40 protein-coding genes, 1 tRNA gene and 3 pseudogenes are annotated in these 43,180 nt (G+C 72.4%); 25 read left to right on the forward strand and 19 right to left on the reverse strand.

The window, feature by feature from the left end; all coding sequences use genetic code 11:
* Positions 1-125 (reverse strand): annotated as a pseudogene (locus D0D28_RS26710) (leucine zipper domain-containing protein); the annotation flags it as partial.
* A 271-nt stretch (positions 126-396) separates the two neighbouring features.
* Between D0D28_RS26710 and D0D28_RS26715 the strand changes: the two are divergent.
* The 13 genes from D0D28_RS26715 (at position 397) to D0D28_RS26775 (ending at position 13,690) form a co-directional block, all read left to right on the forward strand.
* Positions 397-1,365: a PstS family phosphate ABC transporter substrate-binding protein gene (locus D0D28_RS26715; protein ID WP_198958102.1), complete on the forward strand. Its 969-nt coding sequence runs from the start codon at positions 397-399 to the stop codon at positions 1,363-1,365.
* Entirely contained in the window at positions 1,365-2,339 is a 975-nt protein-coding gene (pstC, locus tag D0D28_RS26720) for a phosphate ABC transporter permease subunit PstC (RefSeq protein WP_116113414.1), read from the forward strand. Before D0D28_RS26715 ends, pstC begins: the two co-directional genes overlap by 1 nt.
* Positions 2,339-3,232 (forward strand): phosphate ABC transporter permease PstA, encoded by an 894-nt coding sequence (gene pstA / locus D0D28_RS26725; protein ID WP_116113417.1) that lies wholly within the window; start codon positions 2,339-2,341, stop codon positions 3,230-3,232. Before pstC ends, pstA begins: the two co-directional genes overlap by 1 nt.
* Positions 3,233-3,260: 28 nt before the next feature.
* Positions 3,261-4,148, forward strand: coding sequence for a phosphate ABC transporter ATP-binding protein PstB (gene pstB, locus D0D28_RS26730; protein ID WP_094003115.1), 888 nt, complete (start codon positions 3,261-3,263; stop codon positions 4,146-4,148).
* Positions 4,149-4,157: 9 nt separating this feature from the next.
* Positions 4,158-4,976, forward strand: a complete 819-nt coding sequence (locus tag D0D28_RS26735; RefSeq protein ID WP_116113420.1) for a winged helix-turn-helix transcriptional regulator — start codon at positions 4,158-4,160, stop codon at positions 4,974-4,976.
* A 13-nt stretch (positions 4,977-4,989) separates the two neighbouring features.
* On the forward strand, positions 4,990-5,412 hold the full coding sequence (locus tag D0D28_RS26740) for an ArsR/SmtB family transcription factor (protein WP_094003113.1): 423 nt from the start codon (positions 4,990-4,992) through the stop codon (positions 5,410-5,412).
* A gap of 57 nt (positions 5,413-5,469) precedes the next feature.
* Complete coding sequence (locus D0D28_RS26745; protein ID WP_094003112.1) at positions 5,470-5,769, forward strand: ArsR/SmtB family transcription factor; 300 nt, start codon at positions 5,470-5,472, stop codon at positions 5,767-5,769.
* A complete protein-coding gene (arsB, locus tag D0D28_RS26750; protein WP_094003111.1) occupies positions 5,766-6,851 on the forward strand; it encodes an ACR3 family arsenite efflux transporter in 1,086 nt (361 codons plus the stop codon). Before D0D28_RS26745 ends, arsB begins: the two co-directional genes overlap by 4 nt.
* Positions 6,848-7,909, forward strand: a complete 1,062-nt coding sequence (locus D0D28_RS26755) for an ArsO family NAD(P)H-dependent flavin-containing monooxygenase (RefSeq protein WP_116113423.1) — start codon at positions 6,848-6,850, stop codon at positions 7,907-7,909. The genes arsB and D0D28_RS26755 overlap by 4 nt, the downstream gene beginning before the upstream one ends.
* The gene (locus D0D28_RS26760) at positions 7,906-9,291 is read left to right on the forward strand and encodes an FAD-dependent oxidoreductase (protein WP_094003109.1); all 1,386 of its coding nucleotides are present in this window, start codon (positions 7,906-7,908) and stop codon (positions 9,289-9,291) included. Before D0D28_RS26755 ends, D0D28_RS26760 begins: the two co-directional genes overlap by 4 nt.
* A gap of 223 nt (positions 9,292-9,514) precedes the next feature.
* Positions 9,515-11,527 carry a PhoX family protein gene (locus tag D0D28_RS26765; protein WP_198958101.1) on the forward strand — a complete coding sequence of 671 codons (2,013 nt, stop codon included), beginning with the start codon at positions 9,515-9,517 and terminating at the stop codon, positions 11,525-11,527.
* 350 nt (positions 11,528-11,877) lie between these two features.
* The gene (locus tag D0D28_RS26770; protein WP_116113426.1) at positions 11,878-12,540 is read left to right on the forward strand and encodes a hypothetical protein; all 663 of its coding nucleotides are present in this window, start codon (positions 11,878-11,880) and stop codon (positions 12,538-12,540) included.
* A gap of 22 nt (positions 12,541-12,562) precedes the next feature.
* Positions 12,563-13,690 carry a helix-turn-helix domain-containing protein gene (locus tag D0D28_RS26775; RefSeq protein ID WP_205413366.1) on the forward strand — a complete coding sequence of 376 codons (1,128 nt, stop codon included), beginning with the start codon at positions 12,563-12,565 and terminating at the stop codon, positions 13,688-13,690.
* Positions 13,691-14,003: 313 nt separating this feature from the next.
* Here the strand turns inward: D0D28_RS26775 and D0D28_RS26780 are convergent, their stop codons facing one another.
* The 3 genes from D0D28_RS26780 to D0D28_RS26790 all read right to left on the reverse strand — a co-directional run bounded on the left by D0D28_RS26780 (position 14,004) and on the right by D0D28_RS26790 (position 15,667).
* Positions 14,004-15,008, reverse strand: coding sequence for a tyrosine-type recombinase/integrase (locus D0D28_RS26780; protein WP_116113430.1), 1,005 nt, complete (start codon positions 15,006-15,008; stop codon positions 14,004-14,006).
* On the reverse strand, positions 15,005-15,475 hold the full coding sequence (locus tag D0D28_RS26785) for an AbrB/MazE/SpoVT family DNA-binding domain-containing protein (RefSeq protein WP_240323365.1): 471 nt from the start codon (positions 15,473-15,475) through the stop codon (positions 15,005-15,007). The genes D0D28_RS26780 and D0D28_RS26785 overlap by 4 nt, the downstream gene beginning before the upstream one ends.
* 108 nt (positions 15,476-15,583) lie before the next feature.
* Positions 15,584-15,667, reverse strand: a tRNA-Leu gene (locus D0D28_RS26790).
* A gap of 179 nt (positions 15,668-15,846) precedes the next feature.
* Between D0D28_RS26790 and D0D28_RS26795 the strand changes: the two genes are divergently transcribed.
* From D0D28_RS26795 to D0D28_RS26810, 4 genes are read left to right on the forward strand one after another with little or no spacing between them, the layout of a single operon-like run.
* A complete protein-coding gene (locus D0D28_RS26795) occupies positions 15,847-16,251 on the forward strand; it encodes a YkvA family protein (RefSeq protein WP_240323366.1) in 405 nt (134 codons plus the stop codon).
* 22 nt (positions 16,252-16,273) lie between these two features.
* Positions 16,274-17,152, forward strand: coding sequence for a DMT family transporter (locus D0D28_RS26800; RefSeq protein ID WP_116113438.1), 879 nt, complete (start codon positions 16,274-16,276; stop codon positions 17,150-17,152).
* A gap of 40 nt (positions 17,153-17,192) precedes the next feature.
* Positions 17,193-17,636: a hypothetical protein gene (locus D0D28_RS26805; RefSeq protein WP_094003101.1), complete on the forward strand. Its 444-nt coding sequence runs from the start codon at positions 17,193-17,195 to the stop codon at positions 17,634-17,636.
* A 1-nt stretch (position 17,637) separates the two neighbouring features.
* Complete coding sequence (locus D0D28_RS26810) at positions 17,638-18,120, forward strand: MSMEG_6728 family protein (RefSeq protein ID WP_094003100.1); 483 nt, start codon at positions 17,638-17,640, stop codon at positions 18,118-18,120.
* Here the strand turns inward: D0D28_RS26810 and D0D28_RS26815 are convergent.
* From D0D28_RS26815 to crtI, 7 genes are read right to left on the reverse strand one after another with little or no spacing between them, the layout of a single operon-like run.
* Complete coding sequence (locus D0D28_RS26815) at positions 18,072-19,085, reverse strand: DUF5914 domain-containing protein (RefSeq protein WP_116113441.1); 1,014 nt, start codon at positions 19,083-19,085, stop codon at positions 18,072-18,074. The genes D0D28_RS26810 and D0D28_RS26815 overlap by 49 nt on opposite strands.
* A gap of 2 nt (positions 19,086-19,087) precedes the next feature.
* Positions 19,088-20,590, reverse strand: coding sequence for an NAD(P)/FAD-dependent oxidoreductase (locus D0D28_RS26820; RefSeq protein ID WP_116113444.1), 1,503 nt, complete (start codon positions 20,588-20,590; stop codon positions 19,088-19,090).
* On the reverse strand, positions 20,587-21,321 hold the full coding sequence (locus D0D28_RS26825) for a class I SAM-dependent methyltransferase (protein ID WP_094003097.1): 735 nt from the start codon (positions 21,319-21,321) through the stop codon (positions 20,587-20,589). The genes D0D28_RS26820 and D0D28_RS26825 overlap by 4 nt, the downstream gene beginning before the upstream one ends.
* On the reverse strand, positions 21,318-21,638 hold the full coding sequence (locus D0D28_RS26830) for a lycopene cyclase domain-containing protein (RefSeq protein WP_094003096.1): 321 nt from the start codon (positions 21,636-21,638) through the stop codon (positions 21,318-21,320). Before D0D28_RS26830 ends, D0D28_RS26825 begins: the two co-directional genes overlap by 4 nt.
* Complete coding sequence (locus tag D0D28_RS26835) at positions 21,635-21,970, reverse strand: lycopene cyclase domain-containing protein (protein ID WP_094003095.1); 336 nt, start codon at positions 21,968-21,970, stop codon at positions 21,635-21,637. The genes D0D28_RS26830 and D0D28_RS26835 overlap by 4 nt, the downstream gene beginning before the upstream one ends.
* Positions 21,971-22,933 (reverse strand): phytoene/squalene synthase family protein, encoded by a 963-nt coding sequence (locus D0D28_RS26840; protein ID WP_116113447.1) that lies wholly within the window; start codon positions 22,931-22,933, stop codon positions 21,971-21,973.
* Positions 22,930-24,438, reverse strand: coding sequence for a phytoene desaturase family protein (gene crtI, locus D0D28_RS26845; RefSeq protein ID WP_116113450.1), 1,509 nt, complete (start codon positions 24,436-24,438; stop codon positions 22,930-22,932). The genes D0D28_RS26840 and crtI overlap by 4 nt, the downstream gene beginning before the upstream one ends.
* 137 nt (positions 24,439-24,575) lie before the next feature.
* Here crtI and D0D28_RS26850 point away from each other — a divergent pair, with 137 nt between their 5' ends.
* Positions 24,576-25,355: an isocitrate lyase/PEP mutase family protein gene (locus D0D28_RS26850; RefSeq protein ID WP_240323367.1), complete on the forward strand. Its 780-nt coding sequence runs from the start codon at positions 24,576-24,578 to the stop codon at positions 25,353-25,355.
* On the opposite strand, the gene D0D28_RS26855 is transcribed toward D0D28_RS26850, so the two are convergent.
* Positions 25,352-26,356, reverse strand: a complete 1,005-nt coding sequence (locus D0D28_RS26855; protein WP_116113455.1) for a glycoside hydrolase family 43 protein — start codon at positions 26,354-26,356, stop codon at positions 25,352-25,354. The genes D0D28_RS26850 and D0D28_RS26855 overlap by 4 nt on opposite strands.
* Before the next feature lie 73 nt (positions 26,357-26,429).
* Here D0D28_RS26855 and D0D28_RS26860 point away from each other — a divergent pair, with 73 nt between their 5' ends.
* Positions 26,430-27,341, forward strand: coding sequence for an NAD(+)/NADH kinase (locus D0D28_RS26860; RefSeq protein WP_116113469.1), 912 nt, complete (start codon positions 26,430-26,432; stop codon positions 27,339-27,341).
* A 7-nt stretch (positions 27,342-27,348) separates the two neighbouring features.
* On the opposite strand, the gene D0D28_RS26865 is transcribed toward D0D28_RS26860, so the two are convergent.
* Entirely contained in the window at positions 27,349-27,888 is a 540-nt protein-coding gene (locus D0D28_RS26865; RefSeq protein WP_162831202.1) for an Imm5 family immunity protein, read from the reverse strand.
* Positions 27,869-32,299, reverse strand: a complete 4,431-nt coding sequence (locus D0D28_RS26870) for a DUF6531 domain-containing protein (protein WP_116113459.1) — start codon at positions 32,297-32,299, stop codon at positions 27,869-27,871. The genes D0D28_RS26865 and D0D28_RS26870 overlap by 20 nt, the downstream gene beginning before the upstream one ends.
* A 181-nt stretch (positions 32,300-32,480) precedes the next feature.
* On the opposite strand from D0D28_RS26870, the gene D0D28_RS37040 reads away from it, so the two are divergent.
* The gene (locus tag D0D28_RS37040) at positions 32,481-32,759 is read left to right on the forward strand and encodes a hypothetical protein (RefSeq protein WP_240323368.1); all 279 of its coding nucleotides are present in this window, start codon (positions 32,481-32,483) and stop codon (positions 32,757-32,759) included.
* Positions 32,756-33,064, forward strand: coding sequence for an HdeD family acid-resistance protein (locus D0D28_RS37045; RefSeq protein ID WP_240323369.1), 309 nt, complete (start codon positions 32,756-32,758; stop codon positions 33,062-33,064). Before D0D28_RS37040 ends, D0D28_RS37045 begins: the two co-directional genes overlap by 4 nt.
* 50 nt (positions 33,065-33,114) lie before the next feature.
* On the opposite strand, the gene D0D28_RS26880 is transcribed toward D0D28_RS37045, so the two are convergent.
* Entirely contained in the window at positions 33,115-33,510 is a 396-nt protein-coding gene (locus D0D28_RS26880) for a DUF5313 family protein (RefSeq protein ID WP_094003087.1), read from the reverse strand.
* Between the two features lie 70 nt (positions 33,511-33,580).
* Here D0D28_RS26880 and D0D28_RS26885 point away from each other — a divergent pair, with 70 nt between their 5' ends.
* Positions 33,581-34,033 (forward strand): MarR family winged helix-turn-helix transcriptional regulator, encoded by a 453-nt coding sequence (locus D0D28_RS26885; RefSeq protein ID WP_094003086.1) that lies wholly within the window; start codon positions 33,581-33,583, stop codon positions 34,031-34,033.
* Positions 34,034-34,098: 65 nt separating this feature from the next.
* On the opposite strand, the pseudogene D0D28_RS26890 reads toward D0D28_RS26885, so the two are convergent.
* Positions 34,099-34,769: pseudogene (locus tag D0D28_RS26890) on the reverse strand (alpha/beta hydrolase); the annotation flags it as partial.
* Positions 34,770-34,967: 198 nt separating this feature from the next.
* Between D0D28_RS26890 and D0D28_RS26895 the strand changes: the two are divergent.
* Positions 34,968-36,620 carry an amidohydrolase gene (locus D0D28_RS26895; protein WP_116113462.1) on the forward strand — a complete coding sequence of 551 codons (1,653 nt, stop codon included), beginning with the start codon at positions 34,968-34,970 and terminating at the stop codon, positions 36,618-36,620.
* A 1-nt stretch (position 36,621) separates the two neighbouring features.
* On the opposite strand, the pseudogene D0D28_RS26900 reads toward D0D28_RS26895, so the two are convergent.
* The 3 genes and pseudogenes from D0D28_RS26900 to D0D28_RS26910 all read right to left on the reverse strand — a co-directional run bounded on the left by D0D28_RS26900 (position 36,622) and on the right by D0D28_RS26910 (position 39,679).
* A pseudogene (locus D0D28_RS26900) lies at positions 36,622-37,720 on the reverse strand (DUF1015 family protein).
* 22 nt (positions 37,721-37,742) lie between these two features.
* A complete protein-coding gene (locus tag D0D28_RS26905; protein ID WP_094003082.1) occupies positions 37,743-38,540 on the reverse strand; it encodes an alpha/beta fold hydrolase in 798 nt (265 codons plus the stop codon).
* Between the two features lie 98 nt (positions 38,541-38,638).
* Complete coding sequence (locus D0D28_RS26910) at positions 38,639-39,679, reverse strand: AraC family transcriptional regulator (RefSeq protein ID WP_116113464.1); 1,041 nt, start codon at positions 39,677-39,679, stop codon at positions 38,639-38,641.
* 141 nt (positions 39,680-39,820) lie between these two features.
* Between D0D28_RS26910 and D0D28_RS26915 the strand changes: the two genes are divergently transcribed.
* Entirely contained in the window at positions 39,821-41,308 is a 1,488-nt protein-coding gene (locus D0D28_RS26915) for a flavin-containing monooxygenase (RefSeq protein WP_116113466.1), read from the forward strand.
* Positions 41,305-43,002, forward strand: coding sequence for an FAD-dependent oxidoreductase (locus tag D0D28_RS26920; RefSeq protein WP_167481488.1), 1,698 nt, complete (start codon positions 41,305-41,307; stop codon positions 43,000-43,002). Before D0D28_RS26915 ends, D0D28_RS26920 begins: the two co-directional genes overlap by 4 nt.
* Positions 43,003-43,180 lie beyond the last annotated feature (178 nt).

Here is a 43,180-nt window from a genome sequence, read left to right on the forward strand (position 1 = left end):
GTCTTCACACACTTGCGGGACACGCCCATCGCTTCGGCGATGTGGGCCTGTTTCCAGCCGGCCTGGTGGCGTTGAACGATCAGTCGCCGACCGTGAACCGTCAGCCGGGCACTACCGTGGAACACGAGAACCTCCGGATCGGAGTGGGCCTTAGACAAGCCACATCCCAACCGGAGGTTCTCCTTTACTCAGCCAGACACGCCGCTACCAACGTCCTGACCGGATACACCTAGCGCGAGACCGCTGGAACGACATTTTTCGATTCGAGGCCCCGCCTTCACTCTTCGTTCACCCTTCGTTTAGAACGAAATTATTCGATGCAGGGGCCTCGCGACCGCGGGGCGGACGGATCCTCCCGGCGCGTGTGCCGGGGACCCTTAGCAGGAGGCACACCAAGTGACCATCCGCCAGTTCAAGCGGGCACGGGCTGCGGCCGTCGTGATGGCAGCCGGGCTCACCCTGGCCGCGTGCGGTGGCAGCGGAGACGACGGCGCGGCCACGGGCGAGGCGGTGTCCGGGCCGGTCGTGATCGACGGATCGAGCACGGTGGAGCCGTTGTCCTCGGCCGCGGCCGAGCTGTTCATGGGCGAGAACCCGGACACCAACGTCACCGTCGGGACCTCCGGCACCGGTGGGGGCTTCAAGAAGTTCTGCGCGGGCGAGACCGACATCTCCGACGCCTCCCGTCCGATCAAGGACTCGGAGAAGGCGGAATGCGCGGCGAAGAACATCGCCTTCAGTGAGCTGCTGGTCGCCAACGACGCCTTGAGTGTGGTGATCAACAAGGACAACACGTGGGCCGAATGCCTGACCGTGGATCAGCTGAAGAAGATCTGGGAGCCGGGCTCGACGGTCAAGAACTGGAACGAGGTGGACCCCTCGTTCCCGAACGAGCCGCTGCAGCTGTTCGGCGCCGGTTCGGACTCGGGCACCTTCGACTACTTCACCGAGGCGATCAACGGCAAGGAAGGTGACAGCCGCACCGATTACAACCCGACCGAGGACGACAACGTCACGGTGCAGGGCGTGTCGGCGACCAAGGGGGCGCTGGGCTACTTCGGCTTCTCCTACCTGGAGGCCAACGCCGACAAGGTCAAGGCCGTCAAGGTCGACGGTGGCAACGGGTGCGTCGCACCGTCGGTGCAGACCGCGCAGGACGGGACCTACAAGCCGCTGTCGCGCCCGCTGTTCATCTACGTCTCCGACGCCGGGCTGAAGAAGCCGCAGGTGCTCAAGTTCGCCGAGTTCTACCTGGAGAAGAACACCGAGATCGTCCAGGCGGCCAAGTTCATCCCGCTGACGCAGGCGCAGGTGACCACAGCGCAGTCCGAGCTGCAGGCACTCAAGACCAAGGCCGGCGCCTGATGGTCGCTGGACCGGTCACGGCGGGCTCCCCGGGTGCGGGGAGCCCGCCTTCGGGCGGCCGCCCGGTCGACCTTCGCCGCAAGCGGAGCCGAATCGGGGAACGGCTCATCCTGGCGGGGCTGGCCGGCTCGGCGCTGGTGTCGGTGGCGGTGACGGCCGGGACCGCGGTCGCGTTGCTGGCCCCACTGGTCACCTTCTTCAGCCACGTCGGGTTCGGCGAGTTCCTGACCGGCACGAGCTGGACGGCCGGGTTCGGTGACAAGGCCGCGTGGGACGACAAGAACTGGGGCGTGCTGCCGCTGGTGCTGGGCACGGCGAGCACGACGCTGATCGCACTGGTGGTGGCGGTCCCGCTCGGGCTCGGTGCGGCGATCTACCTGTCGGAGTACGCCAACCCGCGCACCCGCAAGGTGCTCAAACCGGTGCTGGAAATCCTGGCCGGCGTGCCGACCGTGGTCTACGGCGTGTTCGCGCTGACCATCCTGACCCCGGTGCTGCAGGACGTCGTCGGCGCCGCCATCTTCAACAACCTCTCCCCGGGCCTGGTGATGGGCTTCATGATCGTGCCGACCGTCGCGTCGCTGTCGGAGGACGCGATGTCGGCGGTGCCGGGCTCGCTGCGAGAGGGGTCCTACGCGCTGGGGGCCAACCGGATGAAGACCACGCTGCGGGTGGTGTTCCCGGCCGCGCTGTCCGGCATCGTCGCCGCGATCGTGCTCGGCATCTCCCGGGCGGTCGGGGAAACGATGATCGTGGCGATCGCCGCGGGCAACCAGCCGCAGTTCACCCTCAACCCGCTGGTCGGCGCGCAGACGATGACCGGGTTCATCGCGCAGGTCGCCAGCGGGGACGCCCCGCAGGGCAGTCCGGTGTACTACTCGCTGTTCGCGGTGGGCGCGCTGCTGTTCCTCATCACACTGGTGATCAACATGATCAGCATCGCGCTGGTCCGTAAGTACAGGCAGGCCTACTGATGACGTTGCTGGAGTACGACAGCGCCGCCACGCTCACCGGCCGCCGCCGGTTCGACGTCCGCTCCGCGGTGTTCGCGGGCCTGCTGTGGGCCTGCCTGGCGATCGCGTGCCTGTTCCTGTGCACGGTGCTGGTCGTGATCATCTCCGAAGGGCTGGCCCGGTTCGACGGCAACCTGATCGGCAACCAGCCCTCGAAGCTGCGGCCGGCGACCTCCGGTGTGCAGTCGGCGATCTTCGGCACGCTGTGGGTGATGGCCGGCACCATCGTGCTCGCGCTGCCGCTGGGCGTCGCCGCGGCGATCTACCTGGAGGAGTACGCCGACAACACCAAGTGGTGGAACCGGCTCATCGAGCTCAACATCCAGAACCTGGTCGCGGTGCCCACGGTGATCTACGGCATCCTCACCCTGGCCTTCGTGGTGCGCGGACCGTTGTCGGTCGGCGCGGTCGCGCTGGCCGGTTCGGTGGCGCTGGCGCTGCTGATCCTGCCGGTCATCATCATCACCACCCGGGAGGCGCTGCGCGCCGTGCCCCGCGAGATCCGGGACGCCTCGCTCGCGCTCGGTGCGACGCAGTGGCAGACCACCTGGCGGCAGGTGCTGCCCGCGTCGGTGTCGGGCATCGCCACCGGGTCGATCCTGGCGCTCTCGCGCGCCATCGGCGAGGCCGCGCCCTTGATCCTGGTCGGCGCGACGGTCTTCGTCACCGTCAACCCCGACGGCATCTTCGACCGCTACACCGTGCTGCCGGTGCAGATCTTCAACCTGGTGTCGCTGCCCGCCATCGAGTTCCAGCACCTGGCCTGGTCGACGATCCTGCTGCTGATCCTCGTCCTGCTCGCCATGAACGGGCTGGCGATCTGGCTGCGCAACCGGTTCCAGCGACGCTGGTGACCCCCTCGACCACAAGGAAGACCCGAGCATGACCCGAACACGAGTGGAGCAGACCGGCGTGAACCCCGACGGACAGGGCAGGAGACTGCTCGATGAGATCTCCCAGCACAAGGCACCGGAGATTCCCGACAGCGAGCCCGACGGTGTGATCACCACCCGCGGTCTCGGCGTGAGCTACGGCGATTTCCTCGCCGTCGGCGAGGTCGACCTCGACTTCGGCAGCAAGGAGATCACCGCGCTGATCGGCCCCTCGGGCTGCGGCAAGTCGACGGTGCTGCGCTGCCTGAACCGGATGAACGACCTCATCCCCGGAGCGAAGGTGCACGGCCGGGTGTCCTACCACGGCGTCGACATGTACGACTCCGCGGTCGACGTGATCGAACTGCGCCGCCGGATCGGCATGGTGTTCCAGAAGCCCAATCCGTTCCCGAAATCGATCTACGACAACGTGGCCTACGGGCCCCGGGTCACCGGGATGAAGCCGGCGAGCATGGACGAGGTCGTGGAACGCGCCCTGCGCGGGGCGGCCCTGTGGGACGAGGTGAAGGACAAGCTCAAGCAGAACGCCGCCGGCCTGTCCGGCGGTCAGCAGCAACGGCTGTGCATCGCCCGCGCGATCGCCACCCAGCCCGAGGTGATCCTCATGGACGAGCCCTGCTCGGCGCTGGACCCGATCGCCACCGCCAAGATCGAAGACCTGATGGACGAGCTGGCCCAGACCTACACGATCATCATCGTCACGCACAACATGCAGCAGGCCGCGCGCGTGTCCCAGCGCACCGCGTTCTTCACCGCCGAGGTCGACGACCGGGGCAACCGGATCGGGCAGCTGGTCGAGTTCAACACCACCGAGCGGATCTTCTCCAACCCCGACGACCCCCGCACCGAGGCCTACATCACCGGCCGCTTCGGCTGAGGACGGCAGATGTCGGGGATGCTGACCCAAGGCTGGGAATCGGACAACTCCCAGTTCCACGCCCGCCGGCGGGCCTGCCTGTCGGCCGGCGGCAGGCGCGCCGGCCGCCTCGCCGTGCTCCTGGTCGAACGCGACACCGACCTGGTCCGCAGGCTGCTGGACGCCCTGGCCGGGCAACCGGTCGAGGTCAAAGCCTGCGCGGACCCGGCCGAGGCGCTTCTGCAGGTCGGGCGGACCTGCCCGGACGTGGTGGTCGTGGGCCCCGGCGGCGGCCGGCTGGACGCCGCCGAGTTCCTCACCATCCTGCGCGCCGACGACCCCGACCTGCCCGTCGTCGCGGCCGCCGGACCCGGATCCGGCGACTTCGCCGTCCGCGCCACCGAGCTCGGCGCCACCGCGGTCGTCCCGCGGCCCTACCGGCCGCGGGAGCTGCTGCGGCTGCTGCGCTCGTTCGCGCCCCGCCCGGACCAGGTCGACCTGCGCCCGCTGCCCATCGACCTGGGCCGGCTCCGGGTGGACGGGGCCGTCCCGCAGTTCTGGCTGGACGGCCGGACCGTCCCGCTGCCGCCGATGGAGTTCCTGCTCCTGCGCTACTTCGCCGAACGGGTGGGCGCCGTGCTCACCCGCAAAGAGCTGCTCCAGGCGGTGTGGGGTGATCGCGGCGCCGCGACCCACAGCAACACGCTGTCGGTGCACGTCCTGCGGCTGCGCAAACGCCTCGGCGACGACGAGGCCGACCCGCAGTGGATCAAGGTCGTCCGCGGCCTGGGATACCGGTTCACCGTGCCCGGCTCCGAGCCACGTTCACCGGACGTTCATCCCCGTTGATGATGATGACATCATGGCGGTGGGTGAGGTGCGCACGGAGCACAGGAACGGGGTGGTACCGCTGGCCGGCCTGCCGCTGCCTTCGTCGAAGGCGCAGTCCTTCCGCGGGGACGACGCGGCCGCGGCGGCTGCGTTGTTCAAGGCGCTCGGTGACCCGGTCCGGGTCCAGCTGCTCTCCCTCGTCCGCCAGGCGCCGACCGGCGAGGCGTGCTTCTGCGATCTCGCCGACGAGTTCGACATGCCGCAGTCCTCGCTGTCGCACCACCTCAAGATCCTGGTCAAGGCCGGCATCCTCAGCCGGGAACGCCGGGGCACCTGGAGCTGGTACCGCATCGTGCACGAACCCCTGGAACTCATGGACCAGCTCCTGCGACCCGGCGGCCCCCTGCGCGACCAACCCGGTGCCGACGACGAGGACCCCACCCGCTGCGACTGACCGCTCGCCCACCACGCGAGCACGGATCAGTCGGCACTGATGTATCATTCTTGACTGATGTCACTCGATACTGATGCGTTGCGGGTGCTGGCCGACCCGTTGCGGGCCCGGATCCTGGAACTCCTGGCCGACGAGGCGCTGTGCACGTGCCACCTCGTCGATGCCACCGGCGCCAGGCAGACCAACATCTCGAACCACCTGCGCCAGTTGCGTGAGGCGGGACTGGTCGAGGCCGAACCGGCCGGCCGGTTCACCTACTACCGGCTCCGCGCGGACGCGGTCCAGCGCGCCGCGGATTCCCTGGCCGCGCTCGCCGAGCGTGCCCGACACCAGACCGAGGCCAGGAGGCCCTGTTGAGCCAGACGACCGAGACGACGCCCGCCGCCGACGAGGCCGTCCTGCACCGGCTGTCCTTCCTGGACCGGTTCCTGCCGGTCTGGATCGGCGCCGCGATGATCGCCGGTGTGCTGCTGGGCAAGTTCATCCCCGGCCTGCAGCGGGTGCTGGACGCGGTCAAGGTCGGCGACGTGTCGCTGCCCATCGCACTGGGCCTGCTGCTGATGATGTACCCGGTGCTGGCCAAGGTGCGCTACGACCGGCTGGACACCGTCACCCGCGACCGGCGCACCATGGTGGCCTCGCTGGTGCTGAACTGGCTGATCGGGCCCGCGCTGATGTTCGCGCTGGCCTGGCTGCTGCTGCCGGACCTGCCCGAGTACCGCACCGGACTGATCATCGTCGGCCTCGCCCGCTGCATCGCCATGGTCATCATCTGGAACGACCTCGCCTGCGGTGACCGGGAGGCCGCGGCCGTGCTCGTCGCGCTCAACTCGGTGTTCCAAGTGATCATGTTCGGCGTGCTCGGCTGGTTCTACCTGGAGATCCTGCCCGGCTGGCTCGGCCTGGACACCGCCGCGCTCGACGTCGACGCCTGGACCATCGCCAAGAGCGTCCTGATCTTCCTCGGCATCCCGCTGCTGGCCGGTTACCTGTCCCGGCGGCTCGGTGAGAAGGCCAAGGGGCGCACCTGGTACGAGACGAAGTACCTGCCCAAGGTCGGCCCGATCGCGCTGTACGGCCTGCTGTTCACCATCGTCGTGCTCTTCGCCCTGCAGGGCGACACGATCACCTCGCGCCCGCTGGACGTCGCCCGGATCGCCCTGCCGCTGCTGGTCTACTTCGCGGTCATGTGGGCCGGGTCCTACGCCCTGGGCAAGGCCATCGGCCTGAACTACGCCCGCACGACCACCCTGGCCTTCACCGCGGCGGGCAACAACTTCGAGCTCGCCATCGCGGTGGCGATCGGCGTGTTCGGCGTGACCTCCGGGCAGGCGCTGGCCGGGGTCGTCGGCCCGCTCATCGAGGTCCCGGTGCTGGTCGCACTGGTCTACGTCAGCCTCTGGCTCCGCAAACGCTGGGCCGCGCGCACCGCGGCGTGAACCACACCCAGGTCGTCGTGATCGGCGGCGGTCAGGCCGGCTCGGCGGCGGGCTACTACCTGCGCCGGGCCGGCCTGGGCTTCGTCATCCTCGACAGCCAGCCGGGCCCGGGCGGGGCCTGGCGCCACGGCTGGGACTCGCTGCGGCTGTTCTCCCCGGCCCAGCACAGCTCCCTGCCTGGATGGCCGATGCCCCCGTTTCCCGGCCAGAGCTATCCGACGGCCGAGCACGTCGTGACCTACCTGCGCGCCTACCAGCAGCGCTACGACCTGCCCGTCCACCGTCCGGTCCGCGTGCACGGCGTGCACCCCCACCCGGGCGGTCTGCGGGTCGACACCGACGCCGGAACGTGGATCGCCGGAGCGGTCATCAGCGCGACCGGCACCTGGGACCGCCCCTTCATCCCGGCGGTGCCCGGCCGGGACGTGTTCGCCGGCAAGCAACTGCACACCGCCGACTACACCTCGCCGGAGACCTTCCGCGGCCAACGGGTCGTCGTGGTCGGCGGCGGCAACTCCGGCGCCCAGATCGCCGCCGACCTCACCGGCGTGGCCGAGGTCATCTGGGTGACCCGCCGGCCCCCGCGCTACCTCCCCGACGACATCGACGGACGCGCCCTGTTCGACATCGCCACCCGCCGCAAACAGGCGCTCGACACCGGGCGCGCCGACACCGGCGGCGTCGGCGGCCTCGGTGACATCGTCGCCGTGCCCCCGGTCCGCGCCGCGCGCGACGCCGGCGCGCTCTCCGCGTTCCCGATGTTCGCCCGCCTCGGCGAGACCGGCCCGGTCTGGCAGGGCGGCACCCGCCGCAGCGCTGACGCCGTCATCTGGTGCACCGGATTCCGGCCCGCACTCGCCCACCTCGTACCACTGCGGCTGCGCACCCAGCACGGCCACACCCCCACCACGGGCACCCGCGCCGTCGCCGAGCCCCGGCTGCACCTGCTCGGCTACGGCGACTGGACCGGCCCCGCCTCCGCCACCCTGATCGGCGTCGGCCCCACCGCCCGCGCCGCCGTCGCCGACATCAACGACCTCCTGGAGGAACACCTGTGACCCGCCTGCTCGTGATCGGCGGCAGCGACGCCGGAATCAGCGCCGGCCTGCGCGCCCACGAACTCGACCCGGCGATCCGGCCACTGCTCGTGGTGGCCGACGCCTACCCGAACTTCTCCATCTGCGGCATCCCCTACCACGTCTCCGGGGAGGTCGGCGACTGGCGAACTCTGGCCCACCGCACCCGCGACGACCTCGGCAACGCCGGCCTCGACCTCATGCTCGACACCCGGGCGCTGGCGATCGACCCGGTCGAGCGGATCGTCACGGTCCGCACGGAGCGCGGGAACACCGAGCGCCTCGACTACGACCAGCTGGTCATCGGCACCGGCGCCGTCCCCGTGCGCCCGCCGATCGACGGGCTCGCCGACCTCGGCCCGGCCGAGGGCGTGCACCTCCTGCACACCATGGACGACACATTCGCCCTCACCTCCACACTGGACGGCGGGGCGACCTCGGCGGTCATCGTCGGCGCCGGTTACATCGGCCTGGAAATGGCGGAGGCCCTGCGCACCCGCGGCCTCGACGTCACCCTGGTTGAGCAGCTGCCCCAGGTGCTGTCCACAGTAGACACGACTCTGGGCGATCTGGTCGCCGCGGAACTGGACACCCACGGCGTCACCGTGCACACCGGCACCACGGTCCAGCGCGTCGAACGCCACGGCACGGGCCTGCGGGTGCGCGGCAGCAACGGCTTCGACCGCAACACCGACCTGGTCCTGGTCGTGGTCGGGGTCCGGCCCGACACCGCCCTGGCCGAGACCGCGGGCATCGCCCTCGGTGCCCGCGGGGCGTTCGCGGTGGACCGCGGCATGCGCACCAGCGTGGACGGTATCTTCGCCGCCGGCGACTGCGTGCACACCTACCACCGCGTCCTCGACAGCGACACCTACCTGCCGCTCGGCACGACCGCGCACAAGCAGGGCCGCGTCGCCGGGGAGAACGCGCTCGGCGGCCACCGCACCTTCGCCGGGTCGCTGGGCACGCAGGTGCTCAAGGTCTTCGACCTCGCCATCGCCCGGACCGGGCTGCGCGAGCACGAGGCAGCGGCCGCCGGCTTCCAGCCCGCCACCGTCGACCTCTCCGCCGACGACCACAAAGCGTATTACCCAGGCGCCCGGCCCATCCGGTTGCGCATCACCGGTGATGGCCGCACCGGCAAACTCCTCGGCGCCCAGATGACCGGCCACCTCGACTCGGCCGTGCACAAGCGCATCGACACCTTCGCCACGGCGCTCTACCACGGCATGACCGTCGCGGAAGTCGAAGACCTCGACCTGTCCTACACACCACCGCTGGGCAGTCCCTTCGACGCGATCCAGGTCGCCACCCAAGCCTGGACCCGGCAGCAGCGGCCCGCCACCGCTCCGGCGCGGACGTAGCCGCACGCGACGGCGCGGCAGCGTTCGCCTGGAGTTCATCTCCTGGTCGCCGGGATTGCCCGATCACCGCCTAACGTCCTGGATCGAGATCCACCGATCTAGTCAGGGTGGATCTCGTTCCCGAATGGACTGCTTTGGAGGTTCCGTGGCGCCCCGATCCGAACCCGGGCACAGAACAGTGCCGTTGCCCCTGCTGGCCTCCCACGAGGGTGGCCGGGCTGCCATGACGTGCCGCTACCGCTGTGGCGACGCCTGCTTCCACCCGGCGCCGAACACCTCGGACAACCCCTACCTCGGCGACGTCATCACCGGCGCGCTGTCGCGCCGCTCGATGCTGCGCGCCGGCGCGGTGATGACCCTGGCCGCCGGGGCCGTCGCCGGGACGGCCGCGCTGACCGGCACCGCATCCGCCGCCGCGACCACGGCGGGCAAGCCCGGGCCGGGCGCCGTGCCGCCGGGATTGCGCTTCGAGCCGGTGGCGCCCAACACCGCCGACGCGGTGACCATCCCGCCGGGATACGAGCAGGAGGTGGTCATCCGCTGGGGCGACCCGGTGCTGGCCGGCGCCCCGCAGTTCTCCCCGGCCGGGCAGAGCGCTACCGCGCAGGCCCGCCAGTTCGGCTACAACTGCGACTACCTGGCGCTGCTGGACCTGCCCGGAGAGCGCGACCGCAAGATCCTGGTCGCCAACCACGAGTACACCGACGAGGTCCTGATGTTCGCCGGATACAACGCGGCGAACCCCACCCGCGCGCAGGTCGAGATCGCCTGGGCCGCGCACGGCATGTCCGTGGTCGCACTCGAGGAGAACCGCCGGAACGGCCGCCTGTCCCCGGTGCGGGGGCACCGGCTCAACCGGCGCGTCACGGCGACCACGCCGATCGAGTTCACCGGCCCGGCCGCGGGCAGCGCGCTGCTGAAGACCTCGGCGGACCCGGCCGGCAGGACGGTCCTGGGCACGCTGAACAACTGCGGCGGCGGGATGACGCCGTGGGGCACCGTGCTCTCCGGCGAGGAGAACTTCAACCAGTACTTCGGCAACGCCGACCTGAACACCGACCCCACCGCCAAGGCCCGCCTCGCGCGCTACGGCCTGCGCGGCCTGGCCAGCGAACGCAAATGGGAACGCTTCGACAAGCGGTTCGACGTGTCCCAGGAACCCAACGAGGTCAACCGGCACGGCTGGATCGTCGAGATCGACCCCTTCGACCCGGCCGCCAAGCCGCGCAAGCTCACTGCGCTGGGCCGGTTCAAGCACGAGGCGGCCGAACCGCGCCTGACCCGCGATGGTCGCGTCGTGCTCTACATGGGCGACGACGAACGGTTCGACTACTTCTACAAGTACGTCTCCAAGAACCGGTTCAAGAAGGGCAACAGCCAGAGCGCCCGGCGGCACAACCGCACGCTGCTGGACGAGGGCACACTCTACGTCGCCAAGTTCACCGGCGACAGCCCCACCGGCGAGATCGACGGGTCCGGGAAACTGCCCTCCGACGGCGAGTTCGACGGCACCGGACAGTGGATCCCGCTCGCCAGCGGCACCCGGTCCTTCGTCGACGGCATGACCGCCGAGGAGGTCTACGTCTACACCCGGCTCGCCGCCGACAAGGCCGGGGCGACCAAGATGGACCGGCCCGAGGACGTCGAACCCCATCCCCGCACCGGGACCGTCTACGTCGCCCTGACCAACAACTCCGACCGCGGCGCCGCAGGCAAGGCCGGCCCCGACGAGGCCAACCCCCGCACCGGCAACCGGCACGGCCAGGTCATGGAAGTCATCGAGTCCGGCAACGACGCCGCCGCAACCAGCTTCCGCTGGCGACTGTTCCTGGTCTGCGGCGACCCGGCCGACCCGGGCACCTACTTCGCCGGGTTCCCCAAGGACCAGGTCAGCCCGATCTCCTGCCCCGACAACGTCGCCTTCGACCCGCACGGCAACCTCTGGATCGCCACCGACGGCAACGCGCTGAAATCCAACGACGGCCTCTTCGGCGTCGCCATCGACGGACCCAACCGCGGACAGGTCAAGCAGTTCCTCACCGTCCCGATCGGCGCGGAGACCTGCGGCCCCATCATCGAAGAACGGCGTGTCCTCGTCGCCGTGCAACACCCGGGCGAACTCGACGGCGCCAGTGTCGAACAACCGCGCTCGACCTGGCCCGACGGCCCCGGCCACCTGGTCCGCCCATCGGTCATCAGCGTGCACCGCACCGACGGCGGCCGCATCGGCGCCTGACGCGGCAGGACCTCCGGCCCTTGATCGGCCGGCGGACAGGGTTGGACTCAGTCAGGGAACCTCCAGCCCGCTCGGGGCGGCTCCGCACACGAGAGCCGCCCCGAGTCCCTCGGGCGGCACGAGCGTGGGCAGGGGACCAATCGAGGCCGCGGTCATTACCAGGACCTCGCAGGCGGTTTGCCTCCCCGATGTCCCTGCTGTCGTGGTCTGGCGCAGCTCGCACCCCGGTTTCCGGTGTCCGGCGCGGGGCCTCGCGCTGGCGCCCCACTCAGGGCGACTCGCCGTGGTCGGCAATAAACGCGACCTCATTTGAGGTCTGGTCTATAGTCGCCTTGAGTGAAGGAGGCAGCTTGACTCATGCGCACGCCCTGCCTGACCCCGGCGACCTCGATGGATGGCTGACTTGGGCAGCACAGCAGCTGGAGCCCCTCGATCTCACGGTGGACCTGTTGCATCGGGTCGCGGAGAACGGGCAGCGTAAGAGGGACGGGACCAGCCCGCTGGCGCCGGCCCAGACGCCTGGCCAGGACCAGTGGAGCGAGGCTGTGATCAGCTTCCGAGAGCAGACCGGCTGGGACAAGGATGAGACCGGCGGCCTTTCCAAGACCTGGCATCCCTCGCGCGGCTTCTACGTGGTGGTGCGGGCCGGCGACGACAGCACCGGACTGTTTGGCACCTGTCCTACGCCCAAGACGGGTCTGCGTACGGTGCTGCGCGATCTCATCGACGAGGTGCCTCGCACGGTCCCGCTGTTCGAGGTCACAGGGGCAGGGCGGCACATTCCGTCGTCAACTGAGCCGCCCGCGCTGTGGTTGTTCATGTTCTCGTTCCGTGACGGCGTCGTCTACTCGGAACTGTCCAGGCCCGCGGAGCGGGTGGAGGACAAGATCACGAAGTATCATCAGCGGATCCCGCTGCCCCCGCTGCCGTACACGTACGCCGATACTAGTGTGATCATCACCCCCGACGATGATCTGGACGCAGGGCCGGACATCGACGTCCAACCGATCTAGTGCAGAGGAGCGGAGTTCTCACGTGTCCGTCTCACCGTCACGTCTCATCCTGGCGCGCAAGTTGCGCGGACTGACGCTGGCAGAGCTTGGGCGTATGACGGACTTGAGCCCGCAGACGATCAACCGCTGGGAGAAGGGCCACCAGGACCCGACACCGGAGAGTCTCGACCGCCTGGCCGAGGTTCTCCGCCTTCCCGTCGAGTTCTTCATGCAAGCGGAGGTCAGCCCGATTCCGGTTGCAGCTGTGAGTTTCCGTGCACTCACCAAGACCCCGGCGTTCCGGCGCGACGCCGTGCTCGCGGCAGGGGAGATTGCCAGGGAGATCGCCGGCTGGATCGCCGAGCGATACCGGCTTCCCGCGGTCGATGTTCCTTCGCTCAACCTGCCGCAGGACGCGACTCTGCACGACATCGAGACGATTGCACTCCGTGTCCGAAGCCAATGGAACCTTGACCAGCGTCCGATACCGAACATGGTCCATCTGCTCGAAGCACACGGCGTCCGAGTGTTCTCACTGGTGCAGGAAGTCCGCGACGTCGACGCGTTCTCTCTGTACATCGAGAACGAGCCGTTCATCTTCATCGACACCGGCAAGACCGCAGAACGACAGCGCTTCGACGCGGCACATGAACTCGGGCACCTGGTCATGCATCAAGGCCGAGAACGAGCACAAGGCCGCGAAGCCGAGCGTCAAGCCGACCGGTTCGCCGCCGCGTTCCTGATGCCCAGAGCGGACGTCCTCGCGCACAACCTGCGCAACGCCAGCCCCGATCAGCTCATCCGGGCGAGTCGCAGGTGGCGTGTGTCGGCGATGGCGCTCACCCACCGCCTCAGCGAACTCGGTCTGCTTACCGAGTGGGGTTATCGGAGCGCATGCGTCGAACTGGCCAAGCGCGGATACCGCCGGAGCGAACCTGGCAGCGACCTCCTGCCCGAGTCATCACAGATCTTGGAGAAGGTGCTCGCGCACCTTCGCGCGAACGGCTCAGGCGTGACCGCGATCGTCGACAATCTCAAGCTCACCTACGACGAGTTCAATCGGCACGTCTTCGGATTGGCTAGAACAGTGAGCCCGGGAAGTGGTGGAAGGCCGGCCAATGCCGGTCCTTCGCGTAGAGACCATCTCCGCCTGGTGTCTATCAACCCCTGACTGCGCAGGCCGAACGCTGGCGACCGCGGCTACCGAGGTACTGGCGTGGGCAGCTCGGGAGATCCGAGGGCGCGTGCCGGATGGCCTATTGCGCCTCGACTGCGGTTCGTCGACGTCGAGAGCCCGTCGACGCTCGAACTAGTTCGGGGAGCACCGTGGGGAGCAAACCGGGAGCAGGACTGTGCGCTGAACCGGCCGGAACGCGCCTCAACGGTCCTGAACGAACCGCGCTGACCTGCAGGAGTCATGTTTTCGCAGGTCAGCGCGGTATCGCGGACATAGTTCACGCCCAAGGGCCACGGCGCGCGTGGCTCTAGGCGAGTGAGTGTGGCTCTCCAGTGAGGGTCGCCAGCGCGGCGGCGACTTCTTGGATGCTGGCTCGGACGTAGGTGGTTGTGGTTCCGGCGTCGTTGTTGTGGTCGGTGTGCCCGGCATAGGCGCGGGCGATGGCGTAGCCGAAGTTGCGTTCGACCCAGGTGAGGGTGGTGTGGCGGAGCCAGTGGGTGGAGATTTGCTGGGTGGCGACCCAGGGGAGGTGGTTGCCGAGCCGGGTCCAGAGGTGGTCGTAGCGTCTGGTGGTGATCGGCCGGCCGTCGGCGTAGCGAAGGAGTTGTCCGTCCCGTGGGGCGTGACGTTGGTCGGCGTGCTGTTGGAGGTGGGTCATCAGGGTTGGCGACACCGGCTGCCAGCGCACGGTTTCGCCTTTCTCGCGGAGGAAGACGAGGCATTGGTCGCGGTCGAGGTCTTGGGGGCGAAGGGCAAGTGCGCCGCCGCGGCGGCAGGCGGTTTCGGTGTGCAGGCGCAGGATCAGGCTGTCGAGGGCGGGGTCGTTACCGGTGGTGGCGGCGACGTGGTTGATCTCGGCCAGCCGGGTGTCGGCGACGGCGCGGCGGGTGGAGGGCAGGCGGCGGGGTTTGGCGACCTTCGTGGCCGGATTGTCGGCCGGGTCGATGAGGCCGTCGTCTTCGGCGTGCCGGTACAGGCAGCGCAGGGCGGCGATGAGATGTTCGCCAGCGCTGCGCCCGCCGCGGGCGTTGCGGCGGGGTACGGCGTTGGTCTTCACGTGTTCGACCAGCTGCTTGATCTCTGATGGGGTGGGATCGTCGAGACGGCGGTGTCCCCAGTGGGTGTCGATGCGGTTCCAGTAGGAGCCGTAGACCCGGCGGGTGCCGTCGGTGACCGCGCCCGAGACGATCGGGATGTACTCGTGGAAGGTAGGCACGGGTGGCCGACTTGCCGGGGCACTGAGGAGGTCCTCGGGGGACAGCCCCATTCGGGCTAGCAGCAGACGCGCGGCGTCCAAATCGGCCGTCGTCATGCGGGATCACCGTCCAGCACTTCGGTGTGGCGATGGGCGAGGAGGTCGTCGAGCGCTGCGGGCGGGTGGACGATGAGCAGGCCCCGCTTGGAGTCGGTGACCAGGAGGACGCGGTCGCCGGGAACCAGGCCACAGCGGTGGCGAACGGTGGCGGGCAGCCGAAGGTGCCCCTGCTTCGTCACGCCGAACACGCCGTGGTCGTCGCGGCGAACGAGAAGGAGGCCGTGAGCTTCCCGGATGTCCAAGCGGTCGCCGGGTGCCCAAGACAGCGCCGTCAGCACCGTTCGATCGGCTACGCGGCCCCGGCAGTCCACCGCCGCCATCCCGTACACGACGTCGCTCGTGCGAGGTGCCGCCATTGCGGGGAGTGGCAGCGTTCGACGGGCGGTCCTGATGCCGACAGCGGCATGACCGTCGCGCGGAGAAGGAGTAGCCGGGATGACCGGCTTGATCACGGCGCCGGTCACGAGGACCACCGCCAGGAGACACACAGACGCGGCCTACATGCCGCAGTCAGGTGGTGGATTGCACTGAAGCACTGGTACGCCAGATGTGGCAGATCTGCCACGAAAGTGTGTCCGAGGGGGGACTTGAACCCCCACGCCCTTTACGGGCACTAGCACCTCAAGCTAGCGCGTCTGCCATTCCGCCACTCGGACTTGCTCTTTTCTTGTGCGCACCAGAGTAGCCCATCCGGACAGGCCGGGTGACAAGGGGGTGGGTGACTGCGCGTGATCAACAGTGCGCTATAAGCGCGGCCGGTCACGCTGGGTGAGCCAGTAGGCTGACCGGGCGGGACACGAGAAGGAGCAGGTCGGTGCCGGGGTGGCTCACGGGCGTGCTGATCGCCGGCGGGATTGTCCTCGCCTCGTGGGGGCTTCTCCTCCTGCTCGCTCAGCTGCTGCCACCGGGGCTGGTCCGCGATCTGGCCCGCTTCCTGCCCGACTGCGTGACCACCGCCAGACGGCTCCGGAAGGATCCCCGCGTGCCGCTCGGCGCCAAGCTCGCCGTGGTCTTCGCGGGGTTGTGGGTGCTCTCGCCCATCGACCTGATTCCCGAATTCCTGCCGGTCATCGGGCCGCTCGACGACGTCGTCGTCGTGGTGCTCGCCCTGCGGTACGCGGCGCGGCGGGTGCCCGCCGAAGTCCTCGAAGCCGCCTGGCCCGGCAACCCCCTGCTGCTCGACCGGCTCGTCGGGCGCCGTGGCGGAAAATCGCCGGACACCGACATCTCCGGCGCATAACCTCCGGGCCGTGGATCTCAGCATGGACCGCCGCGCGATGGTCGCGGCGCTCACCACCGTCGTCCTGTGGGCGTCGGCTTTCGTGGCCATCCGCGGGGCGGGGGAGTACTTCGCGCCGGGCGCGCTGGCGCTCGGCCGGCTCCCGGCCGGCACGCTCACCCTCCTCGTCTTCCTGGTCATCCGCCGCGAGGGGCTGCCCCGCCGCGAGGCGTGGCCGGGCATCGCCGGGGCGGGGGTGCTCTGGTTCGGCGCCTACATGGTCGTCCTGAACTGGGGTGAGCAGCTCGTCGACGCGGGCACGGCGGCGATGCTGGTCAACGTCGGCCCCATCCTGATCGCCCTGCTCGGCGGCTGGCTGCTGCGCGAGGGCTTCCCCGGCCGGCTGCTCGCGGGCCTGGCCGTGTCCTTCGCCGGCGCCGTCGTCGTCGGGCTGTCGATGTCCGGCCGCGGGCACGCGCCGGTGCTCGGGGTGGTGCTGTGCCTGCTCGCCGCCATCACCTACGCGGGTGGCGTGGTGAGCCAGAAGCCCGCCCTGAAGCACGCGTCGGCCCTGCAGGTGACCACGTTCGGCTGCCTCATCGGCACCGTCGTCTGCCTGCCGTTCACCGGGCAGCTCCTCGACGGCCTCGCGACCGCCCCCGCCGGGGCCACCCTGAGCATGCTCTACCTCGGCGTCTTCCCGACCGCACTGGCGTTCACCACCTGGGCGTACGCGCTGGCGCGCACCACCGCCGGGAAGATGGGCTCGACCACCTACGCCGTCCCCGCGGTCGTGGTGCTGATGGCGTGGGCCGTGCTGGGCGAGGTGCCGGGCTGGCTGTCGCTGGCCGGCGGCGTGCTCTGCCTGGCCGGGGTGGCGGTGTCGCGCACGCGCCGGAAACGCGAACCCGTGCTCACGTAGCAACGGTTGTGAAACGGTTCGCGGTGGGTATCCGTCCACCATGACTGACGCCCGTCTCGACGACGACCACCCCGAGGCCGACCGGTACGACCGCGCGACCGTCGAGGCGGTCGGCAAGCTCACGGAGGCACTGGAGACCCTGGAGGTCGCCCGCGGGCACCTCTACCAGTTCCACCGCATGACCGGCACCACCGACTTCGCCGTCGGCGAGGCCGTGGAGCTGCTGCGCAAGGCCGGCCACGACGAGCTGGCCGACCGCATCGCCCGCGAGCTGGTGGGCCGCAACGTGCTGCCGGGGCGGTGGACGTTCCAGGTGGTCGAGGACTTCGACGACACCTACTACCAGCCGTTCCGCGCGTTCGAACGGCAGGCGCGGGAGCTGACCGGCGGGCGGCGGCACCTGTTCGAGGCCGAGCTGAAGCGGGAACGGCGCACGCGGGGGGTGTCCGGGCACGAGGCGACCCCGGACGAGCGGGTGGGCTGACGTGCAGACGTTCCTGCCCTACCCCGGGTTCGCCGACACCGCGCGGGTGCTCGACGCGCGCCGCCTGGGCAAGCAGCGCGTCGAGACGCTGCAGGTGCTGCGGGCGCTGACGGTGCCGGGCTACGGGTGGCGGCACCACCCGGCGGCGAAGATGTGGACGGGCTACGAGGAGGCGCTCACCCGCTACGGCCTGGAGGTGTGCCGGGTGTGGTGCGCGGCCGGGCGCAGCGACACGTGCGCCACCAAACTGACCGGCGACCTGGCGCGCGCGGTCGGCGTCACCGAGCCGCGGGACGAGCAGGCGTTGCGGGAGGCGGGGGAGATGCCGCCGTGGCTGGGCGACCCGGAGTTCCACCGCAGCCACCAGTCGGCGCTGCTGCACAAGGATCCGGAGCACTACCGGCGGTTCTTCGACGGCGTGCCGGACGATCTGCCCTACGTGTGGCCGGCCTCGGACCGGCCGTCGCGGCTGGTCCATTCCTGAGCGCGGAGCCGGTAGCGGCGCTCGGCGTAGGCGAGGTCGTCCTTCCACAGCCGGGCGGCGGCGTGACGCATCAGGGGCCGCAGCGCCTGGGCGGCGGCGCGCGCGACCCGGAAGCCGGGGCGCTCCGAGGCGGCCACCACGGCTTCGATCACCGCGGTCCGCGGGCGGCCGTCCCGGCCGGGGCCCAGCGGCGTGGCATGGGTTTCCACCACGCTGCCGGCGCCCTCGCCGCCGGTGATGCGCATGACGATCGTCCGGGGCCCGGGGCAGGTGAACTCGGCTTCGACCGGGACCCCGAGCGTCGGGGTGACGCGGAAGGTCACCGCCACCACGAAGCGGTCGTCGGCGTCGGCCACGTCGACCTCGCCCGGCGCCGAGAGAACCCTCAGGCGCGTGAACGAGTAGGGGTGGAACCACGAGCCGTGCCACGGGTCGAGCCGGTTGGCGATGATGTCCCGCGGCTCGCACACCCCGTCCAGGCGCGCCACCGAGTCCACCCCGCCGGACGGCCGGGCCGGGACGACCGGTGACGGCAAGGGTTCCTCACCGCCGAGGTGGTCCAGCCGCACCCACGCCAGCATCCCGTCGTCGAAGGCGGGGCGGCACGACCGCTCGTCCAGGCGCAGGCCGTGCCACCGGCACCGCAGGCCGCCGTCGTCGACCCGGCCCAGCGCCATCGGGGCGCCCAGGTGCGGGCACACTCCGGGCCCGACCAGCAGTTTCCCGGTCCGGTCCCGCCACGCGACCAGCTCGGTCCCGGCCACCGAGAACCCGTACGGCCGGTCGGCGCGCACGTCCCGGCTGGCGGCGAACACGTACCAGTTCCCCGACGGCCGCGCCTCGGCCCGCTTGAGCGCGGCCTCGATCAGCGACGGCTTCGCCTCCCGGTAGGTGGGCTCCTGCCGGGCCCACGGCGTGCGCGGGATCGGTTGCAGCGGCCAGTTCCGGGGCCAGCGCGGTGCCATCCTCACCCTCCTAGCGCGGCCAGGGCCCGCAGCGGCGCGAACCGCCCGCGGACCGGCACGGTGGTCAGTTCGTGCCCGGCCAGCCCCCACCGCGCGAGCAGGCAGTTCGCGGCGTGCCAGCCGGTCGCGGCCGCGCGTTCCATCAGCGCGACCGGGAGATCGATGCGGATCCCGTCGCCGGCCAGCACGACCCCGTCGAACGGGGTGCGCACGCGGGGGCGGCGGGCGAAGTCGCCGACGCCGAACAGCGGGCAGTCGCGCCGCCACTGGACCAGTTCCCCGGCGACCGGCGCCCCCGCGGTCTCCGGGTAGAGCTGGTGCAGCCGGTCCACCAGCTGTTTGCGCAGCACCGTGACCTCGCCGGTGCAGGCGTAGGCGTGCAGCTCCACGACGGACCCGCAGTGCCGGGCCGCCCACGAAGCGGCCTCACGCTCGTAGCGGTCCAGGACGCTGATGTTGTCCAGCGGATCGAGCCCGCCGGTGGCGAGGAAGGCGGGCCGGTCCGGCGCGACCGGGCGGTCCAGCCACAGCCGGTGCACCAGGAACGGCGGCGCGGTCCGCAGCCCGAGCACGCGCGACCGCCACTCCTCGTCGGCCAGATCGGGTGAGGCCGACACGATCGACCGCAGCCCGGCGACGTCGGTGGCGAGCACGACCCCGTCGGCCGCGGCACCGTCGACCGCCCACCGCGCGCCGTCCCGCGTGACCCCGGCGGCCTCGGTGCCGGTGCGGAACCGCACGCCCAGCCGCACCAGGTACTCCCGCAGCGGCTCCCACAGCGCCGTGTCGAAGGCGGAGTCCGGCACGTCGAACACGAGCCCTTCGGACGAGCCGAGGAAGTACAGGTGGAACATCGTCGCCAGCTCGGCGGCCGACATCTCCGACGGCGGCGCGAAGAAGCTGCGGGAGAACACCTCGAACGCCAGGTGCCGCGCGGCGGGCGGGAAGTTGACGCGCTCCAGGAACGTCGCCGCGTCCACCTCGTCGAGCCGCTCGTAGGTGCCCGGCACGGACACCGCGGCCAGCGGCGCGGCGGCACGGGCGTTGAGCCGGAACAGGTCCCCCAGGCGGAAGGTGGGGCTGCGCAGTGCGAAGGCGAGCGCGTTCCACGGCGGTGTGCGCGGCAGGCCGCGGAAGGTGTCCCGGCGGCCCGCGGCGTCGACGAGCGGGTAGTCGGCGACCGGTCGCAGCCGCGTCAGGCCGGGGTCGGCGCGCCGCAGCAGCGCCCGCAGGTTGTAGTACTGGCGGAAGAACGCGTGAAAACCCCGGCTCATCGACACGGTGCTGCCGTCGGCGAGCCGGTCGGTCCAGGCCGACACGCGCCCGCCCAGCACGTTCTCCCGCTCGACGACGGTGACGGCGACGCCGCGCTCGGCCAGCCCGGTGGCCGCGGTGAGCCCGGCGATCCCGCCGCCCACCACGACCACCGACGGCCGGTGCGGCAGGGCGCGGGCGTCCGCCGCGCCGGCGGGGCCGCGGTGCCGGACGGCGCGGCGGTCGGTCACGCGGTCTCCTCGGGGTTGGTGGCCAGGAAGGTGTGCACGACGCCGCGCTGCCAGCCGGTCATCGTCTCGCTGTGCACGGCGGTGAACCCGGCGCCGGCGAGCCGCTGCCGGAACCGCGCGGCGCCGTCGAAGGACGAGACGCTGCGCCACAGGTGCCGGTACAGCGTGGCGTCGCCGGTCGCCAGCCGCCCGGCGGGGATGATGATGCTCCAGCACACCGCGTGCCACATCAGACGGGCGGCGAGCGAATCCCGCACCGAGTACTCGTGCGCGGCGAACGTCCCGCCGGGTCTGAGCAGGGCCCGCAACGCGCGCAGCTGCCCGTCCGGGTCGGCGAGGTTGCGGATCAGGTACGCGGCGAAGATCGCGTCGAACGGCCCGGTGATCCCGGCCGGCGCCAGCTCTTCGACCGGAGTGTGGACGAAGTGGACGGTGGCGGGCCAGGACTTCCGCCGCGCCTGGGCGAGCATCTCCGCGGAGGCGTCGAAGGCGACGATCTCGGCGTGCGGCGCGACCGCCAGCAGCGCGGCGGTGGAGGCTCCGGTGCCGCAGCCCGCGTCGAGCAGCCGCAGCCCGCGGCCGCCGCCGGGCAGGCGCATCCGGCGGGCCGACAACCGCAGGTGCGCGTGGTAACCGGGGTTCGCGCCGACCAGCCGGTCGTAGGCGGCGGCGCCGGTGTCGAACGCGCCGGGCACCTCGTGCCGGGCCAGGCCGGTGCGGTCCACGCTCATGCCCGCTCCTGCCTGGCGGTGCGCCGCTCCCACCGCAGCAGCACGGCGGTGACCAGCGCGAACCCGAACAGGAAGTCCTCGACGGGGATGTCCCACGGGAACCGCAGACCGCTGGTGTGCTCCGGCGCGTAGAGCACGATCGGCGCGCTCAGCTTGGTGAGCCAGCCGTCGACCGGGATCTGGAAGCCGACCACGATCGCCATCGAGATCCAGTAGGCGGGCTTGCGGAACAGCCCGGTGCGCAGGTACGCCAGCTCCCACACGCACACCACGATGACCGCGAGCACCGCGGGCAGCGTGTACCCCAGCCCGGTCACCGGCGCACCTTCCGCAGCGTGCGCAACCGGCCGAGCATCGCCTGCACGCACCCGTAGGTCAGCACGCCGCACACCGGGATGACCAGGAAGAACAGCACTTCCTCCAGCGGGACGGCGAACGGCAGCCGCACCCCGGTGACGTAGGCCGGGTTGTACCACCACACGTCGCGGGCGATCGCGATGGCGTCCCAGATCAGGAACACCAGCGCCACCGGCAGCACCGCGCGTGCCAGGACGGCCGGGCGCCGGTAGACGCGGGCGCCCAGGAACTCCAGCGGCAGGGTGATGAGCAGGCACCCGGCCAGGACGAGCAGGTACTGGTAACGGTCCATTCACGCCCACCTTTCCGTCGCGGCCGCGGTCAGGTCGGCCGCGCGCCGTCCCCGCCGCGCCCACATCGCCCGCGCCAGCCCGGTGACCGCCAGCCGCACCCGCCGGGCGCGGCCGACCCGGGCGCGGTGGGCGAACACGGCGAAGCCGGCTGCTTCGATCCGGTCCAGGATCTCCGAGTACAGCACCAGCGCGGTCGCGATGCACGGCCGGGACACCGGGTGCAGCCGGTCGATGCCCGCGCGGGCGTAGGCGTAGATCTCCCGGGTGGCGGCGTGCTGGGCGGCCAGCGCCGCCCGCACCTTCGGGTCGGTGCGCCCGTGCCGGCGGCACCACAGCAGCAGGTCGCGGTCGACGCCGAGCTCGGCGAGCTCGTCGGCGGGCAGGTAGACGCGGCCGCGGTCGAGGTCCTCGGCGACGTCGCGCAGGAAGTTGGTCAGCTGGAACGCCTTGCCCAGCGCCGCCGCGTACGGCGCGGCTTCCCCGGGCTCGCCCACGGTCCCCAGCACGGGCAGCATCTGCAGCCCGATGACCTCGGCCGACCCGTACACGTACTTCTCCAGCGCGGCGCGGTCGGCGTAGCCGGTGACGGTGAGGTCCATCCGCATCGAGTCCAGGAACGCGGTGAACAGGTCGCGCCGGATGCCGTAGCGCGCCGCGGTGTCCACCACGGCCGCCAGGATCGGGTCGTCGCTGTGGCCGCTGTCCAGCCCGGCGAACAGCGCCGTGGAAAGCGCTTCCAGCCGGGCGGCCGGATCGCTGCCCGGGGCGGCGGTGTCGACGATGTCGTCGGCGAAGCGGGCGAACCCGTACAGCGCGTGCACGGCCGGGCGCTGCGCCTTGGTGAGCAGCCGGGTGGCCAGGTAGTAGGTGCGGCCGTGCTCGGCGTTGAGGCGGCGGCAGCGGACGTAGGCCGCGCGCAGGCGCGGTTCGGTGATCCCGGCGGCGTCCAGGGCCCCGGTCATCGCGCCGCCACCGGGATGGCGCCGGCCGCGGGCACGCGGGCGCCGGTGATGCGGTCGGCGGCCAGGCGCCCGGACACCAGCGCGGTCGGCACGCCCACCCCGGGCGCGGTGCTGCCGCCGGCCAGCACGACGTTCTCGGTGCCCCGCACCAGGTTGCGCGGCCGGAACGGACCGGTCTGCGCGACGGTGTGCGCGAGCGCGAACGGTGTCCCGGCGATCATGCCCTGCCGGGCCCAGTCGGCCGGGGTGACGACGTGCCGGGCTTCGATGCTGCCGCCCAGACCGGGCAGCAGCCGGTCGGCGACGTGCCCGAGGACCTCGTCGGCGTAGGCGTCGCCGACGCGGTCCCAGTCCACCGGGCCGCGCCGCAGGTTGGGCGCGGGCGCGAGCACGTAGAGCAGGTCGCGCCCGTCCGGGGCGAGCGCGGGGTCGGTGGCCGTCGGCCGGGTCACCAGCAGGGAGGGGTCGGTCATCAGCCGTCCTTGCGTGATCAGCTCGGAGAACGTCCGCCGCCACGCCGCGCCGAACAGGATGGTGTGGTGCGCGGTGTCGCACCGCTGCCGCGTGCCGACGTGCACGACGACCGCGGACGGGGCGGGCCGCAGCGGTACCGGCCGGCGCGGGGTCCGGCCGAGCAGCGCGTAGGCGGCCGGCAGTTCGGTGGTGAGCACGACGGCGTCGGCGGGCAGGCTGCCGCCGGTGGTCTCCACCGCGGTCACCCGCGTGCCGGACCGCGCCAGCGCCGTGACCTCCGTGCCGTAGCGGAACTCCACCCCGGCGTCCGCGGCGGCCGCGGCCAGGGCGTCGGGCAGGGCGCGCAGTCCGCCGCGCGGGAAGAACACCCCGGCGACGGTGTCCATGTAGGCGATCACCGCGTACACGGCCAGCGCGTGCTGGGGCGACTGCCCGGCGTAGAGCGACTGGAAGGAGAACACCCGGCGCAGCCGCTCGTCGCGCAGGAAGCGGCCGATCTTGCGGTCCAGCGGCCCGAACGCGCCCATCGCGACCAGCCGGGCCAGGTGCGGGGTGACCAGGGCCAGCGGCGAGTCGAAGTTGGCGGCGACGAACCGGTCGAACTCGGTGCGGTAGAGCCGGGTGAGCCACTCGCGCAGGCGCCGGTAGCCGTCCGCTTCGGACGGTCCGGCGAACGCGCGTACCGCCTCGGTCATGGCCTCGGGGTCGCTGTGCACGTCGAGGCTGCTGCCGTCGGCGAAGCGGGCGCGGTAGGCGGGCGTGACCGGGACGAGGTCCAGGCGGCCGGCGAGGCTGTCGCCGACGGCCGCGAGGGTCTCGTCGACGAGATCGGGCATGGTCAGCACCGTGGGGCCGGTGTCGATGCGGTAGCCGCCCAGGTCCAGGCGCCCGGTCCGGCCGCCGGGCACCGGCTCGCGCTCCACCACGGTGACCTGCTGCCCCCGCCCGGCCAGGTGCAGCGCCGCCGCCAGCCCGGACAGCCCGGCCCCCACCACGACGATCCGCTCCGCCGGGCCCGTCACGGTCCGCATCCAGCCACCCCTCACTCGACCACCCACAGAGCTAGAACGTTGCACGAACGTTGCGCCGTTGTCCACTCGGCGAGCCGCCACCCTGCGGACTAGCGTAGGTGACGGAGGCCGGGCCGACCGGATGCGAGGAGGACGCGGTGGGAGACCTGCTGGGCCGCGGCCCGGAGCCGCGGAAGCGGTTGCGGGAGCTGCTCGCGGCACCGGGACCACTGGTGGCGCCCGGCGCCTACGACGCGCTGACGGCCCGCCTGATCGAGCAGGCCGGGTTCGGCGTGGTCTACATGACCGGGTTCGGCACCACCGCGTCGCTGATCGGGCGGCCCGACGTCGGCCTGCTGACCGGCACGGAGATGATCGACAACGCCCGGCGGATCGTGGCCGCGGTGGACGTGCCGGTGATCGCCGACGCCGACACCGGCTACGGCAACGCCCTCAACGTGATCCGCACCGTGCAGGCCTACGAGCAGGCCGGGGTGGCCGGCATCCACCTGGAGGACCAGGTCAGCCCGAAGAAGTGCGGGCACCTCAGCGGCAAGGCCGTCATCGCCCGCGAGGAGATGGTGGGCAAGCTGCGGGCGGCCGTGGCGGCCCGGCGGGACCCGGACTTCGTGCTGATCGCGCGCACCGACGCCGCCGCCGTGCACGGGCTCGCCGACGCGATCGGCCGGGCCCGCGCCTACGCCGCGGCCGGGGCGGACCTGCTGTTCGTGGAGCTGGGGTTCGCGCTCGTGCTGTACCCGATCGGCACGCTCCTCGCGGCGACCGCCGGGGTCCGGGCCCTGCTGGAGACCGTGCGCGCGGACGGCACACCCGCGGCCGCGCTGCCGGGCCTGCCCTCGTTCGGCGAGTTCACCGGCCTCGTCGGGCTGCCCGAGGTGTCCGATCTGGAACGGCGGTTCGGCGGCGAGTCCGGTTAGGACACCTGCGGCACGCCCTTGACGAACTCCAGGTTCAGGTTGAACAGGCCGCGCTCGGCGCGCTGGCCGTTCAGCCAGCCGTGGAAGAACACGCGGCCGCCGGCGACGTCCGCCCCGCCCGGGCCCTCGGTGGCGCGGCCGATCGACTCGGTGGTCAGCAGCGGCCGGCCGGCCTTGGTGTACGGGCCGGTCAGCGCGGACGCGGTGGCGTAGCGGGTCTGGTAGGTGGTGTTGCGGAAGTCGTCGGCGGAGTAGAACAACACGAACCGGCCGCCGCGCTGGGTGATCACCGGCGCCTCGACGACGCCGTTCTCCTCCGGGCGGTCCGCGCGCAGGATCTCGGTGCGGGGACCGTCGGTCGCGGTGCCGTCCTGGGTCATCTTCTGCACGAAGATCGCCGAGGTGCCGCCGCCGGGGCGCTCGCCCTTGTAGAGCAGGTAGCGGGTGCCGTCGCGGGCCTGGAAGGTCTGCGGGTCGATGTCGCCCTGGTCGCCGGGGTCGCAGATCAGCGGCCCGTCCCCGGTCGGCTGGTAGGGGCCGGCCACCGAGTTCGCCACGGCGGTGCCGATGCAGCGGTGCCGGTCCCGTGTGGACACCGCCGCGTAGTACATGAGGAAGGTGCCGTCGGCGCGGCGGGTGACGTCCGGCGCCCAGTAGCCGCCCTTCGGGTCCGCCCAGGGCGGGTCGGCGGCGAGCGCGTCGCCGGCGACCCGCCACGGCCCGTCGGCGTCCGCGGCGGCGGCGACCGGGATGCGGCCGGACGGGCCGGTGGTGGCGAAGGCGTGGTAGCCGGAGCCGATCTTGAGCACGTCGGGGTCCGGGAAGTCCTGGTTCAGCAGCACGCGCGGGGCGGGCGCGGCCTGCGCCACGGCACCCGGCAGCAGGGCCGAGGCGAGCAGGATTCCCAGGCAGGTCAACGCTCTCGCGGCCGCCGGCCGCGGTCGCGGGCGGGGCGGGTCGCCGGGTTCGCGGGCCTGGGTGATCGTGCCTGCCGTGTCCACGGGCCAGGAGGTACCCGTGGGGCGGCGGGACCAATCTCCTCCCTTCGGGCCGCGTATCGTGCCCGGTGTGGTGATGACGGGGGAGTCGCGGACACTGGGCCTGGTGATCCACCCGACCAGGACGGTGGAGTCGTCGGTGCGGACGGTCACCGAGCACGCGTGGACGCGCGGGGTCGAGGTGATCGTGCGGGAGGCGGACGCCGCCCGGGTGCCCGGCATCCCGGCGGTGTCCGAAGCGGACTTCGTGGCGCGCGTGGGCGCGGTGCTCAGCCTCGGCGGGGACGGCACGATGCTCGGCGCGATGCGGCTGGTGATGGCGCGGCCGGTGCCGGTGCTCGGTGTCAACCACGGGCACCTGGGGTTCCTGGTGGAGATCGCGCCGGAGCAGCTGCCGGACGCGCTGGACCGGCTGGTGCGCGGCGAGTACACGATCGAACCGCACAGCTGCCTGGTGGCGTCCGTGGGCGGGGCGGCGCTGGCGGGGTTCAACGACGTGGTGCTGGCGCGCACCGGGCGGGCGGGCGCGGTGTCGGTGGATCTGGTGGTCAACGGCCGCCAGTACGGCTACTACAAGTGCGACGCGCTGATCCTGGCCACGCCGACCGGATCGACGGCGTACAACTACGCGGCGGGCGGGCCGGTGCTCTCGCCCTCGGCCGAGGCGATCGCGGTGACCCCGGTGGCGCCGATGGCCGGCATCAGCCGCACGATCGTGCTCGGCCCGCAGGACGAGATCCTGCTGCACGTCGCGTCCGGCAGCGCGCCGGTGGGGGTGGAGGTCGACGGCACGGCGGCGGGTTCGCTGGGGCCGGACGAGGTGCTGACGACGTCGCTGCGCCCGGAGGCCGCGCAGGTGGTCCGCCTGGCGGCGGGTGAGCACGCGAGCCGCAGCCGCGTGAAGCTGAGCCTGCTCGACCTGCCGCTGCGGCCGGACCAGCTGCTGGAGCTGATCCCGGAGCACCTGCGCCGCCGCCTGGAGCCCTGAGCGCCGGTCAGGCCCCCGCGGCCCGGGGGACGGCCTCGAGCAGGTACCAGCGCCAGAACTCGCGCCGGGCCACGGGATCACTGCCGTCCAGCCAGACCGGACCGCCCGCGGCCGCGGAGGCGGCGTAGAAGCACGGCGACCAGTCGTCGGGATCGAGGTCGATCTCCCCGTCGACGTCACCGGGCTCGCCGGGCCTGCCGAACACCAGGTTGCGCGCCACGGCCCAGGCCGCGAGCCCGGCGGACACCGCGGTCCCGCCGCGCAGCGACAGGTTGTCCAGGTGGGTGTGCACGTCCCGGACGGCCTGCTTCAGGCTGCCGTCCGCGGGCCCGGACCGGGCGGCGCCGAGCAGGCGCCTCGGCCGGTCGTCGCCGGGGAACGCCGCGTCCCAGATCGGCTGGACCCGCTCCGCGCACAGCAGTTCCAGCCTCGGCAACGCCTCGCCCAGCCCGGCGTGGAGGGCGCGCCGGTCGGCGTAGGGCAGCTCGCCGTCGGCGGGCAGCGCGTCGGCGAGGCGCGCCAGGGTGTCAGTGTCGAGGTTTGGCACTCGTCGTCCCGTCGGTGTGGAAGGTGAAATCGTGGTGCGGGTCGCTGACATGCTGGGCGATCCCGCGGTGCTGCGCAAGGGCGCGGAAGAACCCCTGGCAGTCGTCGCACATCGTGGAGGACACCCGGATCGGCGCGTCCGGGTCGAGGTAGGCCGCTTGGCGTTCGGCGTGCATCGCGAAGTAGCGGCCGAACACGCCCTGGTCCCGGCCGTTCGGCTCGGCGACCAGGGGGTGGCCGATCTGCTGGTGGAACTGCCGCATCTGGTTGAACGTGGGGCGGGTGAAGTGCGGTTCGTGCCTGCCCCAGCCGCTCAGCGTGTTGACGCGGTCGGTGAAGGCGATCGTCTTGTGCGAGTCGTCGTACCCGTGCAGCCCGAGCGGGTCCAGCCAGGTCAGCGGGTTCCGGACGTAGGAGTGGATGCCCAGCCCGCCGAGCAGGTGCAGCGGATCCGGGCTGTGGTAGCAGCCGGTGTCCGGGTCGTAGTAGCGGTGCAGGTTGTAGTGCAGGCCGGTTTCCGGATCGTGGTACTGGCCGGGGAACCGCAGCGGGGTGGCGGGCCCGTCGCCGCCGCCCCAGAGCGGGGTGCGGGTCTGCGGCGCGACCGTGCCGCCGGGATCGACCAGCTCGGCCGGCGTGCCGATCAGGTCGGTGACGATGGCGTAGAAGCGGCTGTCCACCCACTCCTGGGGCGCGTCCGCGGCCGCGGCCCGCTCCACCTGGGTCAGCGGGCGCCAGCTCTCGGGGTGCCAGTCCCACGTCGTCGCGCGGGCCGGGCCGTCCCCGGTGGTGACCTGTTCGGCCAGGCGCTCGCCGTCCCAGCTGAAGACGGTGCGCTCGAGCACGCTCTCGCCGTCGGCGGCCAGGCGTTCCTTCGCGATCCGCCGCCCGAACGGGTCGTAGGAGTAGCGCCACCGGACGCCGTCCGGGGTGACGACCACGGCGAGCCTGCTTTCGGCGTCCCACTCGTAGCGCCACGTCCGCTCCCGCCCGGACAGCGTCCGCCGTCTCCGCAGCACGACGCGCCCCTCGGCGTCGTACTCGAGGTGCAGGCCGCCGGCCCGGTCCAGCCGGGTGCCGCGGTAGGCCCGCGGCCCGGCGGAGTCCTGGCCGTCGCCGGGGGAGGCGGCGAAGGTGATGTTGCCGGCGGGGTCGTAGGAGTAGCGCTCGATGCCGCCCGGCGCCCGCACCTCGGTGACCCGGCCCAGCGCGTCCAGCGAGTACTGGCGCGGGCCGGTCAGCTGGTCGACGATCGCGGTGACCCCGCCGTCGGCGCGGTAGGTGAAGGCCCGTCGTTGCGTGACCCGCGGGCCCCTTCCGCCGCCCGCCGCGGTGAGCACCTGGGTGTGCAGCCGGTGGGTCTCGGTCCAGGTCTGGCTGAGGGTCGCCGCTCCGCAGCGCCGCTCGGTCTCCCGCCCGGCCGCGTCGTGCGCGAAGGTGATCGTGCTGCCCGCCGTCTCCAGGGCCAGCGGGCGGCCCGCCGGGTCGTAGCGCCACGTCGTCCGCCCGCCCGAGGGCGTCGTGCGGCGCACGCGCCGGCCGAGCGCGTCGTAGACCGAGGACACCACCCGCCCGTTGCACGTTTCGGCGAGGACGCGTCCGGCGGCGTCGTAGGAGACGGTCACCTCGGCCGCGGAGTTCGCCGCCCGCACGATGCGCCCGGCCCGGTCGTAGGCGAACGTGGTGACCTCGTCGCCGGCGACCTGTTCGACGACGTCGCCGCGTGCGTCGTAGGTGTAGCGGATCGTCTCGCCCGCCGCGTTGACCCGTTCGATCACCCGGCCGGCGGCGTCGTGCCGGTAGGTCAGGACGCGGCCGTTGAAGTCGGTCTCCCGGACCAGGTTTCCCGCCGGGTCGTACTCGTAGCGCCATTCCAGGCCCTGCTGGTTGACCACCGCCACCGGGCGCAGCTCCGTGTCGTAGCGGATCTCCACGCGCGCGCCGTCCGCGGTGGTCTCCGCGGACTTGAGGTCGAAGTGCGTGTGCTCGATCCGCGTCACCGCGCCGGTGAGGTCGGCGTGCTCGACCGTGTCGCCCTCGCCGTCGTAGGTCATCCGCTCGATCGAGCCGTCGGGCAGGGACCGCCACGCGGGCCTGCCTTCCACGGTCCACCCGAACCGCGTCACCCCGCCCAGCGGGTCGGTGGTGCTGACGACCCGGCCGAACCCGTCGTAGGTGTGCCGCGTGGTGGCGCCCACCTCGTCGATGACGGTCACCGGGAGGCCGGCCGCGTTGGTCTCGAACCGCCGGGTGTGTCCCAGTGCGTCGGTGACGGCCAGCAGGTGGCCGCGATCGTCGTGGGTGTAGGTGGTGGTGGCGCCGGTGGGACCGGTGCTGCTGACCGGGTTCCCCCGTTCGTCGTAGGTCCAGCGCCAGATCGCGCCCGCGGCGTCGATCACGGCCACGGGCTGGTGCAGGGAGTTGTACTCGGCGCGCATCCGGCCCCCGCCGGGTTGCACCGCCTCGACCAGGTCGCCGGCGTCGTCGGTGACGTAACGCGTGGTCGCGCCGGTGGTGTCGGTTTCGGCGAGCAGCCGTCCGCGGTCGTCCCACTCGCTGGTGGTGGTGCCACCGAGCGGGTCGACGCGGCGGACGACCTGGCCGCGGGCGTCGTAGTGGAAGGTCGTGGTGTGGCCGAGGGAGTCGGTGTGGCGGGTGACGAGGCGGGCGTCGTCGTAGGCGAAGGTGCTGTCGAGCATGCCGTCGGCCCCGGTGCCGCGCACGCAACGGCCGGCCTCGTCGTAGGTGAACTCGTACCAGGTTCCCCGGCGGTCCTCCCACCGGGTCATCCGGCTCTGCTCGTCGTAGGCGAACCGCATGGCCAGGCCGGAGGAGTTGATCACGGCGGCGAGGTTGCCGTCCTCGTCGTGGTCGTAGCGCGTCACCGGGACGTCGGACCCGTCGGCGCCGGCGGCGAGCATCGTCAGCGCGACGACGCGTCCCGCCTCGGTGGTGACGCCCACCCGGTAGCCGCCGGAGTGCCGCAGCTCGACGGGGGCGCCCGTCTCGTCGTACCGGAACTCCACGGTGTTGCCGTTGCGGTCGGACATCGCGGACAGCGGCATGGTCCCGGGCGAGCGCGGGTCGGCCACGGCGAAGCTGAGTACGCGGCCGGTTTCGGGGTCGGTGATGGTGTACCCGTCGCGCTGGCTGCCCGCCAGGACGTGCCGCGGGCCTTCCGACGGCAACCGGGCGAGGCCGTCGTCGCCGCGCGGGTAGACGAGCAGCTTCCCGTCCGCGGCGGCGAACACCACCCCGGCGGCGTCGACCTCGATCCGCTGGTCCAGTGTGGACGCCCAGGACCGGCCGAACCACCGGCCGGAGCGGTAGTCCGACAGGTGGATGCGCTCCAGCCGCAGCGGCAGGACCCCGGGGAGGTCGAGGTCGGTCTGGGTCAGCAGGACCTCGCCGGTGACCATGTCCACCGGGTCGCCCAGTGCCCGGCCGATCTTCTCCTTCGCGCTGACGGCGAGCTCGCGGATCCGGTCCTTGGCGTTGCTCACCGTCGTGCGCAGCGAACCGGGGGTGCCGCCGGGAGCGTCCGGGCTCGCCGGGGTGTCCGGAGTGGACGGAGCGGACGGAGTGCCGTCGAGGCCGGGCGTGGACACCCCGTCCGCGCCCGGCCTCGACGGTGTCGTCGGGCCGTCGCCCCCGGACTTCCGGCCCAGCGCCGCGAGCTTCCCGATGATCTCGCCCAGCTTGTCGATGATCCGGCGGATCTTCGGCGCGGCGTTGCCCACGGTCTTGACCAGCTTGCGGATCAGGTCGCTGATCCGGGTGATGGCGCTGCTGATCGCCGTGGTCGCCTGCGCCGCGATGAGCGGGGTCGCGAACCCCAGGGTGCACACGGCCTCCAGCGCCCACGTGATCAGCTTGCCGACCAGTTCCGCGACCAGGTCGCGGACGATCTCGCGCACCATCGCCACGACCTGGCCCATGATCATGACCCCGGTGGAGATCCCGTCCGCCAGGGTGGCCGCGCCCGCGATGGCATCGGTCTGCGCGGCCACGTTGGTGCGGTAGGCGTCCCCGCCCTCGCCCGTCCACCCGGCGGTGCCGGTGTTCGCCTCGCGGGTCAGGTCCTGCGCGATCGCGGTCACCTCGGCCGCGACGTTGGCCCAGGTGTCGGAGAAGGACTGGATCACCGGTGGATCACCGGCGAGCCAGTCCAGTGCTTCCTTGAGCGGCCGGACGTGTTCGATCAGCCAGGACACCCCGTACTGCGCGAGCGTGCCGAGCGGGTCGATCACCATCGACAGGACTTCCAGGCCGACCCCGAGCGCGCCCAGCCCGCCCTCGACCCAGGAGCCGTCCTTGACCCCGTTGGCCAGGTCGGTCGCCGACTCGGCGATGCCGATCCCCGTCACCGCCGTCGTCTGCGACTGGGCCTGCGCCACCAGCGGATTCGACACGTGCCACCCCCATGACTCGTTCGCCGTTCGACGCAATCAGCGGGTGCGGCGTTCCACAAGCCGCCGAACGACGCAACCGGTGATCAATCCCGGATTCCGTTGGTATCCCGGGGAGTTCGCGAAGTGCGGCCGGTGCCGGCGGCGCTTACCGTGATCCGGGAATCGCGGGAAGGGAGCGGGCATGGCCGCCGATCAGCCCTACGGGGCGTTCCGGGTGATCTCCGGTGCCGGGGTGGGCCGCGAGCTGCGGCGGGTGACCGGGCGGTGGTGGATGGTCGCCCTGCTCGGCGCCGCCACCGCGGTGCTCGGGGTGCTCCTGCTGGTGAACCTGGCCGTCGCGGTGGGGACGCTGGCCGTGATCGTCGCGATCGCGTTGCTGTTCGAGGGCATCGACGAGATCCTCACCGCACGCGCTGGCCGTCCTACCTGCTCGGCGCCGTCTGGATCGCGGTCGGGGTGATCGCGCTCGCCTGGCCGGGGATCACCCTGCTCACGCTGGCGGTGGTGGTCGGCATCGGGTTCGTGGTGGCCGGTGCCGGGCAGATCGCGGCGGCCCTGGCGTGGCGGCGGCGCCTGCCGATGTGGGGCCTGTGGCTCGGCCTGGGCGTGGTCACGCTGCTGATCGGCGTGGTGGCCCTGGTCTGGCCGGACCTGACGATCCTCACGCTCGCGATCTGGCTCGGCATCGCCCTGGTGCTGCGCGGCGCCGGCGCGCTCTGGTTCGGCCTGCAGCTGCGCCGCGCCCACCGGGCGATCGAGGTCTAGACCGCGAGCGAGCCGGCCGGCTCGCCGCGGCGCGGTACGGGCGCTACCGCTCACTCCGGTGAGCGGTAGCGCGCGATGTAGCGCTCCTTGACCTCGCGCTCGGCCTCGTCCCTCGCCGCGGCGCGGGTCCGGCGTCCGGTGCCGTACGGGTAGCCGTGCTTGCGGAGCCGGTTCTCGCCGCTTTCCTCGGCGTAGACCAGCGAGTAGAAGAACCCGACGAGCCCCGCCATGAGCACCAGGCTCAGCCGCAGCGTGAGCGGGCCCGGCAGCAGCAACCAGACCAGCATCAGCGGCAGGAGCAGCACCGAGGCCCGGGCCGCGTGCCGCCACAGCCAGGTCTTGGCGGTCACGTCGTGCAGGACCCAGGAGCGGTGCGCCTCCGGGAGGCGGCCGCCGAGGGCGTACCACAGCCACTGGAGGGGATGGGGGCGTCGGCGCTCGGTCACGCCTTCGACAGTACCCTGAAAGTTAATGCGTTAAATATCAGTGCACTGCGACGGGAGTAGGCTGGGCCACATGACCGCGATCGACCTGGGCGAGGACCCGCTGGCGCTGGACCGGCAGGTGTGCTTCGCCCTGTCCGTGGCCTCCCGCAGCGTCATCGGGATCTACCGGCCGCTGCTCAAGCCCTACGGCCTCACGCACCCGCAGTACCTGGTGCTGCTCGCGCTGTGGGACCGCGCGCCGCGGTCGGTGAAGGACCTGTCCGAGACCCTGCGCCAGGAACCCGCCACGCTGTCGCCCCTGCTCAAGCGACTGGAGGCGCTGGGCTACCTGACGCGGGAACGCAACCGCTCCGACGAGCGGGCGCTGACGGTCGACCTGACCGAGTCCGGCCGCGCCCTGCGCGCCGAAGCCGAGAAGATCCCGTACCGGGTGGTGGAGACGCTCGGGATGGAGGTCGCCGAGCTGGAGCAGCTGCACGCCGCGCTGGCACGGGTCATCGCGGCGACCGACCGGAGCGGCTGAGCGCCTGCTCCGCGCCAGTGGCGAAGCCGGCACCCGGCCTGGCGGGGCGGCTGCCCCGTCGGGGATCAGTCCCGCAGGGCCTGCTTCAGCACCGCGACCGCCTGGTCGATCGCGGCTTCCGCGGCGTTGGTCCCGCGCAGCGCGTTGAGCATTACGAAGTCGTGGATGACGCTCTTCGCATACGCCTCGCCCTCGTCGAGGAGCACGTCGGCCTCGGCGGTGATCACCAGCGCCGGCGGCAGGCCGGCCAGCTCGTCCAGGCTCGCCCGCAGCGGTGAGGCGGTGATCTCCGCGCGGGGCCGGGTCCCCACGTCGTGCCGTCGCGGGCGAGGAAGTAGCCGGTGGCGAACTGCCGGTAGGAGCCGGTGTCGAAACTCGCGTCGGTGACCGGGTAGAACAGCACCTGCCGGCGGAAGGTCACGTCGCCGCGCTGCTTGGCCAGGATCGTCACGGCCGCGGTCGTGTTCCCACCCCCCGAGTCACCGGCGATCGCCAGGCGGCTCGCGTCCAGGTCGTGCTCCGCGCCGTGCGCCACGATCCACCGGGCCGCCGCGTAGTTCTGCTCGAGCGCGACCGGGTGGCGCGCCTCGGGGGAGCGGTCGTAGTCCGGGAAGACAACCGCCGCGCCGGGGCCGGCGGCGATCTCGCGGATCAGCCGGTCGTGGGTGTGCGCGTTGCCGAACACCCAGCCCGCCCCGTGGATGTAGAGGACCGGCAGCGTGCCGGTGGCCTCGGCGAAGGCCTGCGCGGCGGGTTCCAGGCCGGAGACGCGATGGGCCTGCCTGTGGACGATCTCGAGGAGCTGCGGTCGACGCCTACCGCGAGGCCCGGACCTGCGTATAACGACCTATACGGCTCGGCGCTGGTGCGTGCGATCCGGCGGCCCGGCCCCCTAGTCTGCGGGGGAAGGGCTGCCGAACCGAGAGGATTCCCCGTGCTCGACCTGCTGGTGCGCAACGTCCGTGCGCTGACCGTGTCCGACGAGCGTCCCCGCGCGCACACCGTGGGCGTGCTGCACGGGCGGATCGTCGGGGTCGACGAGGAGGTCGCGGGGCTGCCCGCGCGGACCGTGGTCGACGGGGACGGCGCGGTGCTCACGCCGGGGTTCGCCGACGCGCACAACCACATGGTCTGGTACGGCCTGTCGCTGGCCGAGATCGACCTGTCCGTGTGCCGGACGCTGGACGAGCTGTACGACACGGTCGCCGCCCGGGCCGCCGAGCTGCCCGCCGACGCGTGGGTGATCGGCTCGAAGTACGACGACTTCGTGCTGGGCGGGCACCCGGACCGCGCCGCGCTGGACCGCGCCGGCGGCGGGCGGCCGGTGTGGCTCAAGCACCGCTCCGCCCACATGTGCACGGTCAGCTCGGCGATCCTCGCCCAGGCCGGGGTGCTCGACGGGTCGGCGCGCGTGCCGGAGGGCGGCGTCGTGGCCCGCGACGACGACGGCGCGCCGACCGGGCTGCTCGCCGAGCAGGCCCAGCAGCTGGTGGACGCCCTGGTCAAGCCGTATCCGGTGGAGGAGCTGGCGGCCGCGATCGAGCGCGCCGCGAAGGTGTACGTCACCGAGGGGCTGACCGCGGTGACCGAGGCCGGGATCGGCGGCGGCTGGATCGGGCACAGCCCGGCCGAGGCGTCGGCCTACCACCTGGCGCGGGAGCGCGGGGCGCTGCCGTTGCGGGTCGAGCTGATGCCGGCCAGCGAGGTGCTGCACCCGCTCGGCGGCAACCCCGCCGACACCGGATCGGTCGGCGTGGACCTGGGGCTGCGCAGCGGGTTCGGCGACGAGTTCCTGCGGCTGGGGCCGATGAAGATCTTCACCGACGGCGCGCTGAGCAGCCGCACCGCCGCCCTGACCGAACCGTTCTGCTCGCACGGCGGCCTCGGGGTGCTGCAGGACGATCCGAAGGTGCTGCGGGAGGCGATCATCGCCGCGCACCGCAGCGGCTGGCGGGTGGCCGCGCACGCCATCGGCGACCGGGCGATCGACCTGACGCTGGACGCGTTCGAGGAGGCGCAGCGGGTGCTGCCGCGCCCGGACGTGCGCCACCGCATCGAGCACGCCGCGATGGTGCGCCCGGACCAGCTGCCGCGGCTGGTCGCGCTCGGCGTGGTCGGGGTGCCGCAGGCGCGGTTCCTGTACGAGATCGGCGACACGATGGCCGAGGCGCTCGGGCCGGCGCGGGTGCCGTGGCTGTACCGGCACCAGTCCTTTGTGGACGCCGGGTTGCGGGTGCCGGGCAGCTCCGACCGGCCCTGCGTCGGGGTGGGCGCGCCGCTGGCCGGCCTGCGGTCCATGGTCGAGCGGACCACCAGCGCCGGGGTCGTGCTGAGCCCGGACGAGCGGGTGGACGCCACCGAAGCGTTGCGTTCCTGCACCGCGCACCCGGCGTGGGCCTCGCACCAGGAACACGAACGCGGCCGGCTCGCCGCGGGGCTGCGCGCGGACATGGTGCTGCTGGACGACGACCCGACGACGGTGCCCAGCGCGCGGATCAGCGAGATCGGCGTGCTGGCGACCTTCGTGGGCGGCCGGTGCGTGCACGGCGCCGGGTCGCTGCGGGCGGACGGGCCGGTGCCGGTCTGAGTCACGCCTCCAGCGCGGCCAGCAGCAGGCCGCTGCGCGGTTTCGGGGTGAAGTACGTGCTCTTGCGCGGCATCCGGCGGCCCTGGGCGTGTGCGGCGAGCACTTCGGACAGCGGGACGGCCGCCAGACGCAGTACGGCGTCCGTCCCCGGTCCGGGAGCGTGCCCGCCGGGTAGCGCGTGCACGTGCGGGCCCTCCGGGTCCAGGCCGAGCGCCCGCGCCAGCAGCAGGTTCTCCACCACGGCGTGGACGGGCCCGCCTGGCAGTCCGACCACCAGCGCGCCGCCGCGGGCGGTGACCGCGACCGTGCCCGGGGCCGGAGCGTCCACTTCGGACACCTCGCGGACCGCCAGGCCCGCGGCGCGCCACGCGGACGCCAGATCGGGCGCCGTCAGGCCGGTGCCGCTGATCGTGCGGTGGATCGCGCCGATGCGCAGGTCCGGTCCCGCCGTCACCAGCGCCAGAAGCGGGGTGCCCGGCGACCCGGTGGTTGCCGTCGGCCACCAGCACCGGAGCGGCGCGCACCGCGTCGAGCAGCCGGTCCTGCTCGGCGCCGGGACCCGTCAGCCACAACCGGTGCGAGCGGCCGGCGCGGTCGGTCACGTCCACGGCGGGGTTCCCGCGCATCGCGCCGAGCGCGGCGGACGTGAGGCCCGCGCCGGAGACCGGCACCAGCATCGCCGCGCTGGTCGCGCAGCCCAGCGCTCGCAGGGCGGCGGCGCGTTCCGCGACCACACCGGCGTAGACCTCCTCGCCGTGCCGGATCCGCGCCCCGACCGCCGACGGATCGACCAGGCACAGCACCCCCGCCGCGGTCCCGTCGCGCCCGGCGATCCGGTAGGGCGCCACGACGTCGCGCACCGGCCGGTAGTCCCGCTCCCGCAACCGGTCCAGCATCGCCCGCGCCGCGGGCAGCGCTTCCCGCAGCGTGGTGCCGCCCGGCCTGCGGTGCGGGTGTTGCACCGCCAGCAGCGAATCACCCGGCGCGGCGGTCAGCGCCGCCGTGATCTCGCCGGGGTCGGCGAACTCGTCGGTGTCCGGACCCGTCACCGGCCCGTCCAGGACCCACCCCGTGCCGATCGCGCGTGCCCATTCCGTCATGCCCCGATCCTGCCGGACCGGCTCAGCTCGCCCGCGACAGCTCCGCGGTGTCCCCGGCCCGCGCCCAGCGCGCCAGGCGCGGCGCGGCGGCGACGTAGAAGTCCGGGTCCAGGCCCATCCCGGTGTGCGTGCTGCGGACCTCGACGCACTCGGCGTAGGGGTCCTGGCACAGCTGCCACGGCGCGATCGTGTCCGCGCGCGAGTACACCGCCAGCGCGGGCACTTCCGGCGGCAGGGGAGCGGCCAGCGACTTCATGTTCTCGTCGTAGCACGAGCCGGTGAAGCAGTCCGGGTCCATCAGGCCGGGAACGCCCAAAGTGGACAGACGGGCGAGGAGGCGGGCCACGCGCACCACCTTCGGGTGCGCGCCGAGCGGATCGAGCACCGGGCTGCCCAGCATCACCAGTCCGCGCACCAGATCCGGCCGGCGGATCGCGGCCAGCCGCGCCAGCCAGCCGCCGCGGCTCTGCCCGATGAGGACGACGCGGCCGCCGGTGTCCTCGGCGTGCCGCTCCAGCCGCGCCTCGATCCGGTCGACCAGCTCCGTGGTGCACCCGACGTTGAGACCGATCCGTGACCCGGACGGCCGGTAGCCACGCGCTTTCAGCCACGCGCCGGCCAGGGTCAGGCTGCGATCGCCGAAACCGAAACCGGGCACCAGCACCACGCCCAGCCCGGCGCCCTCGTCCGGATCCTCCGGCCGCCAGATCGGATGACGCAGTAGTCGCGGGATGTCCAGCAGCGCCAGCAACAGGTGCTCGCGGGTCGCCGTGCGGATCGTTTCGCCCGCTTCGCGCGCGGGCTGGAGCAGCGTCAACATGTGCGGCCTCCTCGCAGCTGAAGAGACCCTTGATCTACCCCGGAATCGCGTGGTTGACACCTGACAGCCGTGTCGCACCGTCGAAACCGGACGAAAAGTCAGGCCCGTTTCCCGGCCCGCAGGTACCGCGCCGGGGTGGTGCCGGTCCAGCGGCGGAACGCGTAGATGAAACTGGACGCCTCCGCGTACCCCAGCCGCAGCGCCACGTCCTCCACGGACAGCGCGCCGGTCGCGAGCATCTCCTCGGCCAGCGCCTGCCGGACCTCGTCGAGCAGACCGCGGAAACTGGTGCCCGCGTCCTCCAGCCGCCGCCGCAGCGTGCGCGTGCTGATGTTCAGCTCCCGCGCCACGTCTTCCATCGCGAGCGTGCCGCCGACGCGGATCAGCTTGTCCCGCACCTGGTGCGCGATGCCGGAGCGGGCCCGGCGGCGGCTGACCAGCTCGCGGCACTGCGCCTCGCACAACGCGACGGTGTGCGCGCTGGCCTGCGGCAGCGGCTGCCCCAGGGACGCGGCGTCGATGGCGACGTGGTGCGCGGGCGCGCCGAACGCCGGACGGAACCCGAACACCTCCGCGTAGCGGGCCGGATCGGGTGGCGCGGGAAAGCGGAACTGCAGGCGCCGGACGTGCAGACCACCGGGCAGCAGGTCGTGCATCACCGTGTGGATGGCAGTGATGTCGCGCTCCAGCAGGAACCGGCGCACGTCGTGCGGCAGGCCGTCGTCCCGCAGCTCGAACCGCAGCTCGTCGTCGAGCCGGTCGTCCACCGGGAGGCAGAAGATGAAGCTGAGGTCGAGGTAGCGCAGGGCGAAGGTGATCGCGTCCCGCAGGGTCGGGCTGCTGATGCAGGCGAACCCGAACACGCCGAACGTGGTGACCCGGTACCGCACCCCGGCCTCCAGCCCCAGGCCCGGCGGGTCGCCGAGTTCCCGGACGAGGTTGCGCGCGACCGTCAGCTCCTGGTGGGCGTCGACCTGCGCCGCCGGGTCGTCCAGGCGCGACGGCGGCAGCCCGGTGCCGCGCAGCAGGGCGTCGCGGGGCACCCCGCGCTCGGCCCCGAACCGCACGAGCAGCGCGACGCTGGCGACCCCGCGCGGGAAGTCCCAGTCACGGACGGCGACCGGCAGGAGCTGAGCCATGGCCGGAAGTATGGATTCCGCCGGTCGGCGGTACGCGGGCGGGGGTGGCCGAAAATCTCGGTTTTCTGGCCGGTGGTCTCTGTGGGGAAGTGACCGCGAGCACTTACTGTGGAGTAGCCCCACTCACCGCCGAGGAGCAGCATGGCACGCAGCACCGCACCCCGACCGCCGTCCGTCCTGATCATCGGCGCCGGTTTCGGCGGCCTGGCCGTCGCGACCGAACTGGTCCGCGCGGGTTTCGGTGACTTCACGATCCTGGAGCGAGCGGACGAGATCGGCGGGGTGTGGCGGGAGAACACCTACCCCGGCGCCGGCTGCGACATCCCGTCGCCGCTGTACTCCTTCTCCCACCGGCCCAACCCCGACTGGCCGATGCGGTTCTCCCTGCAGGCCGACATCAAGACCTACCTCGAGGACGTCGCCCGCGAGTACGGGGTGACCGGCCGGATCCGGTTCGGCACCGGCGCGGCCAGCGCCGAGTTCGACGAGAGCACCGGCCGGTGGCGGGTGCGCACCGAGGCCGGCGAGGTGCTCGAGGCCGACGTCCTGGTGCCCGCGGTGGGGCAGCTGTCCCGCCCGGCGCTGCCCGACATCGCCGGCCGCGAGTCCTTCCGCGGACCGGCCTTCCACTCCGCGGCCTGGGACCACCAGGCCGACCTCGCCGGCAAGCGGGTGGCCGTGATCGGCACCGGCGCGAGCGCGATCCAGTTCGTGCCCCGGCTGCAGCGGATCGCGGGGCACGTCACGGTGTTCCAGCGCTCGGCGCCGTGGATCGTGCCCAAGAACGACGTGGCGTACCGGCGGTGGCACCGCGCGCTGTTCCGCCGCCTGCCGGTCACCCAGAAGATCGAGCGGTTCCGCATCTGGCTGATCTGCGAGTTCCTCTCGCTCGGGCTCGTCGATCTCCCGCTGGTGCGCCGGTACCTGGAACGGCTGGCGAACCGGCACCGCGAGAGCCAGGTGCCGGACCCGGAGCTGCGCGCCAAGCTCACCCCGGACTACGACCCCGGGTGCAAGCGCGCGTTGTTCTCCAACGACTACTACCCGGCCCTGACCCGGCCGAACGTGTCGGTGGAGACGGAGAAGATCGTCGAGATCGTGCCCGAGGGCGTGCGCACCGCCGACGGCGTGGTGCACGAGGCGGACGCCCTGATCTACGGCACCGGGTTCCGCGCCACCGACTTCCTGGCGCCGATGACGGTGCGCGGCCGCGGCGGCGCGGACCTGGCCGGCACCTGGCGCGACGGCGCGTGGGCCTACCTCGGTATGACGGTGCCGGGGTTTCCGAATCTCTTCCTGGTCTACGGCCCGAACACCAACCTGGGTGGCAACTCGATCGTCGCCATGCTCGAATCGCAGGCCCGCTACATCGTGCAGGCGGTGCGGGCGCTGGCGGGCAGGCCGGGGGTGGCGCTCGACGTCAAGCCCGAGGTCGCCGCCCGCTTCGACACCGTGCTGCAGCGCAAGCTCGGCCGGTCGGTGTGGACCCGTTGCTCCAGCTGGTACCGCAACGAGGCGGGCCGGATCGTCAACAACTGGCCCGGCACGGTCACCCAGTACCGGTTGCGGACCCGGGCCCTGGATCTGGGCGACTACCGCGCGATCACGGCGGGAGGGGGCGGCGCATGACCGGCGAGCTGGACTACGACGTGGTGGTGATCGGCTCGGGTTTCGGGGGCAGCGTGAGCGCGCTGCGCCTGACGGAGAAGGGCTACCGGGTCGGGGTGCTGGAGGCGGGCCGCCGGTTCGCCGACGACGAGTTCGCCAAGACCTCGTGGCGCCTGCGGAAGTACCTGTGGGCGCCCGCGCTGGGCTGCTTCGGCATCCAGCGGCTGACCCTGCTGCGGGACACGTTCGTCCTCAGCGGCAGCGGAGTCGGCGGCGGGTCGCTGGTCTACGCCAACACGCTGTACGAGCCGCCGCGGCCGTTCTACGAGGACGCGCAGTGGGCGCACATCACCGACTGGCGCGCCGAGCTGGCGCCCTACTACGACCAGGCCAAGCGGATGCTCGGGGTCACCGAGTACCCGGGCACCACGCGCGCCGACCGGGTGCTGCGCGAGGTGGCCGAGGACATGGGCATCGGGCACACGGTCCGGCCGACGCCGGTCGGGGTGCTGTTCGCGACCGGTGGCCGCAAGCCCGGGCAGGAGGTGCCGGACCCGTTCTTCGGCGGCGCCGGCCCGGCCCGGCGCGCCTGCACGCACTGCGGATCGTGCATGACCGGCTGCCGGCACGGCGCGAAGAACACGCTGGTCAAGAACTACCTGCACCTAGCCGAGCGGGCGGGGGCGCGGGTGCACCCGCTGACGACGGTGGTGGACGTTCGCCCGCGGCCCGGCGGCGGCTACCGGGTGACGACGGTCCGGACCGGCTCGCGCGGGCGGCGCCGGACGTTCACGTGCGAGCAGGTCGTGTTCGCCGCGTCGGCGCTGGGCACGCAACGGCTGCTGCACCGGCTGCGCGACCGCGGCTCGCTGCCGCGGATCTCGCGGCGGCTGGGGTACCTGTCGCGGACCAACTCCGAGGCGATCCTGGCCGTGCGATCCCGTGACAGGGACGCCGACTACACCGACGGGGTGGCGATCACGTCGTCGATGCACCCGGACGAGGTCACGCACGTGGAGCCGGTGCGGTACGGCAAGGGCAGCAACCTGATGAGCCTGCTCGCCACCGTGCTGGTGGACGGCGCGGACGGGCGGCGGCGGTGGGTGCTGGGCCTGCGGGAGCTCGTCCGGCACCGGCGCGAGCTGCCGCGCCTGCTGAACCCGCGGCGGTGGTCGGAGCAGATGGTGGGGCTGCTGGTGATGCAGAGCCTGGACAACTCGGTCACCACGTACACGCGGCGGGGCCTGTTCGGCCGCCGGATGACGACGCGCCAGGGTGACGGTGCCCCGAACCCGACGTGGATCCCGGCCGGGCACGAGGTCGCGCGGCGGGTGGCGGCCAAGATCGACGGGGTGCCGCAGGGCGCCTGGACCGACTTCGCGAACATCCCGCTGACCGGGCACTTCATCGGAGGCTGCGCGATCGGCGACTCCCCGGAGACCGGGGTGGTGGACGCCTACCAGCGGCTGTACGGCCACCCGGGCCTGCACGTGGTGGACGGTTCGGCGATCTCGGCGAACCTGGGAGTGAACCCGTCCCTGACGATCACCGCCCAGGCCGAACGGGCGATGGCGCTGTGGCCGAACAAGGGCGAGCCCGATCCGCGCCCGCCGCTGGGCGCCCCGTACGCCCGGCTGACCCCGGTGGCGCCGAAGAACCCGGTGGTGCCCGAGGCCGCGCCCGGCGCCCTGAGGCTGCCGGTAACACCGGTTTGAGCCGGTGCGTGCTTCCGCCTCTCCAGGGCGCCGGGCGTGCCGCTCGCATGCCGGGCATACCGTCCCGCCACCCGGGCGTGTCATCCCACTCCCCAGGCGGGTGCCCGCTCGCCCCGCGTGCCGCCCGCACTCCGGGCGTGCCGCCCCCTCCGGGCGTGCCGCCCCCTCCGGGCGGGGG

The sequence above is a fragment of the Amycolatopsis ruanii genome (assembly GCF_003385175.1).
Taxonomy (GTDB): Bacteria; Actinomycetota; Actinomycetes; order Mycobacteriales; family Pseudonocardiaceae; genus Amycolatopsis_E; species Amycolatopsis_E thermalba.

Excerpts from the sequence above, each read along its gene's own strand:
- D0D28_RS26780 (WP_116113430.1), bottom strand. The coding sequence starts at position 15,008 with ATGACGACGGCCGATTTGGACGCCGCGCGTCTGCTGCTAGCCCGAATG.
- pstC (WP_116113414.1), top strand. The coding sequence starts at position 1,365 with ATGGTCGCTGGACCGGTCACGGCGGGCTCCCCGGGTGCGGGGAGCCCG.
- crtI (WP_116113450.1), bottom strand. The coding sequence starts at position 24,438 with ATGCGGACCGTGACGGGCCCGGCGGAGCGGATCGTCGTGGTGGGGGCC.
- D0D28_RS26765 (WP_198958101.1), top strand. The coding sequence starts at position 9,515 with ATGACGTGCCGCTACCGCTGTGGCGACGCCTGCTTCCACCCGGCGCCG.
- D0D28_RS26825 (WP_094003097.1), bottom strand. The coding sequence starts at position 21,321 with ATGAGCGTGGACCGCACCGGCCTGGCCCGGCACGAGGTGCCCGGCGCG.
- D0D28_RS26735 (WP_116113420.1), top strand. The coding sequence starts at position 4,158 with ATGTCGGGGATGCTGACCCAAGGCTGGGAATCGGACAACTCCCAGTTC.
- D0D28_RS26910 (WP_116113464.1), bottom strand. The coding sequence starts at position 39,679 with ATGGCTCAGCTCCTGCCGGTCGCCGTCCGTGACTGGGACTTCCCGCGC.
- D0D28_RS26840 (WP_116113447.1), bottom strand. The coding sequence starts at position 22,933 with ATGACCGGGGCCCTGGACGCCGCCGGGATCACCGAACCGCGCCTGCGC.
- D0D28_RS26835 (WP_094003095.1), bottom strand. The coding sequence starts at position 21,970 with ATGGACCGTTACCAGTACCTGCTCGTCCTGGCCGGGTGCCTGCTCATC.
- D0D28_RS26920 (WP_167481488.1), top strand. The coding sequence starts at position 41,305 with ATGACCGGCGAGCTGGACTACGACGTGGTGGTGATCGGCTCGGGTTTC.
- D0D28_RS26860 (WP_116113469.1), top strand. The coding sequence starts at position 26,430 with ATGACGGGGGAGTCGCGGACACTGGGCCTGGTGATCCACCCGACCAGG.
- pstB (WP_094003115.1), top strand. The coding sequence starts at position 3,261 with ATGACCCGAACACGAGTGGAGCAGACCGGCGTGAACCCCGACGGACAG.
- D0D28_RS26745 (WP_094003112.1), top strand. The coding sequence starts at position 5,470 with ATGTCACTCGATACTGATGCGTTGCGGGTGCTGGCCGACCCGTTGCGG.
- D0D28_RS26805 (WP_094003101.1), top strand. The coding sequence starts at position 17,193 with ATGACTGACGCCCGTCTCGACGACGACCACCCCGAGGCCGACCGGTAC.
- D0D28_RS37040 (WP_240323368.1), top strand. The coding sequence starts at position 32,481 with ATGGCCGCCGATCAGCCCTACGGGGCGTTCCGGGTGATCTCCGGTGCC.
- D0D28_RS26815 (WP_116113441.1), bottom strand. The coding sequence starts at position 19,085 with ATGGCACCGCGCTGGCCCCGGAACTGGCCGCTGCAACCGATCCCGCGC.
- D0D28_RS26800 (WP_116113438.1), top strand. The coding sequence starts at position 16,274 with ATGGACCGCCGCGCGATGGTCGCGGCGCTCACCACCGTCGTCCTGTGG.
- D0D28_RS26915 (WP_116113466.1), top strand. The coding sequence starts at position 39,821 with ATGGCACGCAGCACCGCACCCCGACCGCCGTCCGTCCTGATCATCGGC.
- D0D28_RS26905 (WP_094003082.1), bottom strand. The coding sequence starts at position 38,540 with ATGTTGACGCTGCTCCAGCCCGCGCGCGAAGCGGGCGAAACGATCCGC.
- D0D28_RS26740 (WP_094003113.1), top strand. The coding sequence starts at position 4,990 with ATGGCGGTGGGTGAGGTGCGCACGGAGCACAGGAACGGGGTGGTACCG.
- pstA (WP_116113417.1), top strand. The coding sequence starts at position 2,339 with ATGACGTTGCTGGAGTACGACAGCGCCGCCACGCTCACCGGCCGCCGC.
- D0D28_RS26885 (WP_094003086.1), top strand. The coding sequence starts at position 33,581 with ATGACCGCGATCGACCTGGGCGAGGACCCGCTGGCGCTGGACCGGCAG.